Genomic DNA, 57,671 nt, shown 5'->3' with positions numbered 1-57,671 from the left:
CTTTTATTCTCTACTATGAAAAAGCAAAGTAACAATATAAAATAGTGTGTTCTGTACATCCTCGTACACGGAACACACTATCCTAATAATAATATGTATATAGTCTTCACGTCAAGTATTTTTTTACTTTTGATTACCCAACTCTAAATTTAGCCCACCATCTTCATTTAAAATTATCTTCATTGGTTTCACATAACAATTATAAAATTGTTCTAGTTCCTTTTCTGATAGATTAACTCTAGTCTCATTGGAAATTTTCTGAAAAATGTCATTAACATTAAATGCTATATTTGCCTCAATTGCCTTTCTAAATTCCATCAGTAAGACTCGTCTTCTTATATCAACCTCTCCTGAATAAAAATTCTCAATATATGAATAATGTATATTTGCACTTTCAACAATCTCTCTCATCTTATGCCCAAATTTTTCTTTTTCAGCAAAAATTAAAAATTCAACATCTGGTAAAGTATTAATTAACCCCCAAAAATCCGAATCAGAACTTATTAGAATAAAAGAATCAACATGATTCACATAATGTTCCTTACATGTTTTAGCGGTTAATACTATGTCCACTAATGATTTTTCCTTGGTAACGCGTTCTGTTGAAATATGCTCAATTTCAATTTCTGTTACTAACTGATCAAAAATATTCCATGCCTTTACAGTATTTTGATCATCAACTAATATTATTTTATTTATTTTGGCAGTAAGGCTATCATTCATATTGTTAAAAACAGATGCTAACATATATGGATCAGAATTCTCACAGTCACAAATTGCATCTACTATTTTCCCATTTTGAATAAATTCTTTAATATTTAATTTAGACTCTGAAGAAATATCTGACACTCTACTAACGTCTTTAAAAACATCTCCATTTCTCTGATATAACAATTCCAAAAATTTCTTGTCATTATATAAAATATTTCCCTCATCTTTTGGATTTTTCCAATTGATATACATTTTATATGGGTACTTGTTAACATTAGGATAATAAAGTTCCATAGCAGCTTTCGTACCCTTTTCAGTGTAGCCATTAGGCATCAAAAACAAATCTTTTATATAATCCCATACAATCCAATCCGGAAATAAATTTTTACAATAAAAAATATGTCCTGCAATCAAACGATTTATATCAATTATATACTGAGAAAGTTTTTGCTTATTATACTTAACTATATCAATATCATCATCTCTAAGATTGGTTATAGCTTCTTTAATGTATTTGTTGTCAATTGTATTAAGCGTTTTAAACTCATACTTCATAGCATCTTTTATAAATTTAAAATTTCTTTCTATAGTTGTTCTCAAAATACATAAATTACGAATTATTCTTGCATCCTTATTTTGCTCTAATTCTTCAAATATTTCTAATTGTGGCGACTGATTATCATATTCAAAAAATATTTTTTTAACCCCAATTAAATATGCAATTTTTGATATTATCTCTCTATGAGAATTAATCTCTTGCAATTCTTCTGGAACAACTTTTTTTGTTTTATCAGCTTCAAAAATTTGATTTTTCTCAGAAACATGATTATTTTTATCTTTTTCCTCAAAAATAACATCAAATTCTTTACTATATTCCTTTTCCATCAATTCCCCCCCTAAAAATAAACACCTATCACAACTTTATACACAAGCTCCATATAACTCCACTCTATACGTATGATAAAGCGCCTTTTACATCTTCTATAATATCTTCTACATTTTCAATTCCGACTGAAAGTCTAACTAAATCTGGAGCAACTCCACCTTTAATCAATTCTTCGTCAGTTAATTGTCTATGTGTTGATGATGCTGGATGCAAAATACATGTTCTAGCATCTGCAACGTGTGTTGCTATCATTACAACATTAAGATGTTTCATAAATTCTTCAGCTTTTTTACGTCCACCTTTTATACCGAATGATATTACCCCACATGTACCATTTGGCATATATTTTTGAGCTCGTTCATAATACTTATTTCCTTTAAGTCCTGGATAATTAACCCAAGCGACTTTATCATTTTTCTCTAAAAATTCAGCAACTTTCTGAGCATTCTGACAATGTCTTTCGACACGTACAGCAAGTGACTCAATACCTAAATTTAATAAATATGCATTCATTGGTGCTGCTGTCGCGCCAAAATCTCTCATTAATTGTGCTGTTGCTTTTGTAATAAAAGCTCCTTCTTTTCCGAATTTTGTTGCATATGTAATTCCATGATATGATTCATCTGGTGTTGTTAATCCAGGGAATTTATTTTTATGTGCCATCCAATCAAATTTACCACTATCTACAATACATCCACCAACTGTAGCATCATGCCCATCTAAATATTTTGTTGTTGAATGTGTTACGATATCAGCTCCCCATTCGAAAGGTCTACAATTAATTGGTGTTGCAAATGTATTATCAACTATTAATGGTACCCCATGTTTATGAGCTACATTTGCAAATCTTTCAATATCAAATACAATTAAAGCTGGATTAGCTATAGTTTCACCAAAAACGGCTTTTGTGTTTGGCTTAAAAGCCTTTTCTAATTCTTCGTCACTACAATCAGGATCAACAAAAGTAAACTCTATCCCCATTTTTCTCATTGTGACATTAAATAAATTAAAACTTCCACCATAAATTGATGAAGAAGCAACAACGTGATCTCCTGCCTGTGCTATATTAAAAATTGAGAAAAAATTTGCTGCTTGTCCAGATGAAGTAAGCATTGCTGCAGTACCACCTTCTAAATCAGCAATCTTCTTAGCAACATAGTCTGTTGTAGGATTTTGTAATCTTGTGTAAAAATAACCTTCTGCTTCTAAATCAAAAAGCTTACCCATATCTTCACTTGTATCATATTTAAAAGTTGTACTTTGAATAATTGGAATCATTCTTGATTCACCATTTTTAGGCTGATATCCACTATGGATACATTTTGTTTCTTTTTTCATTTTTTTCCTCCGTTTATTAAATAAATTTTCACAAAATAAATTTTACCCCATCTTTTTTTTTTATTCAACATTTTTTTGAATTTATGATATATATTTTTATTATTTCTAGTATACTTTTTAATCAAAATCACAACTATAGCAACAATTATTTATTGCATATATCATTTGTGTCGTATTATAATACAAATTATGGAATATGAGGAAAGAAGGTATTTAAAATGACTAAAAAGAGACTTGAAAACATATGGTATTACTACAAAATACACATAATAATTGGAATAATCTTAATAATTGTAATTTACAACGTATGTGGATCATTTTTTAATAAAAAAGAACTTATACTTCAAATTGCACCGATAAATCTTACAATTAATTCTTCTAAACAAAACATTTTTTCAGAAGATTTTAAAAAATCACTAAAAATCACTTCTTCAAAAAAAGAAGTTTTTATTTATGATTCAATTAATCTTTCAGCTCATTCTGGGAAAAAATTGATAATGAATTCTAATGAACAATTACGCTTAACATCGTATTCTCAGGCAAATTCTCTGGATATTGTCATAATGGACGACGATGCTTTAAAATATTTATGTAATAATGGATTTTTATGTGATTTAGAAAAACTAACAAAGAGAAAAAACAAAACATTATATAATAATGTAAAAAATAATTTAGTTTCAACAAAAGATGTAACTAATGACAATGGAAAATATAGCAAATACAAATGCGCTTTACCAATAAATAATGCAAACTATTTTAAAGGCAATAATAAAACACTTTATGTTGGAATAATTACAGATTCCGAAAAAAAAGACTTAGATTTAAAATATCTTGATTATATCAATAATTTATAAAAACAAACAATAACTAAGAAGTAATCAACTATATTTTTCAAAACAATGTTTTCCTCTGTACATGATACTTATATTTCCTGTACAGAGGGAAAAATTTTATGAACAACACTCTATTACTAAACATATATATATTTGCATGCATAACTTTACTTATAAAAACTACATATCTACATGTAAAAACTACATATCTACATGCTAAAATAAGTTAAAACTTCATCTGATTTTTTTCTTTTTGGTGCATAATTATCTATTGCTTTTTCTTTTTCTTTTTTTTTTGTGCCACGAGCTTTTTCTTTACGATCTCTTAGTTTTTTCTCTTCAATCATTTCGCAGATTTTTAACAATTCAATGTAGCAATCCACTCGAACTCTAAGAGATTCTTCATCTAACGGTCTTCTACAAGGCATTTTAGCAATAATATGCCCTTTTCTTTTTAAATACACGTTTCTAGTATCTTCTTCCTGATAAACCTTGTATCCTCTATGACAAAACTCAACAGATTTCATTTCATGATCTAACATAATACAGTTCCTTCCAATGTTACTACAAAAACAACATTAATTGTTTTTTCTTTTTATCACGGCTTGCTTTAATATATTACTATTTCAACATAAATTCAATAGAGTTATTGGTTTTTTTTTTTTTTTAATAATTAGCTCATTTTTTATTTATTTTTCTTTTATACTCTTTATATTTTATTTATTTTTCATTTTTTTATATATTATTGTAAGTATTTCGTATACGTTGTTTAAAAACAGAAGCATACATATTCCCTATCATATCAAACGTTATATCTTTTTCCAACTTTATAATTTGTTTAATACAATATTATGTCAGATAAAAATTGTAAAAAATATGTTTGTAGTGAAATTGCCTAAGTCAATGAATAATTATATTTGTTTTTTCTAGTATATTTTTTTTAAGTTTTATGATACACTATTATAGTTCAGTTTATAAGGAGGCACTGAATTTCGAAAAGTTAAAAACTTTAGCGCCATGTACCAATTCTAGAATTGGTTGACGAGGTTCCAAGTTATCGAATTATTCGGCGGATGCTTGGACGTTTTTATATGGGAACGCATGTAGCAACAAAATAAGGGGGTAACCTTTTAACAAAAAACTACATCCATATAAATTATAGTTATACAAAAGGAGATTTTATAAAACATGTGTGGAATTATAGGTTTTACAGGAAAGAAAGAAGCCCAAGATATTTTGTTAGATGGATTAGCAAAGCTTGAATACAGAGGTTATGATAGTGCTGGTATCGCCTTCTTCAAAGATAATGGAGGACATATTTCAATCCGAAAAACTGCTGGTAAAGTAAACGATTTACGTGCTATTTGTGATGACGATAACTCTTCAACTTGTGGTATCGGTCATACAAGATGGGCAACTCATGGTGGAGTATCTAATTTAAACGCTCATCCTCATAAAGTTGGAAAAGTAACTTTGATTCATAACGGAATCATTGAAAACTACCACGAAATTATTGAAAAATATGAATTACAGTCATCTTTAAAATCTGAAACAGATACTGAAGTTGCTGCTGCATTATTTGATAAAATGTTTGATGGAGATCCAATTGAAACAATCAAAAAAACAGTACCTCTTTTCAAAGGTTCATTTGGATTCTGTATCATGTTCAAAGATAACCCTGGTAAAATTTACTGTGTAAGAAATGTTAGTCCTATGGTTGCTACTCATACTGAGGAAGGTACATTCGTGGCATCTGATTTAACTGCATTTATTACATTCTCTAGACGTTATTTTATTGTTCCTGAATTTACTATTCTCACAATGGAAGACAATGGATTTACTCTTCAAGATTTAAAAGGAAATCCTGTTGAACCAGAATATTTAGAAGTAAACTGGGACGTTACAGCAGCTGAAAAAGAAGGATATCCTCATTACATGATTAAAGAAATTCACGAACAACCTCGTGCAATCAATCGTACTATCAGCCCAAGAATCAAAGATTCTCTTCCATTCTTCGAAGATGATAATATTCCTGATTCTTTCTTTGAGGATTGTTCTGATATAACAATTATTGCCTGCGGTACAGCTATGTATGCTGGAATGGTTGGTAAAACATTCATCCAAAATAAACTTGGAATTCCTGTAAACGTAGCTATTGCTTCTGAATTCAGATATGAAAGACCAGTTATCACAGATAAATCAATGGTAATCGTTGTTTCTCAATCTGGTGAAACAATCGATACTCTTGAAGCTTTAAGATTAGCTAAGAAATATACTCAAAAAACATTATCTGTTGTTAATGTTAAAGGCTCATCTATCGCTAGAGAAAGTAACTATGTATTATATACTCATGCAGGCCCTGAAATTGCTGTTGCTAGTACAAAAGCATACACTGTTCAAGTTGCAAGTATGTACTTATTAGGATGTAAATTAGGTCTTGTAACAAATCGCTTAAGTGTTGAAGATGCTAAAGAATTTATTAACAACCTTACAAAAGTACCAGAAATGATTAAAACTGTATTGACTCAGGAAGATAAAGTTGCAGAACTTACAAAACGTATGACAAACGCTACAAATGCCTTCTTTATCGGTCGTGGATTAGACTATACTCTTTCTATGGAAGGTTCTTTAAAATTAAAAGAAATTTCATATATCCACGCTGAAGCTTATGCAGCTGGTGAATTAAAACACGGTACTATTGCTTTAATTAGTGATGGTGTTCCAGTTATTGCAATTGCTACACAGGATCATGTTTATAGCAAAGTTATTTCAAACATCAGAGAAGTAAAAGCCAGAGGTGCTTATGTAACTCTTATTAGTAAAGATGAAGTTATCACAGATAAAACAATTTGTGATGTACACATTCATATTCCACCTGTTGCAGATGAATTTACAATTTTCGAATCTGTTGTAATTTTACAAATGATTGCTTACTACACATCAACAGGTAGAGGTGTAAATCCAGATCAACCTAGAAACCTTGCTAAATCAGTTACAGTAGAATAATATAACTCACTGTATTTAACTAAAAATGCTTCATTATTGAACTCTGTTCTCTAATGAAGCATTTTATTTTTTTCTGATTATTTTTTTATACTATTTATTATATAACTTTTTATATTGTTTTATTCATTCTTCTTATTCCATATTGTGTTATATTTCTTTTCTCACATGGCGATGTTCCACACATATACAACTATGCTTTATGAATAACATCTAGAATTTCTTTCACATTTTCTTGCGTTAATTGTCCTGGTGCACTTTTTTTACCTAATGTTGCAAATGTAATAGCAGAGCCAAATATTTCGCCAGTTATTCTTGATATTGTTCCCAATTTTCCCATTGAAATAGTTATCAAAGGTTTATTAGGATTTTTTTCCTTTACATCACATGTAAATTTAAGCAACCTTACTACATCATTTGAATTTTTAGGCATAACTGCTATTTTAACTATATCTGCGCCTGTTTGAAACAAATCTTCATAAATGTGAAATAGCACTGGTTCTTCAGGTGTTTCTAAAAACTCATGATGCGAAACTATTACTTTTTTGTCATTTTCATGTATTCTGGCAATAACTTTACCTGGAGATTTAACTGAAAAACATTCAACATCTATAAAATCAACGACCTGAGATTCTGAAGCAACATCATACAAATCTATCAATTTTGATTCATCAACCTCAATTTCTCCGCCTTGTTGCTTAGTCCTTACTGTATAAATCAATAACATATCCCTTGTATAATCTTCAACAGCCTCTAGAACGTATCTAATCTCATTAGGACTATTTATTTCCTCATATAAATCAACTCTCCATTCTACGGCCTCAATTTTGTTCTCATAACACTCTTTAAATGCAGCTATAATATCATCTTTATTTTTTTCAACAATTGGAACACAAATTATTGGCACCTCATGGTCTCCCTTTAAAATTTTATTCATTAATTCTTGTTTAACATTAATCATAATTAGAAACAACTCCTATTCATTTTTTATTTATTCGTTTTATTTGTTTGGTTTTTTTTCGGTTTTATTTTCTTTTATTACACAAATTAAAATATGCCATCAAGCCAGATACTGTCTTTGAATCTTGTATTTTACCAGAATAAATTAATTCCTCTAACTGGCTTCGACTGTATTCTTCTAAATCAATTTCTTCTTCTTCATCAAGTTTTTGATTTCCAATTGAAAAAATGTTTTCTGCAAGATATACATCTATAAATTCATCACAAAAAGCAACTGTTGATTTTAATTTTAATAGGGGTGAAATTTCATTCGAACTATATCCTGTTTCTTCTTCAAGTTCTCTTTTGGCAGTATCAAATGTATCTTCATTTAAACTATCTCTACAGCCTGCTGGCAACTCTATTGTTTCCCTATCTAAAGCAGGTCTAAACTGTCTAACCAAAAGTATGTTTCCATTTGGCAATACAGGAACAACACACGCAGCTCCCATTCGATGCGAAACAAAATCCCATGTTTCTTGTTTTCCGTTCTCTAATTCCATTGTATCTGCATATATGTCCAAAATTGAACCTTTATATACCAAATCCCTCTTTATTCTTTTTACTTTATAATCTTTCTTCTTGGTCATTTTATTTCTCCTTATGTAGTCTTTATTTATGACTATAAAATCATATATACTATACATACTGTTATATTTTATTCCTATAATAACAAAATGCCAGTAGTTATGACAACTACTGGCAAAAAATTTTTAAATTCTACTTTGCATAATCGGTAACTCTAGATTCACGAATTACATTAACCTTAATCTGTCCAGGATATTCTAATTCATCTTCAACTTGTTTTGAAATATCCCTAGCCATAAGTACCATATCTGCATCGCTTACTTGTTCAGGAACAACCATTATTCTAATCTCTCTACCTGCCTGAATTGCAAATGATTTCTCTACACCCTTATAACCGTTTGCGATATCCTCTAATTGTTTTAATCTATTAGAGTATGTCTCTAATGTTTCACGTCTTGCACCTGGTCTAGCAGCACTAATCGTATCTGCAGCTTGTACTAAACATGCAATTAACGACTCAGCCTCAACATCCCCATGATGAGCTTCAACCGCATTAATCACTAAGCCTGATTCTTTATACTTCTTACAAAGCTCAGCTCCTAATTGCACATGAGACCCTTCCATTTCATGATCAACTGCTTTTCCAATGTCATGCAATAAACCAGCTCTCTTTGCTAAACGTACATCCTCTCCTACTTCTGAAGCTAATAATCCTGCTAACTGTGCCACTTCTATCGAATGTTTCAAAGCATTCTGTCCATAACTTGTTCTAAACTTCATTTTACCAAGTAATCGAACCAACTCTGGATGAATACCATGAACTCCAACTTCTAATACTGCACTTTCTCCAGCTTCATGAATCATTTGGTTTACTTCCTTCTTAGCTTTTTCAACCATTTCCTCGATTCTAGCCGGATGAATTCGTCCGTCTACAATTAACTTTTCTAAGGCAATTCTTGCTACTTCTCGTCTGATTGGATCAAACGCAGATAGTATCACAGCTTCTGGTGTATCATCAATAATTAAATCAACACCTGTCATCGTCTCAAGTGTTCTAATATTACGTCCTTCTCGACCTATGATTCTACCTTTCATCTCATCATTAGGTAACTGAACAACAGATATTGTTGTTTCAGCCACATGATCAGCTGCACATTTCTGAATTGCTGTTATAACATATTCTTTTGCCTTTTTTCCTGCTTCTTCTTTTGCTTGAGATTCCATTTCCTTGATAATCTTAGCAGTATCAAGTTTAACGTCCTCTTCAATGGTTTTTAAGAGATATTCTTTTGCTTGTTCAGAGGTTAATCCGGAGATTCTTTCTAGTTCCTGTAATCTTTGTTCATTTAGCTTTGCAATTTTGTCTTTTTGCTTTGCTAATTGTTCTTCCTTAGCATTAAAACTCTGTTCTCGTCTTTCCATGGCTTCGAGTTTCTTATCAAGGTTTTCTTCCTTCTGATTAATTCTTCTCTCATTACGAGATATTTCAGAACGTCTTTCCTTGATTTCTTTATCAAGCTCATTCTTTGTACGAATTGATTCTTCCTTGACTTCAAGCATAGCTTCTCGTTTTTTCTCTTCTGCTGATTTAACGGCATTATCGATTATTCCACGAGCCTGCTCTTCAGCACGATTAATCTTAGAATCTGCTGATGTCTTCTGATGCCATGATGAAACGAACCACACTAATGCAGCGGTAAGAACAAACGTCACGATACCCACTATAATCGTCGACACAGGAGCACCTCCCTTATTAAATTTTCATTGTACATATAACAAAAACATAACTTTCAATGTCATAATTTACAACACTTAAATTTTATCCTTTTTGTACACTTCTGTCAAGCAAATAGAAGGTTTCAAAGTAAATTTTGTAGTTAATCATCATAAAAATTATCTTTTTTCAACATTTTTAACACATTTGAACTTTTAAAACCCTTCCTAAGTAAAAATGAATACATCCTATTAAAACCTTTTGCATCTGCTTTTTCAATATCAAAGTGTTTTTTTTCAATCCATTTTTTTATTTGATCAAGTTCATTATCCAAATAATATTCTTCTAAAACACTATTAATAATATCTCTGCTTACGCCTTTCCTTTGAAGATCAAATTTGATTTTTTGTTGGCTTCTAGTATCATTATAAAACATGACATAATTTTGTGCATACCTTTCATCATCTAAATAATGATAACTATATAGATAATTAATTGCTATATCAATGCACTCTTCAGGATATGAATTCTTCTTCAACTTATCTCTTATTTCCTGTTCGGTTCTATCTGCTTTTTCCAAAATATGCATAGCCCTTTTAGTAGCTCTTTTTCCAAGAAAATCAGTAAAGAATTCTTTCTGTTTACTACCATCTAATGTACAACCGTCAAATAAATCAAATGTTTTAATATCCCCTTTATAAAGTTCGACCTCTATTCCGTTGTCAAATCTTACTTTAAACTTTTTCTTTGTAATTGGCTTAATTGACGTAACAGATATGTCATTCATTATTTGTTATCCTTTTGTGCTGAATCAGATGCTGCTTTTTTAGCTGTATCTTTTGCTGCTTTGCTATCAGTTTTGTCTGATTTTTCATCTGTTTCTTCTTCATCATTGCTAAAATAATGCTCTCTTACTTTTGCCTCAATCATATCTCTAAATTCTGGGTTTTCTCTTAAATATGTTTTAGCGTTTTCTCTTCCTTGGCCAATCTTTTCACCTTCATAAGAATACCATGCACCTGATTTTGTGATTATATCAATGTTTGCTGCCAAATCAAGAATATCCCCCTCTTTAGAGATACCTTGTCCAAACATAATATCAAATTCTGCTTCTTTAAATGGTGGTGCTACCTTGTTTTTTACAATTTTTACTCTTGTATGATTACCAATCACTTCTCCAGCTTGTTTTAATGTTTCAACTCTTCTAACATCTAATCGAACAGATGAGTAGAATTTTAATGCACGACCACCTGTTGTTGTCTCTGGATTTCCAAACATAACACCTACTTTTTCTCTTAACTGGTTGATAAAAATAACTGTACATTTTGATCTGCTGATAACACCTGTTAATTTTCTCAAAGCTTGAGACATAAGTCTAGCCTGCAAACCTACATGTGAATCACCCATATCACCATCAATTTCAGCTTTTGGAACTAAAGCAGCAACTGAATCGACAATCACAATATCAACTGCCCCTGAACGTACCATTGTCTCTGTAATTTCAAGTGCTTGCTCTCCATTATCTGGTTGAGAAATATATAAATTATCGATATCTACACCTATATTTTTTGCATATGCAGGATCTAGAGCATGCTCAGCATCTATAAAACCTGCAATACCACCTCTTTTTTGAACTTCAGCAACACAATGTAATGCAACTGTTGTTTTACCTGATGATTCAGGACCATATACTTCAATGATTCGTCCCTTTGGAAGTCCTCCTACACCTAATGCTATATCTAAGCTCAATGAGCCAGTAGGAACTGCTTCTACATTCATATCAGCTGCATTTTCACCAAGTTTCATGATAGAACCTTTTCCATACTGTTTTTCAATTTGTGAAATCGCCGCATCTAATGCCTTTAACTTATCTTCTTTTGCCATCTTTTATCTCCTTTTAATCAATGTTCATTTTTATGTTATACTATTTTTGATGTCAAGTAACTTACTCATTTTTATGAAATTATTCGATTATTCCTTACATTAGTCTTCTTCGAACTTTTTTCTTTACTTGATTTGTTTTATTATATACTTTAATTAGTTTTTGCGCGCAAAAAACAAACATAGTTGTAAAAACAAATCAATACATAATAAAACTTCTTAATAAGATTTCTTAACATATAATCTATTTTCTAGTATCAACGGGATTTATAAAATACGAAATATAGAAATATAGAAAATTCATAGAACTTAATAATCTATCACTTGACTTGTATAATAATATCGTGATTCAAATACTTTGTCAATATTTTGTTTATATATTTTTTCTAAAAATTCATCTAATTACTATATCTTTACGAATTACTTTTATCGCCGCCATATAATTATAATACATGTTTGAACCTTTTGGCAAATATAACTACACACATTTTTTTATTTTGATAGCTATTAAGAATCTTTATGATTTTTCTATTATTTATGATTAAATATTTATACATAAAAAGCGATTGAATTTTCGCTTCCTTGCTTTAATTCAATCGCTAAAAATTTTATGATATATAATATGTATAATGTTACAAGCGCCTTTAAATAATTATTAAAGCCAAGACAAATTTGCATAATAACACATAATTAGTCTTGCATTAATTTTTAGAAAACTCTTCTAAAATTAAACCTTCGTTACGATCTAAAGTCATTCCTATACTCCATTCATTAACAAATAATAACAATGGACGTTCTTTCATGTCTTTAACCTTCTTCATATCTGATGTACCTGAAAGAGTATCAATGTTGACGTCTTTTGGATTGCCAATCCAACGAATATACTCATATGGTAAGTTTTCTAATCTTATATCAACATTATACTCACTCTTAAGTCTGAATTTTAAAACATCAAACTGCAGAACGCCTACTACACCTACAATGATTTCTTCCATACCACCCTTGTATTCTTGAAAAATTTGAATGGCACCTTCTTGTGCAATCTGTGTTACGCCTTTTACAAACTGTTTTCTCTTCATTGAATCGATTAATGAACATCTAGCAAAATGCTCTGGAGCAAATGTAGGAATTCCCTCAAAAGAGAATTTATCTTTAGCTGTTGTCAAAGTATCACCTATAGAATAAATTCCAGGATCAAAAATACCTATAATATCACCTGCATAAGCTTCATCAACGATTTTTCTCTCATCAGCCATCATCTGTTGAGGCTGAGATAATTTAACCTTTTTATTGCCACCCTGAACGTGTGTAACTTCCATTCCAGCTGTAAATTTACCTGAACATATTCTCATAAAAGCAATTCTATCTCTATGATTTTTATTCATGTTTGCTTGAATTTTAAATACAAAAGCAGAAAAATCATTTGTAAATGGATCAATTAATCCTTTATCAGAATTTCTTGCCAACGGAGAATATGTCATTTTCAAAAAGTGCTGCAAAAATGTTTCTACACCGAAGTTGGTTAATGCTGAACCAAAGAACACTGGTGAAAGTTCACCTTTTGATACTTTTTCAATATCAAATTCAGCCCCAGCTCCATCTAAAAGTTCAATATCTTCTAATAGTTTTTCTTTAAATTCTGTTCCTATTTCTTCTTCAAGTACTTGATCATCAATGTCTATTTCTTTTTCCGTTCCTTCTTTTGTACCTTTTAATGTATCAGAAAAAGTCATAACTTTTTTAGTTTCTCTATCATAAACACCTTTAAATTGTTTACCTGAACCAATTGGCCAGTTAATAGGACATGTCTCAATTCCTAATTCATTTTCAATATCCTCTAACAAATCAAAAGTATCATTAGCATCTCTATCCATCTTATTGATGAATGTGAAGATTGGAATATGTCTCATCACACAAACTTTAAATAGTTTTCTTGTTTGCGCCTCAACACCTTTACTTGCATCAATTACCATTACAGCAGAATCAGCTGCCATAAGAGTACGATATGTATCCTCCGAGAAATCTTGATGTCCAGGTGTATCAAGAATATTAATGCAATATCCACCATAATTAAACTGTAAAACAGAAGACGTTACTGAAATACCTCTTTGTTTTTCAATTTCCATCCAATCTGATACAGCATGTCTAGCAGTTGCCTTTCCTTTTACGGAACCCGCCAAATTAATAGCACCTCCGTATAAAAGAAATTTTTCCGTTAATGTTGTCTTACCAGCATCTGGATGCGAGATTATGGCAAATGTTCTTCTTTTTTCAATTTCACTTCTTAAATTACTCACAATATCCTCCGAACTACATTTGATATTTTCTATTTACTACATTCTTTCTGGCGCAGAAAAACCTAATACATCAATACATTTTTCTAATACATCTTTTGTTAAAAGTAATAAAGCAATATATGATGTTTTTATTTCTTCATTTTCTTCAGCTAAAATTTTATTATTGTGATAAAAACTATTAAATGCATTTGCTAATTCATATATAAACGCACAAATTTTATGTGGTGCAACTTCTTCATATGCATTTTCCATTACAGCATTGAATTTTACAAGAGCCAACATTAAATCTTTTTCTGATTTAGAATGAGCTCCCTTAATTTTAGTTGCACACTCTTTTGCATCTTTTTGCTCAGCATTATATTTTGCTAAAATTGATTTAATACGAACTATTGTATATAAAATATATGGTCCCGTATTTCCCTCAAACGAAATAAATCTATCTATATCGAAAATATAATCTTTACTTGCCTGATTTGATAAATCTCCATATTTAATAGCTGCAAGAGCAACTTCTTCCGAAACCTTCTTTGCCTCGTTTTCATCAAAATCAATTTCTTCTTTGTTCTTTTTGTTCTCTAAGATTTTATTATACATCTGCTCATTAATGCTCTTTAAAAGATACTCTAGACGCATAACTCCACCTTCACGAGTTTTGAAAGGCTTACCATCTTTACCATTCATTGTACCGAAACCTAAGAATTTAAGTTCTGTATCTTTTCCTACAATACCTGTCTTCTTAGCACATCTAAATACCTGTGTGAAATATAATTCCTGTCTTTTATCTACTACATAAATTAGTTTAGAAGGATTATAATCTTTCATTCTCCATACCATTGTAGCAAGATCTGTTGTGTTATATAAAGATGCTCCGTCTGATTTAAGAATCATACATGGTGGAACTTCTTTAGTATCTGTTTCTTCTTTAACATCAACGACTAATGCACCATCACTGATATATGCAAATCCATCTTCCTTCATTTTTTTAACCATATCTGGAATATATGGCTGTGCATCAGATTCACCTTTCCATAAATCAAATGAAACATTTAATTTTTCGTAGTTTCTTTTCAAGTCAGTTACTGAAACATCTAAAATATGTTTAAGCAATGCTCTATAGCCTTTTCTTCCGCTTTGCAATTCAAAAGTTGCCTGCATCGCAGCTTCTTTGTATTTTGGATCTTCTTTTGACTTTCCACTAGCAGTTGGATAAATCTCTTCTAATTCTGAAATTGTAAATGGTGGTTCTGTTGGGTATTCGCCATCATACGAATCATCAAAATAAACCAATTCTGGCTTACGTAGTTTTAATTCAGTAATAATAAGACCCATTTGAAGTCCCCAATCGCCCAAGTGAACATCACCTATTACATTATTGCCCATAAATTTAGCCAATCGCTTAACACTTTCACCTATTACAGCAGAACGAAGATGTCCTACGTGAAGGGGTTTAGCAACATTTGGTCCGCCATAATCAACCATAATTGTAGAAGGATTAGAAACTTTGTCACATCCTAATCTTTCTTCATCTTTCTGCATTTTATTTAAATAATCTGCCAAATAATCATTGTTTAATTTCATATTCAAAAATCCTGGTTTGACAGAATCCACCTGAGAAAACATGTCATTTTCTGCTAATCTTTCTGCTACCTTATCTGCAATCATAAACGGTGCACAATGATATTCTTTAGCAGCTGCCATTGCTCCATTACATTGATATTCACATAAATCCGGTCTGTTAGATAAAGTAACTTTACCGTATTTTGAATCATAGCCGGCTTCAACAAAAGCTTTAACTACTTCTTCTGAAATTAAATCTATAACCTTAACCATTTTGGCCTCCTAATTTTTCTTGAATTTTAACATACTTTTTTTATTTTACTATAGGAATAAAACGATTGTCAATGTGAGATACATTTTTTTATAGAAAAGAAATAAAATCATTCATACAAATACCCTCCTTACTATTTTTTTAGTAAGAAGGGCAATTATCAATTAACAACAACTTTTATTTTATAGTTTTATTATGTACATTTGTCACCCTATATTCATCTATCCCATTTATCACACAATGCCTTTATCTGATCAGCAAATTTTGCCAAATCTTTATTTGCTACACCTTCATTTTTCATAATAACAGCCATCAAACGCTCCCCCATAGCAACAAGTCTTGCAAATACTTGTGATGAATATGTACGTTCTTTCTTTTTGTCACTTGTTTTTGCTTTTATCTTTTGACCTTTTTTTATGCACTCTCCTGTAAGTAAATCGTACGTATCACCACTATATGGTGCAATCGCAGAAAAACCGACTTCTCTAGTAATTGTATCTGCAAAAATATCAGTAACTTGATCTTGCCCATGTACAACAAATACTTTCTTTGGATGACTATCTTTAAATTGGCTTATCCATTTTATTAAATGATCTTTATCCGCATGCCCACTTATTCCAGGCAAATTCAAAATTCTTGCCCTTACATCAATTTCCTCACCAAACAATCTAACTTTCTTAGTGCCATTCAACAAACTATATCCAAGTGTTCCTGGTACTTGATAACCGACAAAAACAATCGTTGACTCTTTTCTCCAGAGATTATGTTTCAAATGATGCCTTATTCTTCCAGCCTCACACATTCCTGATGCTGAAATAATCACTTTTGGATTATCAATGAAATTTATAGCTCTTGAATCATCACTCGTTGTAGCCACTTTTAATTGAGGAAATTTAAGTGGATTAACTCCAGACATTATTAATTTACTTGCTTCTTTATTAAAACAATCTACTACATTTTTATGGAATATATTTGTTGCTTCAATAGCAAGTGGACTATCAATGTAAACCTCAAAATCTTCATATTCTGGCAAAATACTTTCAGTTTTTATTCTTCGTAAAAAATACAATAACTCTTGTGTTCTACCAACCGCAAAAGCAGGAATAACAACATTTCCGCCTTTTTCAAATGTGTCTTTAATAACCTTTGCCAACGCATATGCATAATCTACAGATACTTGATGATTTCTGTTTCCATATGTTGATTCCATTATCACATAATCGGCAGTTTTAATATATTCGGGATTCTTAATTAATGGTCTATTTCCACTTCCTATATCCCCTGAAAAAACAATTTTTTTTGTAATATACTTTTCATTTTCCATTAAATCTTGGACATATCTATTTTTATCTTCTTCCGTAATCCACATCTCAATTGATGAAGAGCCTAACAAGTGACCTGCATCTATAAATCTAACTTCTAAACCTTCAGTTATTTTTATTTTTTGATTATATTCACAAGGAATAAAAAAATCCATAACTCCCACTGCATCTTCTACTGTGTACATTGGGATTACTTTTTCTTTTCCGGCTCTTTTAGCTTTTCTGTTTTTCCATTCTGCTTCAAACTCTTGAATATGGGCAGAATCCTTTAACATAATGTTACATAATTCACATGTCGCTTTTGTTGCATAAATCTTACCTCTAAATCCATGATTATAAAGTAATGGCAATAATCCCGAATGATCAATATGAGCGTGTGTTATAAAAATATAATCAATTAATGTCGCATTTACAGGTATTTCTTGATTAACATAAATATCTGGTCCTTGCTCCATTCCACAATCTACTAAAATATTAATTCCGTTAAAACTAATATAGTGGCAACTTCCTGTTACTTCATGATCGGCTCCCAAAAACTCTAGTAACATAAACATCCCCCTCCTTGGCAATGCATTACCTTTATTTTGTATTTCGGAATCTCTTTTTTGATAAAATATAGAATTTTTGTTATATTTTTATAATTTCGAAAACAATAAAAAATAAAATTTTAAATATTAATATAAAGTTTTATTTTTAAATGTTAAATTTTATATCAACAACCATCCTTGTTGTACTAATCTATAATTTAGCAGGTGATTAATTTTTCTTGTTACTACAACAAAACTCCAAAATATGACAAATCATACTTTGGAGTTATTATTTCTTATTTTCTAGAACTTTTTAAAAAATCTGGAATACTAATTTCAACCGGTGAAACTGTACTTTCTGGTTGACGTGGTTTCTGTAATGAACCGTATACAGAATCTTGCGAATTATTGTTATATGCCGAAGTATTATTTGAACGCATATTTCCAACATTACCTACAGAATCTGAACCAAAACCATAATTAACACCTGATGGGCGCGAATTCTGTTGTGAATAAGCATTCTGTGGTTGAGAATATCTGACAAATCCATTTGAATTAGCACTATTGTTAGCCGAAGCTCCACCCATTGCACCAATTCTTACTCTATCTGCATCAACTTCCTCTAAGCCAGTAGCAATTACTGTAATAATTGTTTCATCTGTCATAGATTCATCATATTTAGCACCAAAAATTATATTAGCATCTGAACCTGCAAGTTCTTCGACATATGTAGCAGCATCATTTGCATCAACTAATGAAATATCACCTGAAATATTAATAATTACATGTGATGCGCCGTTAATCGTAGTCTCTAATAATGGAGAAGCCACAGCAAGTTTAACAGCTTCGATTGCTTTATCATCTCCCTTAGCTGTACCAATACCGATATGTGCTAATCCTTTATCTTTCATTACAGTCTGAACATCTGCAAAATCTAAGTTAATTAAAGATGGAACATTAATCAAATCTGTAATTCCCTGTACTGCCTGTTGTAAAACCTCATCTGCCTTCTTTAAAGCATCTGGCATAGTTGTTCTTCTATCAACAATCTCTAATAATTTATCATTTGGGATTACAATTAATGTATCTACACTGTCTTTAAGTCTATCAATTCCACCAACAGCATTAATCATTCTTTGTTTAGCTTCAAATCTAAATGGCTTAGTAACTACGCCGACAGTAAGGATTCCTTGCTCTTTAGCAATTTTAGCCACTACTGGTGCAGCACCTGTACCAGTTCCGCCACCCATTCCACATGTAACAAATACCATGTCAGCATTCTTAATTGCCGCTGTCAATTCTTCTGCACTTTCTTCTGCAGCTTTTTGTCCAATCTCAGGTTGAGCTCCAGCGCCTAACCCTTTAGTTAATTTTTCTCCAATTTGAATTAATGTTGGTGCTTTGCATAATTGTAGAGCCTGAGAATCTGTATTAACACCTATAAATTCTACACCTTCAATATTCTCATCTACCATTCTATTAACAGCATTATTACCAGCGCCACCTACACCAACTACTATTATTTTTGCGCTAGCATCTGTCTCAGTTTGTTTAATTTCAAGCAAAGTCCATCCTCCTCTTTCTCTCCCGTATTATAAATATGGATTCAGTTTCCACAATGTGAATAACGTTTGCTTACCCCTTATATTCAATAATAGAAACATCCATAGCGCCTGTTATTTTAATATTTTTTTACCAACAAACACCTATATAAATAATAATATAATTTTTTCCAAAAATAATCAACAATAAATTGTTCATTTTATCTAATTATTTAATATAATCAAGTCGATAAACACTATTGAGTCTTTTCAAAAATAATATTACTGTCCCCACTGTTCCACTTATCTAAGTGTAACACACCTTTCATATTATTTAAAGACTTCAATATCTGACAAAGACGTTCTATTTTAGGAGTGTATTCAACTGTTTTTCCTAAAGGAACTTCTACATCCTTATATTTTAAACTAGGAGTGTCATCTTTTAAGTATACTATCAGGTCTGGTGGAATTTTATATTTTTTTAAAGATCTAGTAAGTGCCAGCAAATCCTTCAATTTACTTGATGCTACTGGTAACTTTTCATATTGCACAACTTTTGCGCACGATAACCCATCCACCTTTGGGACGTTAGGAATTATTCTTTTTGACAACTCTATTACTATTCCATCTTTATCAAAATAAGCATTTGAATCTATCGCAGGAATATAAATATATCCTAACATCTCCTTTTCACAAACATTAATCTTTAGTGTTGTCGGATTAACCATTTTTATGTTCATTTTATCAATAAATGGAGTATCTTTTGTATTCGTCATCCGATATTTTATAAAAACATAAAGTGTATTCCAACTATTACTATCATTCAAAACAACTTTTTTTATTTTCTCGTTGTCATATAATGTATTGCCCTCTATCTCGACTTTTTTTAACTTAAAAACAGAGCACAAGACAATAAAAATCACAAGCAATACCATAACAATTCCCAAAAGAATTTTTAATGGTTTGGGAATTGAATATAGATTTACTGCTTTACTTTTTGACTCCACGTCATTACCAATTCCATTATAATTTATTTTGTTAATTTTGTGTTTATCACTTTTATCATTATCTTTTTTTGTTGTTGTATCATCTAGTGCAAGATTTTCTATTTCTTCAATTTTTATTTTTTTTCGCATAATCTAGATACCTCATAAAAACCTAATTCTGAAATTTTATTCCTCTTGATACTGACAAAACTAATCCCATCTCCGCAATCAAAATAATGATTGAAGTACCTCCATAACTTACAAACGGTAACGTAACACCAGTATTTGGAATTGTATTTGTTACTACAGCTACATTTAGTACAACTTGTAAAGCTATATGTGCCATTACCCCAACAACAATAAGTGTTCCAAATAAATCTGGTGCATTATTAGCTATAATCATCATTCTCCAGATTAGCAAGACAAATAATACTACTAAGCAAATAGCTCCAAATATTCCCAATTCTTCACATATAATTGAAAAAATCATATCATTTTGAGCCTCTGGTAAACGTCCCATTTTTTGCATACTTTTTCCAAGACCTTTTCCCAAAAAGCCTCCTGAACAAATTGCATATAAACCTTGTAATGTTTGTTCTCCTTTTGCTCCAGCTTTTTCAGGAGATAACCATGCTTTTAATCGATCACCTCTATACGATTGAAGCTTAATTGCAGCTATTCCTAGAATTGAAAGGAAACCACAAACTGCAAATATTTGTTTTGATTTTTTTATCACCACATAAATCATAACAAGTGCTATACCAACCACGATAAGAGCAGTACTTAAATTTGAAATAACAATTTCTACTACAACAACTGAAACCGTAACCAATGCTTTAATTACGTATTTTACATCTTTTGCTTCTTTCGCAGTTCTTTCAAGGAAATATGCCATCCAGATAATTACACAAACTTTTGCAATTTCTGACGGTTGTACTGTAAAACTTCCAAAACCAATCCATCGTCTTGAACCATTTCTTACAATACCAATTTTTGGTACAAAAACCAAACAGCATAAAAATGTAGCAAAACACAATAAGGGGAAAGCCCATCTTCTTAATGCTTTATAGTTTATTTTCATTACAAAATACATCAATATAAATCCTATAACAACTGATCGAATTTGTTTTTTCATATAAAACATAGGATCATTAAATTTATTTAAACCTGTATAATAACTTGTACTATAAAGCATTATCAATCCAAAACAAATCAAAAAAAACATTATGAATAAAAAATTATAATCTAAATAATTTTTCATGGTATTTGGTTTTATTTTATCATTTATTCTCGATTTATATTTGGAATTTCTTGCTTTTCTAATTATCTCTTCGTCTGTTAATGCTCTTGTTGTTGGCACAGTTCGAGTACTGGTAATGGCCCTTGAAGTTGTTCTTTTTTTTGATGCAGTTGCAGCTTTCCTTGAAGCTACAACTTTGTTTTTTTTACTCTTTATACTCGCCATAACAGTCCCCCTGACTTTAATCACAGAAATTATTTACTAATTCTTTAAATATTCTACCTCTTTCTTCATAATTAGCAAACATTCCCCAACTTGCACATGCTGGTGATAGTAAAACAGCATCTCCATTTACTGCATTATCGTGACAATAATTCACTGCTTCTTCAAACGTGTCAAGTAATACTACATCATTAAAATTATGTTTTTTTGCACATTCAGCAATTTTTTCTTTTGTTTGTCCAATAAGAACTAATTTTTTTACTTTACCCTCAAAGCTTTCAATCCATTCATCATATTCTGAATCTTTATCATATCCTCCTCCAATTAAAAATGTTGGACGATTCATTGCCTGTATTCCTTTAATAGCAGCATCCGGATTAGTTCCCTTTGAATCATTGTAATATTTTACACCTTTTTTCTCTGTAACATATTCAATTCTATGTTCAACAGCTTGAAATGTCTTTAATACTTCAATGATTTTATCTTCTGGCACACCCATAGCAGACGCTACTGCACTTGCCGCCATAACATTTTCAAAGTTATGAACACCTAATAAATTAAGTTCATCAACCTGAATAAATCTCTTAGCTACACCATTTTCTGCTTTATAAATAACATCATTTTCTAAATAAAATCCGTTATCAAGTTTTCTTTGACTGCTAAAGAAAACAACTTTATTCTTTAATGTTTTACCAAACTCACGTAAAACCTCATCTTCATAATTAAGAACCGTCACATCATTCTCTTTCTGATTCTTTGTAATAGCTTCTTTTGCTTCTATATAGTTTTGCATTGTATGATGTCTATTTAAATGATCTGGTGTAATATTTAAAATTGCAGTTACTTTTGGTGCAAATTCATGAATTGTCTCTAATTGAAAACTACTAATTTCTGCAATAGTAACTGTCTTCTCTGTTGTATCTTTTGCAACTGATGTGTAAGGAATTCCTATATTTCCAACTACTTTTACATCATTATAATAATTCTTCAAAATTTCTCCTGTTAAAGCAGTTGTTGTTGTTTTTCCATTTGTACCTGTAATAGCACCAATTAATCCTTTTGAAAAATAATACGCAAGTTCAATTTCGCCCCAGATGCTAATTCCATTGTCTCTCATTTCATTTACAAATGGCAAATCGGTTGGAACACCTGGACTTAATACAGCAACATCAAATTCTTTGATTTTATCTCCCAGTTCACCTAATATAATAGGAACTTCTTTTAATTTTGGTGCTCTTTCATAAAGCTTATTTAAATCTAAATCTTTATTACCGTCAAACAATGTAGCTTGAACGCCTTTTCCAATTAATAATTCTGTGGCAGCTATTCCACTTATACCTGTACCAACTACTAAAACTTTATTATTTTCTAATTTCATTTTGACCTCCAGTTAAAAACAAATTTATAAATTTTACTCTATTGTTGAGCTTGGTTTGCTTGTTCTTGGGCTGCAGCCTCTTCTTGTTGACGCTTAGCCTCTTCTTGTTGTTCTTGATTTTGTTCCTCACCTGTTTGCTGATTATTATCACCTACATCAGATGATTCAATTGGCAAATCAGCTGGCTGACTCTGTTGCTGTGGTGCTGATTTTGGCGCAATTGCTCCATTTCCTATTACAGATTTATCAGCATTTGCTCCAGTCTGTGCCTCATCCATATATACTCCAAGATATGGAAGTGATTCTTTTAGTATTTCTCTAGCTATGTTTTGAGCATATGTACTGTGTGGTTGATTATCAGAATTTGGTTCATCAACAATACAATAAATGATAACCTTAGGATTATTCTGCGGTACATAGCCCATAAAGGACACTAAATAATTATGTTTACCTCGAGGTAATTTTTCAGCTGTTCCTGTCTTACCTCCCATTGAATATCCATCAACCTTTGCTGTTTTACCCGTTCCTCCATCTATTACATGATAAAGGTACTCCCTAACCTGATCACTAGTTGACTTAGAAATCGTCTGTCTAAGAATACTATTATCTACTTCTGAAATAGTATTGTTCTTTGAATCTATAGTTTTCTTTACCACATGTGGTTGGTAATAGCTTCCCCCATTAATTACACTTGAAAAAGCAGAAACCATTTGAATCATTGTACAATTATAGTTTTGCCCAAAAGCATTTGTTGCCAAATCAACCGGTGTCATTTTATCTGCAGTTCTAATCAATCCCTTATTCTGAACCTCACCTGGTAAATCTATGCCAGTTTTTTGATACATTCCAAATAATTTCATGTATTTTTCAAATCTTTCTTTTCCTATAAGATACGACATTTGCATCAAAGAATCATTACACGAATTCATAAGAGCCTGTTGAACCGTTTGTACTCCATGATGGCTTTCACATTTGATTCTTGTATTTCCAAATGTCTCACCACCATCACAATAAAATGTCATATCTTTTGTCACAGCACCAGTTTCCAATCCTGTTGCTACTGTAAGAGGTTTTTGGATCGAACCAGGTTCATATGTGTAGTTCACGCAGAAATTTTGCCACAATTTATTTAAATTATCCATTTTAGTTTCTTCTGACATTGCATTAATTTCATCTTGACTATAATATGCTGTTAAATCTCTTGGATTATTTAAATCAAAATTAGGATAATTTGCCATAGCCAAAATTTCACCATTATTTGGATTCATCATAATAACTGCTGTATGTTTACTACCAGTTCCTGGATGAGCATTATTAGCATATGCATCATTAAATTCTTTTATTTTTTTCTCAACAATTGATTGTAAATTAACATCAATTGTAGTAACAATTGATTTACCATCTTTAGGCTCCACAATTGCTTTTTCAAGATTATCTGACGATTTAAGATAACCATATTCTCTTCCGTTTACACCATTTAAAGTACTATTATATTGATTTTCTAATCCTATTGTTCCAACATTACCTGATGAAGAAAATCCAATAACAGAACTTGCCAAAGAACCATATGGATATTTTCTTTGGTAATGTTTTTCGAACCATATGCCTTTAATATTCTTTTTATCTTTTGAGTCCTTTTTTAGTTTTTCAAATGCTTCTTTTTTATCTTTCGTTTGCTGCTTTAATAAAACAACATATCTGCTGTTTTTCTTTTCTTTGAGAATCTGATTAACTTGATTTTCATCTAATTCTTCAAATACCCTCTTTAAAACTTCTAAAGTTTTGCTTTTAACTATTTTATTAGAATTAATTACGGAACAATCCATAATTACACTATAAACAGGCTCACTAGTAGCAATAATTGTTCCATTTCTATCGAGAATATCTCCCCTTCTAAATGGAATAATCTTACTACCATAAGCCTGTTGGTCTAGTACGATTTTCTCATATTCATCTTTGTTTTTTATATTTAAATAAATAATTCTGACTATTAATCCAAATAAAATCAGCATCAACGCTCCAAATAAAAAAACAAGTTTTTTTCTCATTTTTTTATTAAACTTTGGGCGAACACGCTTTTTCCTTACTCGTCCTGCCACTTTTAAAATCTCCTATTTTTCTGGTATTTTGCTATATTGGTTCATATAATTGCTTGACTCCACAGAATATGTAATTATTTGATCTGGTCGAGCATTTTTCATTCCATATTCGTTTATAGCCACCTCTTTAATATGATTTAAATCAACAGAAGATTCTATTTTTTTGTATTTTTCATCGTTATCTACTTTTAATTCGCTATAAGTACTTTGCAATTTTGTCATTTGTTTCTTATTATCATTCAACTTAACCTGCTCACGAACATATAATGTAGTAAATATTGCACCTACTAAAACACAAATCGCTAAAAACAAAACATATGAAGCACTCATAAACATTGCTTTTTCTCGATTACGTCTTACTGCATTTCTCCTTGTTCGTTTACGACGTATACCCTCTCGTTCTTTTCGTCTTTTCTCCTCGCTTGGATCATATGCAGGTGAAACATGCCTTACAACGTTTCCATCTACTGAATACTTTCGAGAATTCTTAGTTTTAGTATATTTTCTTTTGTGAGAACTTGCTCTACTCTTCTCCATATTATCTACTCCTTTTTTGCTTACGAAAAAACTTTTCCGCTCCCCCTATATTCATATAAATAATTATATATATAATTATATTAAGTCAATTATTTGTCAATTCTGTGAAAAACTCTTAGTTTTGCACTTTTAGATCTTGAATTTTCTATTAACTCTTGTTCTGATGGAAGAATAGGCTTTCTTGAAACAACCTTTCCTTTCGATTTCTTTCCACAAACACATACTGGAAATTCTCTCGGACAAGTACAAGGATTTTCATTCTTTTTAAAGGCTGATTTAACAATTCTATCCTCTAAAGAATGGAATGTAATAATACAAATCCTACCATCATTATTTAATAGGTCAATCATATCATCCAAATTATTTTTTAAAACATCTAATTCATGATTCAACTCTATTCTAATTGCTTGATACGTTCTTTTAGAAGGATGACCTCCTGTTTTTTGTATCTTTTTAGGAATCGATGCACTTATTATTTCATTAAGTTCACCAGTTGTTTCTATTGGTTTTACCTGTCTTGCCTGACAAATATGTTTTGCAATATTTTTTGCAAATCTATCTTCTCCATAATCTCTAATGATTCTAAACAATTCTTTTTCACTGTAGTCATTTACTATGTCTCTAGCTGTTAACTGCTGTCTATCATCCATTCTCATATCTAATGGAGCATCCTCAACCCTATAAGTAAAGCCGCGTTCAGGTGTGTCAAGTTGGTAAGATGAAACTCCTAAATCTAGAACTATCCCATCAACCTTATTAATTCCAATTTCCTCTAATACATTTTTCATATTAGAATAATTGTTTCTTATAATTGTAACTTTATCTTTATAATCAGCCAATCTTTCACTTGCAGCATTAATTGCTGCCTGATCTTGATCAATACCGATTAATCTGCCTTTTTCACCTAATCTTTTGCATATTTCTAACGAATGGCCACCACCGCCAAGCGTTCCATCTACATAAATTCCATCTGGTTTTATATCTAAATTATCTATTGTTTCATTTAATAAAACGGAATAGTGTTTGAATTCCATTCTTAACCTCTTTTCTATCTTTTCTTATTCTAATTCTAAATGAATACCATAAATTATATTGAAAGTCCAAGTTCAGCCATCTGCTCTGCGACTTCATCCATATCTTCGTAATCATTATCTTCTTGCCATTTATCTTTATCCCAAATTTCTACTCGAGTTAAAACACCGACGAAAATCACATCTTTTTTTAGCTCTGCATATTCTCTTAAGCTATTTGGTACTAGTATTCTTCCTTGTTTATCAAGTTCACACATAGCAGCCGATGCGAAAAAGAATCTAGTAAACTTTCTTGCCCCCTTAGTAGTTAGTGGTACCTGGCGAAACTTTTCTTCAATGTTTTTCCATTCTTCAACTGAATATACGAACAAACATCCATCTAAGCCTTTTGTCACAACGAACGAATTGCCCAATTGTTCTCTAAATTTAGCTGGTACAATCATCCTACCCTTCGAATCAATTGTATGGCTATATTCGCCCATGAACATAAGTCTCACCTCGCTTCAAACATAACTATCTGATAAATAGTTCGGTTATTGTATCATATAATTTACCACTTTCTACCACTTTCTATAAATATTATACCACTTTTCTCCACTTTTTAATATATTTTATTATTTTTTTTGATATTTTAAAAAAATGATTGATTTTGAGCATTAAAAAAGCATCCTTTTTAAGGATGCCTTTGAAAATCTTTTATGATTCTGTTTCTACTACTTGCTTTTTCTTGAAAAAAATCAAATATACATTCAACGCAATTGACACAACTGCTAATAGTACCGCAACTAGCATTGAAACTGGATATTTTATATAAGGAATCAAAAGTTGATCTGTCCTTAATGACTCTATCCAAAATCTTCCAACTCCATATCCTAGTAAATAGAGCAAGAATATCTGTCCTTCAAACTTTTTATGTTTCAAAAATAACAACAAAGCAACTAACAAGCACAAATTCCACAAAGATTCATATAAGAAGGTTGGATGTACCTGTATATAAACTATACCCTCTTTTGTGATTGTATGGTTTAACATCTGTTTTGTCACATCAGAGCTTCTAACAGCATCTAATGGTAGCTGCATAGCAAAAAGTCCGTTTGTATAATCGCCAAATGCCTCTCTGTTAAAGAAATTGCCCCATCTACCAATCACTTGTCCTAGAATCAATCCAAAACAAGCAGTATCGCACATTAATGGAAATGACAATTTTTTTACATGTGCAAAAACATATGTAGTAATAATTGCTGCTATTACTCCACCATAGATAGCCAATCCACCATTTCTTATATTAAAAATACTTAACAAATCGTCCTTATAAATATCCCATCTAAATACAACATAATAAAGTCTAGCACCAATAATTGAACATATTATTGCATAAATAGCCAAATCGTAATAATCATCTGGATTCTGTCCTGTTTTTTTAGCAATATGACTTGCTAATACTATTCCTGCCAGCATTCCTATCACAATCACAATTCCATAATATGCAATAGTAAAACCCTTAATATCAATCATCTTGCCCACTCCATGAAGCCATATATGAAGATGAGGAAATATAATATTTTGATTCAATCTTTACCCTCTTTTCTTTTATCACACTAAATCCAAATTCAAAAAATCCACCTATATTCTTAAAACAACATACTTCCCGTACTATATAATTTATTCTCAACTTGAGCTCTCTGCACTAATATCAGTAATTTTTTAGCAACTAGATAATTAACAACAACTATAAATTCTATATCACAAAATATTCCTGCATCTTGTTTCGAATACAATTTATGCATTTTTCTAATCTCATTAAAAACCTCTTCCACATTTCTCGCTCTTATTATTTCCGGCAAAATATTACAAGCATGTTCAGTTTTTAAATAACGTCTTAGCATCTGTTTTAAGATTTCCTCATACTCACAATGATCTTTCATATTTCCTTTATAAAAATCATTATGTGGATATGTAAAATAATCTGAGACATAATGATTAACCTCTCCTAACATCATTGCTCTTTTTCTATCCGTTAACTTATCATCAAATACTAAGCTCACTGCATATTGCTCTAAATCATCAATTGTACCATTAATTTCATGCCTCTTGTACAAAAAAGATATTCTCAAATCTGGTAAAACATTACCAAATCTGTACGCCATTTTATATTTACTAATAAACGAATTTGGACTAGTTTTAATTAAAAAATTCGATAATGCCAAATGTGATTTTTTACGCAATTTTTTCTCCTTTCAAAAATGCATCGCCCATAGTTTAAATACTGATTATCTATATACATTCTATCCATATAGTTTAAATATCTATATAATTATACATAATCTCTTTTATCTGTTAAAAACTCTAACAGAAACTATTCTAATATCTAAATATGACATTTTCAATTAATGAAAGGAGAAAAATTATAAATTTTCCATAAACTCTATGTTAATGATTAATAAATCTATTAACTATATTCACTAATAAACTTTATTAACAATAACTATGAAAAACATTTAAAGCAGAAGAATTTAATTATTTTGATTCTTCAACAACTTCTTCTCTAATTTCTTTTGTATCAATTTCTTTGCAAATCTGCTCGATGAATTCATCAAGTGGTTTAACACCTTCATCACCTGCAAATCTACTTCTTACAGATACTGTTCTAGCCTTTTCTTCTTCAGCACCTACTACTAACATGTAAGGTAATCTTTCATTTCTAGCTTCTCTAATCTTATATCCTAATTTTTCTGATCTGCTATCAACTGTTACATCAACATGTCTTGCTTTAAGTTCTTTAGCAACTTCATCTGCATAATCAATATATTTTTCTGATAGTGGTAAAACTCTAACCTGTTCAGGACATAACCATGTTGGGAATTTACCAGCATATTTTTCAATTAACCATGCAAGAGTTCTTTCATAACATCCCATTGATGTTCTATGAATGATATATGGACGTTTCTTTTCACCATTCTTATCAACATAATACATATCATAACGTTCTGCCAAGAACATATCTAACTGAATTGTAATCATTGTATCTTCTTTACCGTATACATTCTTAGCCTGAATATCAAGTTTTGGACCATAGAATGCTGCTTCGCCAGCTGCTTCTGTGTACTCTAAACCGATTTCATCTAAGATTGTTCTCATAGCATTTTCTACACGATCCCAATCTTCATTTGATCCAAGATATTTATCTGGGTTTTCAGGATCCCATTTTGACATACGATAAGTAACATCATCTTGAAGTCCTAATGTTGTTAAGCAATATTTAGCAAGTTTAACACAGTTTTTAAACTCTTCATCTATTTGTTCTGGTGTACATACTAAATGTCCTTCTGAAATTGTAAATTGACGTACACGAGTCAAACCATGCATTTCTCCAGAATCCTCGTTACGGAATAATGTTGATGTTTCACCCATACGATATGGCAAATCACGGTAGCTCTTTTGACGAGCTTTATATACATAATACTGGAATGGACAAGTCATAGGACGGAGTGCATATGTATCAGCATCAGCATCATGTTCTATCAAGCTCAAATCCTGTACTCCACGGATCTCTCTTCCTCCTTGACGTTTTGCTTCCTCTTCTGTCAACTCAGTATCGCTCATAACAAACATACCATCTTTATAGTGATACCAGTGATCTGAGATTTTATATAGAGTAGATTTTGCCATTAAAGGAGTACGTGTACGTACATATCCCCATTCATTATCCTCTAAATCTTCAATCCAACGCTGTAATTTTTGAATCATTTTTGTTCCCTTAGGCATGAATAATGGAAGTCCCTGTCCAATTACATCAACCGTAGTAAACAAATCCATTTCACGGCCAAGTTTATTATGATCTCTCATTTTTGCGTCTTCTAATTTCTTTAAATATTCTTTTAATTCATCTTTTTTATTAAAAGCTGTACCATAGATTCTTTGTAATCTTGCTTTTTTCTCGTCTCCACGCCAGTAAGCCATTGAAGAAGAGATTAATTTAAATGCTTTTACACCTTTTGTACTCATCAAGTGTGGACCTGCACATAAATCTACAAAATCTCCTTGATCATAGAAAGAAATAACTTCATTATCACCTAATTCTTCGATAAGTTCTACTTTATATGGTTCATCTTTTTCTTTCATAAACTTGATTGCTTCATCTTTTGGCAAAGTAAATCTCTTGATTTCTTTTCCTTCTTTGATGATTTTTTTCATTTCTTTTTCAAGATTATCTAAAGCTTCTCTTGAAAATGGTTCTGCATCAAAATCATAATAGAAACCATCATCTATAGCTGGTCCAATAGTAATTTTTGCTGTTGGATATAATCTCTTAACTGCTTCAGCTAAAACATGTGCTGCAGTATGTCTGATTACTTTAAGACCTTCTTCATCAGATGCTGTAATAATATTTAAATTACAATCCTTCTCTAATTCTGTTCTAAGATCAACTACTTTACCATCAACTTCACCTGCACAAGCAACTCTAGCAAGGCCCTCACTGATATCTTTTGCGATTTCGTAAACTGTCATTTTTGATTCATATTCTTTAACTGAACCATCTTTTAAAGTAATTTTCATTTCTGTCTCCTTTCGCCAACATCTTGGACTTATCTCTATTTAAAATAATCTAGAAAATCCATCTAGGGACCTATACCGCATTAAATTCTAGATAAAATAAAAAAGCCCTGATACCTCAAAAAAAGGTATCAGGGACGTAAATACGCGGTTCCACCCTGAATTGCTATGAAAAATATTTCTGCACAATTATCATTCGTTGCATAACATCTATACAACACAATATTGCACATGTAAAATAACATAGCCTCTCATTTGATTATAACGGAATCACCGGACCTGATTGGGGTCACTCAGAGTTGGTCTTCAAATAGCTTATTGTAAAGATACTCGCACCAAACGTATCTCTCTCTGTTACATTCCACTACTCTACTCTTCTCTTCATCGTTTTGTTAATATAAAAATATCTACCTAGTATGATACTCCCATTTCAACAAAATGTAAAGAGAAACTTTTTATTTTTTAAATCTATTACTAATATAATTATTATTTATTTTTCTGAATGGCACCATGGCAGTATTTATATTTCTTACCAGAACCACATGGACATGGATCATTTCTACCAATTTTTTTACCAACAACAACTGTTTTTGATTTCTTTTGTTCAAGGTATAATCTATGCTGTGTCTCTTTATCATAAATATTGTCCCACATAGGTAAATTATAGAGCCAATCTGCCTGTGCATCTACCATGTTTTTATATAATTTTTCCTTATCAAAATGTAAATTAACAACATCGTCTTCTTCTAATTCTTCGACTTTATTTGGAATAATTAAACTATCATTGATTCCGTCAAGGAAACCAATCATCTCAACTGTAGATAAACCATATTTTTCAGCTAATTCTTTAACTGTTCCTTCTACTTTTTCGTCAGGATTAGAAAGAAGCTTCTCATAAACGCTCTTTTCTAGTGCAAAATAATTTTGCCAGAATCTTTGTAGTTCCCCTTTGTCTGCCTTTTCATTATAGGCTTCACTGTACCATCTCTTGTATAATGTCATCTTTTTACCACCTTTTATTATGTCTTTTAATATTCACACTTTTCGTGTGTTTAATTAAGTTCATTATAGCAATTTTTATCATTTTATTCAATACTTCTTCCCGTTTCTTTAAATACTTCACTAACATTTCTTGACTCTGAAGTTTTTTTTTCGTATTATTATACAATAAAGCGAAGAATAATTTATAGCAAATTAATTTTTTATGCTATTTTTTTATATTATTCATTTTTATATTATTGAGCACACTCTAAACTTTTAAACACGAAAGGATACACTATGAAAAAAACAAAACAAGTTTTAGCCATTTTAGGCATTATCATTTTAGTTCTTCTTTATTTAAGCACTATATTTTGTTCGGTTTTTGACAATTCAAAAAAACAAAGCTTTTTTGCAGCATCCATTTTTGCTACATTTATTATCCCAGTTTTAATTTGGACGTACACTTTCATTTACAAAATTATTACTAAAAAAAATGATGAATTAGACGACTTGCGAAAAAAAGTAGAAGAAAAAAGAAATAATTCCAAAGATAAATTTTAAGTATAGATTAAATTCAAAACATAAATTTAATTCTATAATACAGTTTTATTTTTTGAAATTCAGTTATTCTTTTTAACAGCGTAAGCATTATTAAAGCCAATTCAAAAATAATCAAAAACCAGGTAAAGCTATACTGATATTTATCAGTGCTCCGCTCCACCTGGTTTTTTATATTGCTTTTATAATCCTTATATTATATGTTGCATAAATCATATATGTTGCATTTGTATCCGTTACATTTTTGCTTATACTACATTTTTGTTATATATTCGTTATATTTTTTGCTTATATTGTATTTTGTATTTGTTAAAATCTGTAAAAAATATTTTTTTGCAAGGAAAGAATAATACAAAGATTTCATAAATCTATTTCAAATAATTCAGTCTATTTTAGAATTATTTTAATTTAGATTCTCTATAAATGATATCTTCTCTACCTGGTCCATTTGAAACCATAGTAATTGGATAGCCAATTTGTTCCTCAATAAATTCGATATATTTGCGACAGTTTTCTGGCAACTCGTCATAATTCTTTATTCCTCTAATATCGCATTTCCAGCCTGGTAATTTCTTAATAACTGGTTTAGCTTTTTCAAGAAGATGAGTTACAGGGAAATCTGTTGTTTCTTTTCCATCTACATCATAAGCTACACATACAGGAATTTCGTCCAAATATCCTAATACATCAAGAACTGTGAACGCAACATCTGTTGTACCTTGTAATCTACATCCATATTTTGATGCAACACAATCGAACCAACCCATTCGTCTTGGTCTACCTGTTGTAGCACCAAATTCACCACCGTCTCCTCCACGACGACGTAATTCATCAGCCTCATCACCAAAGATTTCGCTAACAAATGCACCAGCACCTACTGCTGAAGAATAAGCTTTACAAACTGTAATAATCTGTTTTATATCGTATGGAGCTAATCCCGCACCAATTGCTCCGTATGAAGCTAAAGTAGATGAAGATGTAACCATTGGATAGATACCATGATCTGGATCTTTTAATGTACCCAACTGACCTTCAAGAAGAATTGTTTTTCCTTCTTTATTGGCATTCTCTAAAAATGTTGCTGTATCACATACATATGGAGCTATCATTTCTCTGTATGAATGTAATGTTTCTAATAATTCGTCTTTATCAATTAATGGTTTATGATATAAATGCTCAAGTAATACATTTTTCAATGCAACTACTCTTTCCACTTTTTCTTTTAAAACTTCTTCATCGAATAACTCATTAACCTGAAATCCGATTTTAGCATATTTATCTGAATAAAATGGTGCAATACCTGATTTTGTTGAACCAAATGATTTACCACCTAAACGTTCTTCTTCATATTGATCGAATAAAATGTGATAAGGCATAACAATTTGTGCTCTATCAGATACTTTGATTTTAGGCATTGGAACATTTCTATCAGTAATAGATTTAATCTCTTCAAATAAAATAGGAATGTTTAGTGCAACACCATTACCGATCACACTTGTTGTATGGCTATAAAATACACCAGATGGTAATGTATGTAATGCAAACTTACCATAATCGTTTACAATAGTATGTCCTGCATTTGCACCACCCTGAAATCTTACGATAATATCAGCTTCTTTTGCAAGAGTATCTGTAATTTTACCTTTTCCTTCATCGCCCCAATTGGCTCCAACTACTGCTTTAACCATTTTTTGTCCTCCTAAATCTTCCAACACTGTGAAGTGTTTCGAACAGTGTCTTCAAACAAACTACTTAATTTTAAAATAGAAAACGGCAAGTGTAAAAACAACTCGCCGTCCTTACTTAATGATTATAGAACAAAAAATATCATAAGTAAAATTATGTTTTTTTATAATGTAAATAATCTCTGCTTATATCCAAAGTTTATTTCAAATAATTATTATCTAACATTGCTGATATCAGTTCTTTGGCTGCAGTTGACATAGGTAATTTTTCATTTAATACAATACAAAACTTACGTTTAGGAATTTCTTCTTCAAATTTAAGTTCAAAAAGTTCTCCATTTTCTAATTCTTCTTTTGCGAAATCTTCTACAACACTTGCAATTCCGAGATTACGTTTTGCAAATTGAACTAACATATCACTTGTGGCTAATTCAAATTCTGGCTTTAATTTAGCGCCAAATTTTTTCAAATATGAAGTAACATATTGTCTCGTTGAGGTATGACCTTCTAAACACATTGTAGACATTTTTTCTAAATCTTTATACGAAATCTTTTTGCCCTTCAAATCACTAAATCTGTTTCCTGCTACAAAAATATCTCTTATCTCTTTCACAGGTATCTTCTTTATATTACTTGCATCGTTAAACGGTGTACTTACAACACCAAAATCGATTTCGCCATCTGACAAACACGAAATTGTCTCTGGTGTTGGTGCATTAGTAACTGTAACCTTAATTTCAGGATGCAACTCATGAAATTTTTCTAAATAGGAAAGTATATAATATTTCAAAGTCATATCACTTGCACCTATCCTAATCTCTCCACTTTCCAAATTAAGCATTTCATTGAGCCTTTTATCACCCGCAAGTATAGTTTCGTATCCTTTTTTTACGTAGGAAAACAAAACTTCTCCTTCCGCCGTAAATCTTACCCCTTTAGGAACCCTAGCAAACAATTTGCATCCGTATGCCTGCTCTATATTTTTTATTGCCTGACTAACAGCCGGTTGCGAAATAGATAATTCCTCAGCTGCCAAAGTAATACTCTGTTTCGTTCCCACATAATAAAATATTTTATAATATTCTAAATTTATATCCATAAAAAATAATATAACCTTCTTAAATTTTTAATTTACATTTGATTTTTTATGCTTCTACTTTTTTTGAATAAGCAACAGCTAAAGAACCTGGTCCGATATGACAAGCTATACACAATGATAGTGGATCCATTTTCACTTCTATTCCAGGAAATGCATTTTCTACTTCTTCTTTAAAAGCCAAAGCATCCTCTAGATTATGTGAATATGCTACCTGAATATACATATTTTTTCCTTCAGGATCATTATATTTCTTTTCAAAATCATCTTTAATTGCTTTAATCATTGTAGATTTAGCCTGTTTAACTGTACGTGCTTTAGAAAAAGCATCTAATTTATCACCCTGAATCTGTAAAACTGGTTTAATCTTTAGTAATGTTCCAATTGCTGCTGCAGCTGCTGTGATACGTCCACCCTTTTTTAAATAGGATAATGTGTCAACCATGATATATATTGCCGAATCATGAGCTGTTTTTTCAAGAATTTCTTTAATTTCTGCAGCGTTTTTGCCTTGTTCTGCTAATTCAACTGCATCATAAATTGATCTTTTTAAAGTAACTGATACTCGTTTATTATTTACTACCTGAACTTTACCATCATAATCTTGTGATAACATTATCGCTGTTTCGCATGAACTACTTAATCCTGCTGATAAAGGAATATATACAACCTCATCATACTTTTCAAGTAACTCATCCCACTTGTCTGTAACATCACCTAACAATGGCATAGATGTTTTTAACTCAACACCTTCTTGTAATTTCTTATAAAAATCGTCTTGTGTCAAATCCACATCTTCGTATTTTATTTCACCATTAATATAAAATGGTAATGGTACAATTTCAACGCCAATTTTCTTAGCTTCTTCTTGTGTAAACGCACAACTACTATCTGTAACAACAACTACTTTACTCATTCTTCCTCCATCTCGCCTATCACTATTTTTACTAAGTTTCAATTTATTATTTCCAATGTTTTATCCATCATTTTTGCTCTTTGGATAATGTGTCATTTGCATTTAGTTTCCATTATTGTAAAATAACACTTTTTCAGTATAACATAAAACATCGAAAAAAAAAAGAATTTTTGCCCATTTTTGCGTGTTTATGTATTAGAACTGAGATAAAAGTAATTGATTACAAATTTTATTTTAATCGTATCAACAAATAATAGTTTTCTTTTCTTTTACATGTAGTATTCAAAACCACTTGGTTATAATTTGGAATATCCAAATCCATTAACCATTGCATCAATTTTAATTTTTTTCTTACAAAATGGACACGCATCTGCAGGATACGCTGGATAATATGCATAACCTGGCACATCATCAGCATCAAATAATGATTCAACAGGTATTCCTTCAACCTGTTTTATAATTCCAAATACTGACATTATATTTTCTACAATTCCGCCATAATATCTAACACATTCTAAACATTTTTTTATAGTTTCACCTGTTGTCGTATTTGCAAAAAGCAACACAACATGCTTGTTTTCTATTGCACCCTTATTATTGTCCCTAAAAATCATTTGATTATTAGAATTATACTCAGGGGTAATTATATAATGCGTTTGATGTAAATTTGTTGATAAAAAATGTCTTGATTCTAATTCTTGACTCAAAAAAGCTCCAATAACCTCTGTTCCATCCATACAAATAATTGTATCAATATAAACACTTGTATTAATTTTTGAATAAAAAAGCTTCGCTGCTTCCATTGCTTCATTCGCTCTTGTCTTAATACTTGTTACATCTACATAATAATTGATATGAGCTGTACTTGTTGCAAAATGTCCTGGAATTGCATGAAGTGCAAGTTTATTGCTCTCTTTTGAATAAAACTTAACCATGCGATCTTCCATTCTTTCTTTTTTTTCTGTTTCCATAGTATGCTCCTTCCAAAAAAGCTTGCATAAAAATGCAAGCTTTTATATTTTTATAGTATAACTTTAATAGACTTTCTCAAGATGCTTTCATTGTAGCAATATCATATGTATTCTATATTTTAATTATAACTACATTTGTCTGAATATTCAATTATTTTTTAAATTATTTAGCAAATTAGATGCATACAAAAACTTAATAAATATTATTATTTGATGCCAGTACTTCCAAAACCGCCTCTATCTTGGTCTGATAGGTGTTCTGTCTGTTCAAAAACAATCTGAGGTTGATTTTGAACAATTCTAAATTGACAAATTCTATCATTTACATGTAAAACAACATCTCTAGTTGCCAATACTGGCATTCTCCACATATCATTATCTCCACAATATGAGCCATCAATCACACCCATACTATTTGTTTGAATTAAGCCAAAATTCTTAAATGTTGAACTTCTTGGTACTAAATGTGCCTCATATCCATCTGGCAATTTCATAGCAACACCTAATGGAATTAATTTAAAATCACCTTTTTTTAACTCAACTTCTTCAGAAACTCTAAGATCAATCCAATCAGATTTTCCCTCAATGTAAGTTAATTTTTCTATTTCTTCCGAAAAATATTTTATTAATATTTTCTCCACTTTATTTCTCCCATTCTAAAACGCTGTTTTCACTTCTTTTATCTCTTAACATCAAATCCGTAACCGCATCTTTTGCTTTCTTATCTTCAAATAATACTTTATTTACTTCTTTGATAATAGGAAGCTCAACATCATATTTTTTTCCTAAAGCTAAAGCTGCTTTTGCAGAGAAAATACCTTCTACTACCATTTTTACTTCTTTAGTAGCTTCATCCATTGTATATCCTTGACCAATCAACATGCCCGCTTTTCTATTTCTACTATGCTTGCTTTCGCATGTAACAATCAAATCACCAATACCTGTTAAACCATATAGTGTTTCCATATTGGCACCCATTTTAGAAGCTAATCTACTGATTTCTGCTATTCCTCTTGTAATAAGTGCTGCTTTTGTGTTATCTCCATAACCTAATCCATCTGCCATACCTGCTGCAAGAGCAATTACATTTTTTAATGAGCCACCTAATTCCATTCCTAAAATATCTGGACTAGTATAAACTCTGAAAACCTCATTCATAAATGTATCCTGAATAGTCTCTGCTATCACTTTTTCTTTAGCACCTGCAACCAATGTTGTTGGGAGACCTGCTCCAACTTCCTCTGCATGAGATGGTCCACACATTACTGCAACCTGTGCAACTGGAATCTCCTCAGTAACAATTTCAGCTAATGTTTTAAGAGTTTTATCTTCAATTCCTTTTGCTACACATACTACAATTTGTCCTTTTTTAACATATGGAGCCATTGTCTTAGCAGTGCTTCTTGTAAATACAGATGGAACCGCTAAAATAATGATTTCTTTTTCATCAATAGCCTCTTGAATACTAGTTGTATATTTGATGCTATCTGGCAATTTAACACCTGGTAGCTTATCAACATGTTCTTTTTTTTCTTTTAACATCTTGATTTCGTCTTCCACAATTGACCATACTACAATATCATGACCATTATCTGCAAGGACTTTTGACAATGCAATGCCCCAGCTTCCTGCTCCTATAACACCTATTTTTCTCATTATTTTATTACTCCTAACTTTAATAATTTTGAATAATTAAGTTATTATTTTTTACTCATTGCGAATTTATTCTCGTTGCCACTTAATAATCTTATAATATTTGCTTTATGTCTCCAAATTCCCATACATGTAAAACATGCCGCTATAATGTCAAACTCAAATTCAAGGCTGAATCTGCTACTATCTATTCCTAGCATTCCTAAATGATTAAATACTACCACTTGAATCAAGAAAACTGAAATCATAATAATTGAACCTAATGAAACATATCTTGTTATTGCAACAATAGATATAAAAACTATTAAGCATATAATAGTCGCTAGTGGACATACTGCAAGAATAACTCCGGCAGTGCACGCAATTCCCTTTCCACCTTTAAATCCAAGATAAAATGGAAAATTGTGTCCTAAAACAGTTCCAAATCCAGCATACATTTCTAATATTTTAATCGAATCAGTAAACTGATTTCTAAAAATATATTTTATGATTAAAATTGCAAAAACTGCTTTAAAACAATCGCCCAAAAAAGTAATTAAACCCGCTTTTACTCCTAATGTTCTTAACGTGTTTGTAGTTCCAGCATTTCCACTTCCATGTTTTCTAATGTCAATGCCTTTGCTTTTTCCATAAAGATACCCTGTTTGAAAATTTCCGAATAAATAACCAACTAATAGAGCTATTAATCGTGCGAAAATCATTATTTTCCTTCCTTTCTCTCTCTAATTATGAATTTTAAAGCTGTTCCCTGGAAGCCAAATGTATCTCTTATACGGTTTTCCAAATATCTTGTATATGAGAAATGCATCAAGTTTCTATCATTAACAAAGATAACAAATGTTGGTGGTTTAACTGCAACCTGAGTAACATAGAATATTTTCAAACGTTTACCCTTATCTGTTGGTGGCTGCTGCATTGCAACTGCTTCTGTTACGATTTCATTTAACACACCTGTTTGAACTCTCATAGCATTATTCTCCATAACGACATCAATAAGTTCAAATAATTTATTTAATCTTTGTCCTGATTTTACAGAAATAAATAAAATTTCTGCATAAGGCATAAAGCTTAATACATCTCTAATCTCTTCTGTATGTTTTTTCATTGTCTTATTATCTTTTTCAATGGCATCCCATTTATTAACAGCGATAATAATACCTTTTCCTCTATCATGCGCAATACCTGCAATCTTAGCATCTTGCTCAGTTACACCTTCTGTTGCATCAATCATAATCACAACAACATCGGCTTTTTCAACCGCTGCAACTGCACGAATTATACTATATCTCTCGATATCCTCTTTAACTTTACTTTTTCTTCTAATACCTGCTGTATCAACAAAAAGATAATCTTTTTTATTATATCTAACATTAGTATCAATTGAATCTCTTGTTGTACCGGCTATATTAGAAACGATTGATCTATCTTCATTCGATAATTTATTAATAAGTGATGATTTACCAACGTTTGGTTTACCAATAACTGCAATCTTTGGTCTATCATCTTCCTCTTCTTCTCCTGCTCCTTCAGGAAAATGAGAAATAACTTCATCCAACATATCACCTAAGCCTAACTTACCTGATGCAGAAACTGGATGTGGATCGCCTATACCTAAATTATAAAATTCATATACATCTGCCATCATCTTATTAAAATCATCAACCTTGTTAACAACTAAAACAACTGGTTTTTTTGATCTTCTAAGCATATCAGCAACCTTTGAGTCAGCATCCTGTAATCCTTGTCTCACATCTACAATAAACATAATTACATCAGCAGTATCGATTGCTATCTGTGCCTGTTCTCTCATCTGTGATAAAATTATATCTTTACTTTCTGGTTCAATACCACCCGTATCAATCATTGTAAAATTTTTATCCAACCAGCTTACTTCTGCATAAATTCTATCCCTTGTAACACCTGGTGTATCTTTAACAATAGAAATTCTTTCTCCTGCTAAAGTATTAAACAATGTAGATTTACCAACGTTTGGTCTTCCTACTATCGCTACTATTGGTTTACTCATAATTTATATTCTCCTATCTAAATTTCGATATTAAAATCAAATATTTATTTGCAATTAAATATTTATTTACAATATTCAATTAATAATCTAAATGTGTTTGTTACTCCATCAATATGACTTCTCTCATAACCATGAGATGCATATACTCCAGCTCCAATCAAACCATGTTTTATATCATATCCAGCGCTTAAGGCAACATCTACATCAGAGCCATAAAAAGGATAAATATCGACTGCAAAATCAATATTATTTTCTTTTGAAATTTTAATCATTTTTGTTACAACATCATAATTGTATGGTCCTCTTGAATCTTTTGCACAGATTGAAACCTGTTTTTCTGTACAATTCAAGCCTTCACCTACACATCCCATATCAACAGAAATCATTTCTGTTACACCTTCAGGAATTGATGCAGCTCCACCATGTCCAACTTCTTCATAGACTGTTATATGATTATATATTCTTCTTGATGGTGTAATTTTATTATCTTTTAAATATTTAGCATAACCTAATAATATACCAACACTTAGTTTATCATCTAAAAATCTACTTTTAATATAACCTGATTTAGTAATTGTTGTACGTGGATTAAAGCAAATAAAATCACCAACCATTATACCAAGCTTATCTGTATCTTCTTTACTTTTTGTATCCTCATCAATAACAACTTCCATTACATCCCATGTACGCTTAGTATCATCATACTCTCCATTAACATGAACTGATGCATTAGTAAGCTGTAAAGTTCCAGTATATTCGCCATCAAAACGAGTATGAATTGTTACGTTTTCAGCTTCAGCATTATTGGCATTCATACCTCCTAATGGAGATAATTTAAGACGGCCATTTGATTTAACTTCTTTAACTATTCCGCCTAACGTATCAATATGGGCTGCTAAAACCAATCCATCTTCTTTATCTTTGCCACCTAGATCCACAAAAACTCCACCTTTTTGGGTAAGTTTAGCATCGTATCCTAATTTTTTATACTCTCCTACCACAAAATCCGCTACTTCTTTTGTAAAACCTGTTGGACTATCAATAGCTGTAATTTTTTTTAATTCATCTATAATGTAATCAATATATTCTTTTGTCTCCATTTCGTCCTCCTAAAAAGATGTCAAAATTATTTTATATACATAAAAGCGCCTAAATTACCGCGTTTTCCATTTGATGCTCTATGTGAATATAAATACTTCGAATTGCAGCATGTACATAGATTAGTTGTTGCAATGTTCTCTTTTAACACGCCAGCATCTTCTAAAACTATTTCATTTGCTCTCCATAAATCAAGTAAACATTTATCATTTTCCTTTTGAATTATTATCTCGTCTTCATGTCCAGCAAACTCATTTATAAATTCTTCAGCCACGTCTAAACTTACTTCATAGCATTGCTGACAAATTGATGGACCAATAGCACAAACAACATCTTGGGGGTCTGTATTGAATTCTCTTGCCATTGCCTCAAGAGTCACCTTACCCATTCTTTTTACTGTTCCACGCCAGCCTGAATGGCTTAATCCTATTGCTTTATTCTTTGAATCCACAAAATAAAGTGGTACACAATCTGCATAAAAAGTTGACAAAACAAGTCCTGGCTCATCAGTAATTAACCCATCAATATTATCATATGGAAGTTTTTTAACAACACCATTTCCTGCATCTTTCTTTGTAACTTTTAATACATTCGTTGTATGTGTCTGTGATGTTAAAACAAAATCATTTAACGTACACCCTAAAGCACACGCTAAACGTCTGTAATTTTCAAGAACATTTTCAGGATCATCTCCTCTGGTAAAACTTAGATTTAATGATGATAAATGTTCTTTACTCACTCCACCTTCTCGAGTTGTAAAACAATGATTTACTATACCTGTTTCATCAATTTTAGTAAATTTTAGTAATGGTAATACTATCTTATTATTATTTGTTTTATCGTTTTCAATTGTGTAATTTACTAAATTAAAAACTTTTTGATTATTCTTATACTTCAAGTCCATTTCTAATATTCAAATCACCTTTACATATTATTTCATACTCCAAACGCATTTTGAATATGCTCTATCTTGTTATTTAAAATAGAAACAACATCAAATCTCATTGGCACATCAACAAGATTGTTACTCATTATAAAATAATTAGCAACAGCAATTATGTTTTTTTGTTTTTTATAATCGACCGCTTCCTCCGGCCAACCATATCTGGCGCTACTTCTATATTTTACTTCCACAAAGACTATACTTTCTTTATCTCTAGCAATAATATCAATCTCGCCAATTCTATTACGATAATTAAACGTAATAATATGATAGCCATTCTTTTCTAAAAAAACAGCCGCCTGCTTCTCGCGTTCCTGCCCAACTTTACGTTTGTTGTATTTATTATTTCTTTTATTAATATTGTATTTCATCTTTTATATTCTTAAAAAATGAAAAACTGAAAAAAACATACAAATTATATTTTACATTCGAATTCTATTTCTGTCCACTTTTTTATTTGAATTCATCTATTTATATATTCTATTTCATTTTCCAATACAATGCAATACATTTATTAAAATTTTTTATCTAATTATAGTTAAGCTATTTTTGCTTTTAACTTATCCATATCATCTACAAAAACAAGAATTTCAGCTACAATCTCATACAATTCTGGAGGAATAACATCGCCAATCTCAAGTTTAGATAAAGTGTCAGCCAACTTATTATCCTTATACAACGGTACCTCATTTTCTTTAGCTGTTTCAATAATTTTATCAGCTAGATTTCCCTTGCCTGTAGCCAAAATCTTTGGTGCTTTATCGCCAGGCTCATATGCTAGGGCTACAGCTGTTTTTTCTTTTTTCTTATCTGAAACATCAACCTCCTTTGAAGATTGTACTTTTTTTGATTGTATTTTTTTTTTATCAATTTTTTTCTTATTTAGTATTCTCTCATCCATAATCACGCCCTCATATCAAATGAAAATCTTTTAACTGGTCCCGCTGTTGGCAAATCTTTTTTCAAAAAGTCTTCAACAAAATTTATTTTCTTTTTTTCATTAACAACCTCTAAAGTACAAGCATATCCTAATTTATTGAGTTTGCTTAACAGCATAGGTAAATTCGCAAAAATCAAATCATATGATGCATCATCCTCTACAAAAAAATTTGTTTTTAAATTTTTATCTTTAAGCTTGATTGATACATCGGTGGTTCCTAAATTATCGAGTTCTAAATGTAAAAAAGCAGATAATTCACCCTTTTTTTCTTTTAGATTTTTTCTATTCGTATAAAGATACAATTCTCCATTAACATCCTGTTTTGTCATTTTAAGTGGAATTTGAACATAATTATAAATATTATTTACCTGATTCATAAAATCAAGGTTTCCTCTAATCTCGGATATTGTCGACATCAATGCAGTTTTATTTTGACTTACTGCATTAACAAGTTCCTCGATTTGTGTAATCTGATAATCTAATTTTTTATATAATTGTGTAATTTTTCCATTTTCTTTTAACTGTTCCGGTTCAATTAACCATTGTTCTTTTATAATTGACTCAACAAATCCCTTATATTCTTTACTTAATATAAGAGATAATATATCCTTCTCGCTAACTGCCGGATTATTCATAAGAGATTTTATTTGATTTAATATATCTGCCACTTCTAACTTACTAAAATTTGAATTCAAATTTTCACTCTTTTGCACATTACCATCAATTGTTTGTTTCTCTTGATTTAAGGTGCTTAAATCGGGATTCTTTGTATCAACATTTTGAGAATTATTTTGCACATCAATATTTTCATTTTGTATGCCACCACTCTTTGTTTGAGTATCAGCATTCTTCTCTTGTGAGTGAATTGATGTCATATCATTCTTCTCTAAAGCAATTACGTTTTCTTCTTCAGCAAGCACCTCACCTTTATTAATTGACGTTTCTGCTAAAACATTTCGATTTTCTGCAATCTTAGCATTTTCTGATTGAAACATTTTTATCATTTTCAAAAAATCTTTTCCCTCATCCTGCTGTCCTTCAATTTGCAATATCTTATCTAATAACATATTCACTTCTTCTTTATCTAAAACCTGTTCTACTTTAACGTTTTCTAATCCTTTTGATACAATATCAAGAAGTTTAACATTATTAGACTCTATTTGTTTAATTGGAATACTTGGATCAGATATATTTTTTACCAGATTATTTAAAACATCATTTAATTTATTAGTTATTGCTTGCTTATCATTTAGATAGTTTTCAAATTGATATGCTCTTTGTTCAGTAATAGGAATATCAAATTTAGTCATTTGTACAACCGTTTTAACATCTATATTGCTAAAATTAACAATTTGTCTGTACATTTTGGCCAAACTCTCCTTGTCAATTGGCAAACCCTCATGCATCATCTCCTGAACCATCTTAAGGGTCTGCACATTAACATCTATGGACGCTTCTTTTAAAGCATTAGCAAGAATAGGATTATTGCCTTCAGTTCCAGAACTATATGGCCTTATTTCTATTGTACTTGTAGAGGCTGATTTAACCTCAAAAAATAAGGACTGTCCTGGTGCAACTTGTACACCATTATCAAGACGCGCCTCTATTTTTTGTCCATCAGACAAAGCAATACTTACCTTATCATTTTTTACTGAAACGACAGTACCCTCAAAGACGTCTCCAGCCTTCATATCCTGTATTGTGGAAGTCTTTCCAACATTTTTTGCATTAATATTTGTATCTAGTTTTTGCTTATTTATATTATTATATTTATCATATAAATTAGAAATTTGCATTTTTATACCCCATTTCCAAATTAAATAATAATTTTACCTATAATATCTCCTATAATACACAAAACCCTTACAAAGAAAAAATTTTCAATGCTATTCAAATAAATAACTTGCTCTATCTAAATACTATTATACTATTTATTATTTGGTAATACAAAATTTTTTATAAATGTTGCTCTATGTATCGGTGATGGTCCTACTTCTTTTAATGCCTTGATATGCTTAGCTGAACCATATCCTTTGTTAGACGCGAAATCATATTCAGGCATAATTTTATCGTATTCAACCATTAATCTATCCCTTGTTACTTTTGCAACTATACTAGCTGCTCCAATTGAAATACTTTTTGCATCACCTTTTATAATTGGCACCTGTTGAATCTGCACTTTTGGGATAGTAACTGCATCATTTAACAACAAATCTGGCTGTGGAGAAAGTTTGCTAATAGCTTGTCGCATTGCCTCATATGTTGCTTGCAAAATATTTATTTCATCAATCCTAGCCGGTGAAACCAATCCTGTTGACCAAGCCACAGCTTCTCGTGTAATCTGATCATATAACTGTTCTCTCTTTTTTTCAGATAGTTTTTTAGAATCATTTATATACAAAATATGACAATCCTTTGGCAAAATAACTGCTCCCGCAACAACTGGACCTGCTAATGGGCCTCTGCCAACCTCATCGATTCCACATATAAACTCACAGTCACTATATTGTTTTTCAAATTTTTTAATAGTCTCAATTCTATCAAGTTCTGCTTCATAAGCCTCTAATTTTTTTTTAGCTCTTTCAACTAGTTTAACTACTCCACTTCTTTCATCCGATGAATAATTATTAATAAATTCAAGAAGCTCTATTTCCTTTAAATTAGCTAGCTCTTCTTTTATGTCTCCAATCTTCTTACTCATAATCCCCGCACCATTCTACTGTAATCTTGCCAAGTGTTCCGCTTCTGAATTCATCTATCAGAAGAATTGCAGCCTTGCTAAAATCAGGTTCATTTCCTTTTGAAACACAGTTTCTATTTTTAGCAATTTCATATATTATATCTATCTCTTTTGCATCCTCATTTACATTATAACGTTCATGTAAAATTCCAGCATATTTTTCTTTTAATAATTTGATTAATTCCACTGCCAACTCATCTGTGTTTAATATTTCATCCTTAATTGAACCTACCAAAGCTAATCTAAGACCTACTAATTGATCTTCAAATTTAGGCCAAAGAATTCCTGGTGTATCTAAAAGTTCAACATTCTTTCCTAATCTAATCCATTGCTTACCTTTTGTAACACCTGGTTTATTTCCTGTTTTTGCAACAGCTTTTCCAGCATATGAATTTATGAAAGTAGATTTTCCTACGTTAGGAATTCCCACAACCATTGCTCTAATTGGTCTGTTTTTAATACCACGTTTTCTATCTCTTTCTATTTTTTCTTTGCAAGCTTCCATTATAATATCTGTAATTTTCTTCATACCTTTTTTGGCTCTAGCATCTAATCCATATACAAAATATCCTTTTTCTTGAAAAAACTTGCTCCACTCTTCGCTTTGTCTTTTATCAGCCAAATCAGACTTATTCATCAAAATTAATCTGAATTTGTTTTTTCCCAATTCATCTATATCAGGATTTCGACTACTAAGTGGAATTCTTGCATCGACTAGCTCAATTACCAAATCAATAAGTTTAATATCTTCTTGCATTTGTCTTTTAGCTTTAGTCATATGACCTGGATACCATTGAAAATTCATATAAAACCTCTTTTCTAAAAAATAATATAAGTTATGTATGTTGCATTTTCGTTTTATTATCGTTATTTCATTGTTTGATTCTTATTTTACAAAACCAACTCTAGAAAATGGAACAACTTTCAACCATGCTTTTCCTTCTATATATTTAGCTTTAACATTTCCAACACTAGAATATCTACTATCCTCACTGTTGTTTCTATTATCTCCTAAGACAAAATATTCATCTTTGTTTAATCTAATCTTTTTATTGGCAATACCAGGATTTTCGATTGTCGCAACTCTACGATTTTCCTGAAGCATCTTCCCGTTAATATATATCATTCCATTTTTTATTTGCACAGAATCACCTGGAGTAGCTATAACTCTTCGCAAATAATATGGAGACTTCTTATTTCCATTTGGTTTAAATACTATAATATCATTTTTTTTAGGTTTAGAAACCTTATATATAAATTTATTTACCAAAACCTGTTCATCACTATACAAACTTGTTTCCATTGATTTTCCGACAACACCAACCCGTTTACCGAAAAAGAACACCGTTATGAAAGCCAATAATACAACTATTATTATTTCCACAATCCAAATGCTTACGCTCCTAACTGCCTTATGGTTAACTTTTCGTTTTTTTCTTGTAAAATCAAGACCTTTTCTGCTCTTAAATAACATAAATTACCTCCTCAAAAGTTAATTTATTGTAATTATAATGTGAAAAAAGGCAGATGCCACAAAGCATCTGCCACATTAAACAAAAATTATTTAACGATTTCTTTAACTTTAGCTGCTTTACCAACACGATCTCTTAAGTAGTAAAGTTTAGCACGTCTTACTTTACCTTTACGTACAACTTCTACATTAGCAACGTTTGGTGAATGTAATGGCCAAGTCTTTTCTACTCCAACACCGTTAGAAAGTTTTCTTACTGTAAATGTAGCACGGTTGCTTCCACCCTGTTTTTTAATTACAGTTCCTTCAAAGATCTGGATTCTTTCACGGTTTCCTTCTTTGATTTTAGCGTGAACTCTTACAGTATCACCTGTGTTAAATGCTGGAACTTCAGCTTTTAATTGTTCTTGTTCAATTTTTTTGATAATTTCGTTCATTTTGTGACCTCCTATTATTTTGATGTTCTTAAAGCATATCTTGCTACAGAGGACCATCTCTTATTCACAATACAACATTAAAATATTATCATGATTACAGTGCACCTGTCAAGCTATTTACTTATAAAAAATATATTAACTTTTTCCTTTGCTTGATATAAATACACTGTATCAATAACTTTACCAAAATAAGACATTTCATTATCTGTAAACCAAAAAACTGGCATAACATCTAAATCTAGCATATCATTTATAAGAGCCGTCAAAAGAGTCTTTTTATAAAAATCCAAGTCACCTTGTTCTTCATTTTCAGCTTTGATTTCAGAAACAATCGGCAAACCAAACGTTCTCATATCTACTTTTGCCAATGTTTTATCCTGATTAAAAACTTCAAATGTATTTATATCTACCTTTGGATGTCTCATAGCCTTTATTGATAGCCTATTTTTTTGTGTATATACCAATTGAGCGAATTCTTTTTTTATGGCTCTTCCTCCATAAAAATCTTCAAGTTTTTTATTAGTCCGGCAATCATGGCTTATTATTTTTAATACAGAATCAGTGCTTGACTCTCCCATTGACGTTAATAACGTCATATCATTTATTAAAGAAATCACGTCCGCTTTCTCTGAGATTGGTGCATAATAATAACAAAGTGTTTCTTCATCTTGAATCAAAATCTGATTTTCATCTTCAAAAATAACATTTGCACGCCCCATCTCCAAAACATTAATCATATCTGCATAATTTAGCTTGTTTTTTTTCAAAACATCTATGCATTTTTGACTTGTTTTAAATTTGAGATACAAATCGTATCTTCTTTCCTTTGTTCTCTTTATTGACTGTTCAAGACGCCATTTTTCAACTTCTTTTGTGTTTCCTGACAAAATAACATCTGGAACTTTCTTACCTCTCCACACCTCTGGTCTTGAATATTGTGGATACTCTAAAAGATTATTATGAAATGACTCTGTTTCAGCGGATAAATCGTTATGCAACACCCCTGGGACAAGTCTAGATATAGCATCTATCATTACCATTGTTGGTAATTCTCCACCTGTTAAAACATAATCACCAATCGAAACATAATCTGTCACAATCTCTTCTAATACTCTTTCATCAATTCCTTCATAATGTCCACAAAGAAAAATTAATTCATCACTTTGTGATAGCTCTTTTGCTTTTTTTTGGGTAAAAGGTTCTCCTTGCGGAGTTACATAGATTACTCTCTTTTTTTTATTCGGTTGAATATTTGATTCTACACTTTTATAAGCCAAATAAACTGGCTCCGCTTGCATAAGCATACCAGCTCCGCCACCATATGTATAATCATCAACTTTATTAAATTTATTATTTGAATAGTCGCGAATATTTATTGCTTCTATTGATATCAATCCATTTTTTATTGCTCTACCAATAATACTTGTATTTAATCCATGCATTACCATTTCTGGAAATAAAGTTAAAATATGAAAATTCATCATATGCTCCTCTACTATCTTAAACCAGGTAAAAGATGAATCACTATACGATTTTCCTCAAGATTAACTTCTCTTACACATTGTTCAATTGCTGGAACCAAAATATCTTTGACTCCTTTATTTTTTATAACATAAACATCATTGGCACCTGTTTGTAACACATCCGATATCTTTCCAAGATTCTCGCCCTCATCAGAAACGGCATCTAATCCAATTAAATCAGCAATAAAATATTCATTTTCTTCTAATTCAACTGCATCTTCACGGGTTACTAAAATAGGGCACTTTTTATATTTTTCAATATCATTGATATTATCATAGTTTTTAAATTTAAGAATAACTAGATTTTTAAAAAATTTAACCTTTTCTATTTCAAGTTCTAATTCTTCTTTTCCAGTATCTAAATATACTGTTTTCAAATCTAGAAATCTCTGTGCATCATCAGTCGTTGGGAAAACTTTAACTTCTCCACGAATTCCATGAGTACTTGTAATTACACCTACCTGCAATTTATCTCTCATCAACTTTCTCCTTATTGCATTCTACTTTATATTGCATTCTACTTGTCGTATTTTTCTTATCACATTACATTTATCTAACGCGTAAAAATTTATATTACAAAAACGAAAAAGACCGCCTCAAACGAGACGGTCGTAGGATTACTGCATAATCTCAACAATTACTTTTTTGTCTTCTTTTGAGGCAGCGGCTTTAACAACTGTACGTAATGCCTTAGCAATACGACCCTGTTTGCCAATCACTTTGCCCATGTCAGACTGTGAAACACGTAATTCCAAAACAATTGCTTTCTCATTTTCAGATTCAGTTACAACAACCTCTTCTGGATAATCGACTAGCGATTTTGCAATTACTTCAACTAATTCTTTCATTACGTCCACCTCTCAAATCCTATTTTTCGATACCAGCATTTTTGAAAAGTCTAGCAACTGTTTCTGTTGGTTGAGCACCATTAGCTAACCATTTTTTTGCTAATTCTTCGTTTACATGATATTCTGATGGATCCTTTGTTGGATCATATGTACCAATCTCTTCGATGAATCTACCATCTCTTGGAGATCTTGAATCTGCAACGATGATTCTATAGAAAGGAGCTTTTTTGTGTCCCATTCTTCTTAATCTAATTTTAACTGCCATTGTTTCACCTCCTAATAGTTCTTTATGCACAATGCATTTATGTTAAAAAGGAAGTCCCTTGAACAATCCTTTTTTACCACGTTTACCACCGCCAAACATGCCTGGCATCTGTTTCATCATTTTTTTCATCTGTTCAAACTGCTTAATCAATTTGTTTACTTCTGAAATATTCACTCCAGCGCCCTTTGCAATACGGTTTTTTCTACTTGGATTCATAACCTTTGGATTTCTTCGTTCTTCCGGAGTCATTGAATATATAATAGCTTCAATTCTAGCCATATTCTTCTCCGCTTCATCCGAATCAAAATCAGGCAACTTAGAACCCATTCCTAATCCTGGAAGCATACCCAAAATGCTTGATAGGCCACCCATTTTTCTCATTTGACTCATAGATTCAAGATACATTTCAAAATCAAACTCATTCTGTTTCATTTTGCGTTCAAGCTCTTTAGCTTTATTCTCATCTATTGTCTCTTGAGCCTTTTCAATCATTGTTAGAACATCACCCATTCCCAAAATACGTGATGTCATTCTATCTGGATAAAACTGCTCTAAATCCGAGAGTTTCTCACCCATACCTACGAAAAGAATTGGTTTTCCTGTTACAGCTCTAATTGAAAGAGCAGCACCACCTCTAGTATCACCATCTAACTTAGTTAAGATGACACCATCAACTCCAACTTTCTCATCAAAAGTTCCAGCAACATTAACCGCATCCTGACCTGTCATGGAATCAACTACTAGTAATGTTCTATGAACATCAACTGAATTCTTGATTTCTACCAACTCGTCCATCATCTCTTCATCAATATGTAAACGACCAGCTGTATCGATAATCAATACATTATTTCCATTCGAAATCGCATGATTAACTGCCGCTTTGGCAATATCTGCAGGCTTATTCTTATTGCCCATTGCAAATACTTCAACGCCTTGTTTCTCGCCATTGATTTTTAACTGTTCAATAGCTGCAGGTCTATATACATCACAAGCTGCTAATAAAACCTTCTTACCTTTACTCTTTAACTTTCCAGCAATCTTAGCCGTTGTTGTAGTCTTACCAGCACCTTGTAAACCAACCATCATAATAATAGTTAATTCGTTACTAGGCTTAAAATCTATCTCTGTAGTTTCAGAACCCATAAGCTTAGTCATCTCTTCATTAACGATTTTGATAACCATTTGACCAGGATTCAAGCCATTCATAACATCTTGGCCGATAGCTCTCTCTTGAACACTTTTAGTAAACTGTTTAACTACTCGAAAGTTTACATCTGCCTCAAGCAAAGCCATCTTAACTTCTCTTAGAGCTGCCTTTACATCGTCTTCTGTTAAACGACCTTTGCTTCTTAAATTTTTAAATACATTTTGTAATTTTTCTGATAAACTATCAAATGCCATATTATAATTCCTCTATTATCTGATTAGATATAGCCTCAATTTGATTAATAATCTCTATCTGTGGCTCTCCTTTGAACTTTCTAGTCAATTTATGAATCTCCGCCACTTCATCTTTAATCACCATAAACTTCTTAACCAAATGGAGCTTATCCTCATATCCTTCTAATTTTCTAGTACATCTCTTTATCATATCACTTACACCCTGTCTAGTGATATTTCTTGTTTCTGCAATTTCCCCTAAGGATAAATCATTGAAGACAAAATCTTCATATACCTGACGCTGATGCTCATTGAGCAACTCGCCATAAAAATCATATAAAAAAGCCTGTTCTATTTTTTCTTCCATGTCTATCACCTTGAATAGATTAACATAAGAGAATGTAGATGTCAAGTATTTTTTCTTGATAGAACATATTTTCGATTTTTGTTTGTTTTTCTTAAAAAATTCTATTTATCAATTTAAATTATACTTTATTTGTAATGCTTTATATTATGCTTTATTTATAATTATTCTTAGCAAAAAAGGACATCCTTCATGAATACAATATAAATCGTATTCATGCTTTTTGCCCTTTTTTTATAAATATTATTAATTAATAATCATCTAAACTTGAATCTGAATCATCGTCATCAAATGGAGAATTTTTGTCATTATATTTACTACTATAATCATCGTCATCATCGTAGTCTTTATCGTCACCATCTTTATTATTTGGATAGTCACTCTTATATCTCTTCTTATATGTTGGTTTGCTATCCTTGAAACTATCGTCCTTAGTTCCTTTTTTTATCATTTGATCTATTAGCTTTTTAGCTGTGTCAATTGGAATAGCAAAACCCATTCCCTCTACGCTTGTCGCAGAATACTTAGCAGAATTAATTCCAATCAATTCACCTTTTGCATTTAGTAACGCTCCACCACTGTTTCCTGGATTTATGGCTGCATCTGTTTGAATTAATTTATTTGTATACTTTTTGCGTCCGCTTTCATCTGATGAAGAAACTTTTCTATCAACTGCACTAATTATACCAGTTGTTACTGATTGTCCATATCCCAATGCATTTCCTATGGCTATAGCTGATTCGCCAACTTTTGTTTCACTTGAGGTACCTAATGTGGCAACTTTAATTTTTTTCTTTGTATCACTTGATAAAGATGATAATTTGACTTTAATTACAGCTAAATCATTTTTTGCAATATTTCCTTGTACTTCAGCATCAGCGACTTTACTATCGCAAAATTGAACTGTTAAGTCCTTAGCTCCATCAACCACATGATTGTTAGTTACAATGTATAAGGTTTTACCATCTTCTTTTACTATAATTCCACTACCAACACTCTTTTGTTCTTTAACGGCCCTTTCACCAGTGAAATAAGAAGACACTTCTTTTTCCGAAATATTAGTAATTGCAACAATAGATGGCATTGTATGCTTCACTATACCCGAAACATCATTATTTTTTATAAGCGTTTTTTTGTTTTTTGAAACAGGCTTTAAGTCTTCTGATTCTCTATTTTCTATTAATGATTTAAACTGGGTTCTATACACATAATACGATCCTGCAAAGGACCCTCCAGCAAGTGCACCGCATGTTATTAAAATTAATAAAAACTTAGCTATTTTACTTTTGCCTTTTTTTCTTGTACTTTCATTAATATCTTGACCTTTTGATTCATTCATATACAATGTCCTCTCCTTTATATTCACATTTTTTAATTTCATATAATCTTTTAAAAAAATAATAAAACATTATTATGTTTAAAAAATGTGAATATTCCAACTAATCTATGTTTACTTTGTGTCAACTATGTGAAGGCCTTTTAAAACTGTTGATAAAATATCTTATAAATTTGTCTGAACAATTTTAGGATCATAGCCATTATCCTTCAATGTCTTTAAAATCTCTTTTTTATGTTCAGTTCCAAAACTTTCTAATGTAATCTGCAATTCAACTGCTGCACTACGATTAGTTGTAACGAACTGATTATGTTCAAGCTTAATCACATTTCCTTTTGATTTTGCAATAACATCTGCAACTTTTGAAAGTTCCCCTGGCTTATCTGGTAATAAAACTGAAAAACTAAAGATTCTATCTCTAAAAATCAAACCATGCTGAACAACAGATGACATTGTAATAACATCCATGTTACCACCACTTAAAATTGAAACAACTCTCTTATTTTTTACTTTAAGGTGTTTCAAAGCTGCAACTGTCAATAAGCCTGAATTTTCAACTATCATTTTATGATTTTCAACCATATCAAGGAATGCTACGATCAATTCATCATCATCAACTGTAATAACTTCATCAATGTTTTTTTGTAAGAATGGGAAAATCTTGCTTCCTGGTGTCTTTACTGCTGTTCCATCTGCAATTGTGTTAACTTTTGGAAGAGTTACAACTTTTCCTTCTTTTAATGACGCCTGCATACAAGCTGCACCTGAAGGCTCTACACCAATAACTTTAATTTTAGGATTTAATAATTTAGCTAAAGTTGAAACACCTGTTGCTAATCCGCCGCCACCAATTGGTACTAAAATGTATTCAACTAATGGTAGTTCTTTAAAAATTTCCATTGCAATACTTCCTTGACCTGTTGCAACCTGTAAATCATCAAACGGATGAATAAATGTATATCCTTCTTTTTTAGCTAACTCAAGAGCATAAGCACATGCTTCATCATACACATTACCATGTAATACTACTTCTGCACCGTAACTCTTTGTTCTATTTACTTTAATAAGTGGTGTTGTAGTTGGCATAACAATTACTGCTTTAGCTCCATAACATTTTGCTGCATATGCTACGCCCTGTGCATGGTTTCCTGCTGATGCGGTAATTAGTCCTTTTTTTCTTTCCTCATCTGATAATGTGCTAATTTTATAATATGCTCCGCGAACTTTATACGCTCCAGTAAACTGCATATTTTCAGGTTTTAAATAAACTTTATTACCTGTCTGCTCACTTAAATAATCACTATAAACTAGTTTTGTCTCTAGTGTAACCTCTTTGACTTTTTCACTTGCTTCTTCAAATTTGTCCAATGTTAACATAATATTATTCCTTTCTTACTTCAAACATATATATAAAATTATTGATCTTCGTTTACATCAAATAATGCATCAATAAATTCATTTGCATCAAACTTCTGTAAATCATCAATAGTTTCACCTACTCCAATATATTTTACAGGCACTGACAATTCTGATTGAATTGCAACAGCGATACCACCTTTTGCAGTACCATCCATTTTTGTTAAAACAATACCTGTAATATTAGCGACTTCAGAAAACTCTTTAGCCTGCGCAAGAGCATTTTGACCTGTTGTTGCATCTAATACAACCAATGTTTCTTTGAAAACTCCTGCATATTCTTTTTCAATAATTCTGTTAATTTTACCTAATTCATTCATTAAGTTTTTCTTATTATGAAGTCTACCAGCTGTATCAACTAATAACACATCAGCGTTTCTTGCTTTTGCAGCTGCAACAGCATCATACACTACTGAACCAGGATCTGCGCCCTCTGTTCCACCAATCATGTCAACGCCGCTTCTATTAGCCCATTCTTTTAATTGATCTCCGGCTGCAGCCCTAAAAGTATCTGCTCCAGCAATTACAACCTTTTTACCTTCTGCTTTAAATTTGCCAGCTAGCTTACCAACTGTTGTTGTTTTACCAACACCATTTACACCAATAATTAAAACAACTGATTTTTCTTCTTCAAATTTATAATCAGTAGAATCAACTTTCATTTGATTTCTAATACTGTCAATTAACAACTGTTTACACTCTTGAGGGTCTTTGATATGATTTTCTTTAACTTTATCACGCAATTCATCTAAAATCTGCTCTGTTGCACGAACTCCTAAATCACCCATAATAAGAATTTCTTCTAGTTCTTCATAAAAATCTTCATCAATCTTCGAAAAGCCACTAAAAACAGAGTCTAAACCAGACACAATATTATTTCTTGTCTTACTAAGTCCTTCAACAAGTCTTTTGAAAAATCCCTTTTTCTCCTGCTTTTCCTCTTTGGCACTCATCTGTGCCTCTAAATTTTTTTCAATATTTTTTTCGAAATTAAACATATATCTTTCCCTTTCGTTTAATTTGTAATATTTATGGGTATGCAACCTAAATTACATACCCTAAAAATCGATATACAATATCTATTATATTACTCTGACAAGTCTTTTTCAATCAAATCTACAGAAACTAATGTAGAAACACCCTTTTCTTGCATTGTAATACCATACAATCTATCCGCTGCATTCATTGTACCACGTCTATGCGTAATTACAATAAATTGCGTATTATTTGTTAAATTGCTGAGATATTTAGCATATTTTGATACGTTTGAATCATCAAGCGCAGCTTCAATTTCATCCAATAAACAAAATGGTGATGGTTTTAATGCCTGTATAGCAAATAATAAAGCGATAGCAGTAAGAGCTTTTTCACCACCGGACAATTGCATCATATTTTGCAATTTTTTTCCTGGTGGTTGTGCTATAATCTTAATTCCACACTCTAAAATATCTTCGCCTTCTGCCAATTCAAGTGAACCCTTTCCTCCTCCAAACAGTTGTTTGAAAGTTGAATTAAATGTTGCTTGAATTTCTTTGAATTTTTCCGAGAATTGTTTTCTCATACCTTCAT

52 protein-coding genes, 1 pseudogene and 1 other annotated feature (1 of these 54 only partly in view) are annotated in these 57,671 nt (G+C 31.2%); of the genes and pseudogenes, 3 read left to right on the top strand and 50 right to left on the bottom strand.

Annotation, left to right across the window (positions count from 1 at the left end; genetic code table 11):
- Positions 1–123: 123 nt before the first annotated feature.
- Both BLV79_RS03405 and BLV79_RS03400 read right to left on the bottom strand, forming a co-directional pair.
- Positions 124–1,596, bottom strand: a complete 1,473-nt coding sequence (locus tag BLV79_RS03405; RefSeq protein WP_083354423.1) for an NYN domain-containing protein — start codon at positions 1,594–1,596, stop codon at positions 124–126.
- A gap of 64 nt (positions 1,597–1,660) precedes the next feature.
- Positions 1,661–2,935 (bottom strand): O-acetylhomoserine aminocarboxypropyltransferase/cysteine synthase family protein, encoded by a 1,275-nt coding sequence (locus BLV79_RS03400; RefSeq protein ID WP_074716190.1) that lies wholly within the window; start codon positions 2,933–2,935, stop codon positions 1,661–1,663.
- 218 nt (positions 2,936–3,153) lie between these two features.
- Between BLV79_RS03400 and BLV79_RS03395 the strand changes: the two genes are divergently transcribed.
- Complete coding sequence (locus BLV79_RS03395) at positions 3,154–3,789, top strand: hypothetical protein (RefSeq protein ID WP_074716189.1); 636 nt, start codon at positions 3,154–3,156, stop codon at positions 3,787–3,789.
- Between the two features lie 188 nt (positions 3,790–3,977).
- Here the strand turns inward: BLV79_RS03395 and BLV79_RS03390 are convergent, their stop codons facing one another.
- Positions 3,978–4,310 carry a hypothetical protein gene (locus tag BLV79_RS03390; protein ID WP_074716188.1) on the bottom strand — a complete coding sequence of 111 codons (333 nt, stop codon included), beginning with the start codon at positions 4,308–4,310 and terminating at the stop codon, positions 3,978–3,980.
- A gap of 646 nt (positions 4,311–4,956) precedes the next feature.
- Between BLV79_RS03390 and glmS the strand changes: the two genes are divergently transcribed.
- The gene (glmS, locus tag BLV79_RS03385) at positions 4,957–6,774 is read left to right on the top strand and encodes a glutamine--fructose-6-phosphate transaminase (isomerizing) (RefSeq protein WP_074716186.1); all 1,818 of its coding nucleotides are present in this window, start codon (positions 4,957–4,959) and stop codon (positions 6,772–6,774) included.
- 190 nt (positions 6,775–6,964) lie between these two features.
- On the opposite strand, the gene aroD is transcribed toward glmS, so the two are convergent.
- The 20 genes from aroD to BLV79_RS03285 form a co-directional block, all read right to left on the bottom strand.
- Positions 6,965–7,732: a type I 3-dehydroquinate dehydratase gene (aroD, locus tag BLV79_RS03380; RefSeq protein WP_083354422.1), complete on the bottom strand. Its 768-nt coding sequence runs from the start codon at positions 7,730–7,732 to the stop codon at positions 6,965–6,967.
- Between the two features lie 64 nt (positions 7,733–7,796).
- The gene (locus BLV79_RS03375; RefSeq protein WP_074716183.1) at positions 7,797–8,360 is read right to left on the bottom strand and encodes an NUDIX hydrolase; all 564 of its coding nucleotides are present in this window, start codon (positions 8,358–8,360) and stop codon (positions 7,797–7,799) included.
- Between the two features lie 130 nt (positions 8,361–8,490).
- Positions 8,491–10,011, bottom strand: a complete 1,521-nt coding sequence (gene rny / locus BLV79_RS03370) for a ribonuclease Y (protein WP_408606274.1) — start codon at positions 10,009–10,011, stop codon at positions 8,491–8,493.
- Positions 10,012–10,175: 164 nt separating this feature from the next.
- Positions 10,176–10,799, bottom strand: a complete 624-nt coding sequence (locus BLV79_RS03365) for a regulatory protein RecX (protein WP_083354421.1) — start codon at positions 10,797–10,799, stop codon at positions 10,176–10,178.
- Positions 10,799–11,896 (bottom strand): recombinase RecA, encoded by a 1,098-nt coding sequence (recA, locus tag BLV79_RS03360; protein WP_074716179.1) that lies wholly within the window; start codon positions 11,894–11,896, stop codon positions 10,799–10,801. Before recA ends, BLV79_RS03365 begins: the two co-directional genes overlap by 1 nt.
- 698 nt (positions 11,897–12,594) lie before the next feature.
- Positions 12,595–14,190 (bottom strand): peptide chain release factor 3, encoded by a 1,596-nt coding sequence (locus BLV79_RS03355; protein WP_074716178.1) that lies wholly within the window; start codon positions 14,188–14,190, stop codon positions 12,595–12,597.
- 36 nt (positions 14,191–14,226) lie between these two features.
- The gene (argS, locus tag BLV79_RS03350) at positions 14,227–16,020 is read right to left on the bottom strand and encodes an arginine--tRNA ligase (protein WP_074716176.1); all 1,794 of its coding nucleotides are present in this window, start codon (positions 16,018–16,020) and stop codon (positions 14,227–14,229) included.
- 215 nt (positions 16,021–16,235) lie between these two features.
- A complete protein-coding gene (locus BLV79_RS03345) occupies positions 16,236–17,888 on the bottom strand; it encodes an MBL fold metallo-hydrolase RNA specificity domain-containing protein (RefSeq protein WP_074716175.1) in 1,653 nt (550 codons plus the stop codon).
- Between the two features lie 275 nt (positions 17,889–18,163).
- Complete coding sequence (gene ftsZ / locus BLV79_RS03340; RefSeq protein WP_074716173.1) at positions 18,164–19,432, bottom strand: cell division protein FtsZ; 1,269 nt, start codon at positions 19,430–19,432, stop codon at positions 18,164–18,166.
- A 233-nt stretch (positions 19,433–19,665) separates the two neighbouring features.
- On the bottom strand, positions 19,666–20,544 hold the full coding sequence (locus BLV79_RS03335; protein ID WP_083354420.1) for a cell division protein FtsQ/DivIB: 879 nt from the start codon (positions 20,542–20,544) through the stop codon (positions 19,666–19,668).
- Between the two features lie 22 nt (positions 20,545–20,566).
- The gene (ftsW, locus tag BLV79_RS03330; protein ID WP_242871421.1) at positions 20,567–21,859 is read right to left on the bottom strand and encodes a putative lipid II flippase FtsW; all 1,293 of its coding nucleotides are present in this window, start codon (positions 21,857–21,859) and stop codon (positions 20,567–20,569) included.
- Positions 21,860–21,875: 16 nt separating this feature from the next.
- Positions 21,876–23,234 (bottom strand): UDP-N-acetylmuramoyl-L-alanine--D-glutamate ligase, encoded by a 1,359-nt coding sequence (gene murD / locus BLV79_RS03325; protein ID WP_074716171.1) that lies wholly within the window; start codon positions 23,232–23,234, stop codon positions 21,876–21,878.
- Between the two features lie 38 nt (positions 23,235–23,272).
- A complete protein-coding gene (locus BLV79_RS03320; RefSeq protein ID WP_074716169.1) occupies positions 23,273–25,333 on the bottom strand; it encodes a peptidoglycan D,D-transpeptidase FtsI family protein in 2,061 nt (686 codons plus the stop codon).
- Between the two features lie 12 nt (positions 25,334–25,345).
- On the bottom strand, positions 25,346–25,870 hold the full coding sequence (locus tag BLV79_RS03315) for a hypothetical protein (RefSeq protein WP_074716167.1): 525 nt from the start codon (positions 25,868–25,870) through the stop codon (positions 25,346–25,348).
- Between the two features lie 89 nt (positions 25,871–25,959).
- Complete coding sequence (gene rsmH, locus BLV79_RS03310; protein ID WP_074716166.1) at positions 25,960–26,904, bottom strand: 16S rRNA (cytosine(1402)-N(4))-methyltransferase RsmH; 945 nt, start codon at positions 26,902–26,904, stop codon at positions 25,960–25,962.
- A 53-nt stretch (positions 26,905–26,957) separates the two neighbouring features.
- Entirely contained in the window at positions 26,958–27,389 is a 432-nt protein-coding gene (gene mraZ / locus BLV79_RS03305; RefSeq protein WP_074716164.1) for a division/cell wall cluster transcriptional repressor MraZ, read from the bottom strand.
- Between the two features lie 208 nt (positions 27,390–27,597).
- Entirely contained in the window at positions 27,598–28,473 is an 876-nt protein-coding gene (gene lgt / locus BLV79_RS03300) for a prolipoprotein diacylglyceryl transferase (protein WP_074716162.1), read from the bottom strand.
- Positions 28,474–28,532: 59 nt separating this feature from the next.
- The gene (locus tag BLV79_RS03295; protein WP_074716160.1) at positions 28,533–29,126 is read right to left on the bottom strand and encodes a zinc dependent phospholipase C family protein; all 594 of its coding nucleotides are present in this window, start codon (positions 29,124–29,126) and stop codon (positions 28,533–28,535) included.
- A 292-nt stretch (positions 29,127–29,418) separates the two neighbouring features.
- Entirely contained in the window at positions 29,419–31,458 is a 2,040-nt protein-coding gene (gene thrS, locus BLV79_RS03290; protein WP_074716158.1) for a threonine--tRNA ligase, read from the bottom strand.
- 127 nt (positions 31,459–31,585) lie between these two features.
- Positions 31,586–31,849 (bottom strand) — a binding site (T-box leader).
- Between the two features lie 92 nt (positions 31,850–31,941).
- A complete protein-coding gene (locus BLV79_RS03285; RefSeq protein ID WP_074716156.1) occupies positions 31,942–32,457 on the bottom strand; it encodes an SEC-C metal-binding domain-containing protein in 516 nt (171 codons plus the stop codon).
- A 276-nt stretch (positions 32,458–32,733) separates the two neighbouring features.
- Here BLV79_RS03285 and BLV79_RS03280 point away from each other — a divergent pair, with 276 nt between their 5' ends.
- The gene (locus tag BLV79_RS03280; RefSeq protein ID WP_074716155.1) at positions 32,734–32,997 is read left to right on the top strand and encodes a hypothetical protein; all 264 of its coding nucleotides are present in this window, start codon (positions 32,734–32,736) and stop codon (positions 32,995–32,997) included.
- Positions 32,998–33,392: 395 nt separating this feature from the next.
- Here the strand turns inward: BLV79_RS03280 and BLV79_RS03275 are convergent, their stop codons facing one another.
- The 27 genes and pseudogenes from BLV79_RS03275 to smc form a co-directional block, all read right to left on the bottom strand.
- Positions 33,393–34,682 (bottom strand): adenylosuccinate synthase, encoded by a 1,290-nt coding sequence (locus BLV79_RS03275; protein WP_074716153.1) that lies wholly within the window; start codon positions 34,680–34,682, stop codon positions 33,393–33,395.
- A 196-nt stretch (positions 34,683–34,878) separates the two neighbouring features.
- Complete coding sequence (locus tag BLV79_RS03270) at positions 34,879–35,778, bottom strand: LysR family transcriptional regulator (RefSeq protein ID WP_074716151.1); 900 nt, start codon at positions 35,776–35,778, stop codon at positions 34,879–34,881.
- A gap of 46 nt (positions 35,779–35,824) precedes the next feature.
- Positions 35,825–36,691: a DegV family protein gene (locus BLV79_RS03265; protein WP_074716149.1), complete on the bottom strand. Its 867-nt coding sequence runs from the start codon at positions 36,689–36,691 to the stop codon at positions 35,825–35,827.
- Positions 36,692–36,987: 296 nt separating this feature from the next.
- Positions 36,988–37,662, bottom strand: a complete 675-nt coding sequence (locus tag BLV79_RS03260; RefSeq protein ID WP_242871420.1) for a type I phosphoribosyltransferase — start codon at positions 37,660–37,662, stop codon at positions 36,988–36,990.
- A 206-nt stretch (positions 37,663–37,868) separates the two neighbouring features.
- The gene (locus BLV79_RS03255; protein ID WP_074716147.1) at positions 37,869–38,303 is read right to left on the bottom strand and encodes a dUTP diphosphatase; all 435 of its coding nucleotides are present in this window, start codon (positions 38,301–38,303) and stop codon (positions 37,869–37,871) included.
- A 1-nt stretch (position 38,304) separates the two neighbouring features.
- Entirely contained in the window at positions 38,305–39,318 is a 1,014-nt protein-coding gene (locus BLV79_RS03250; protein WP_074716145.1) for an NAD(P)H-dependent glycerol-3-phosphate dehydrogenase, read from the bottom strand.
- Between the two features lie 44 nt (positions 39,319–39,362).
- Positions 39,363–40,016, bottom strand: a complete 654-nt coding sequence (gene plsY, locus BLV79_RS03245) for a glycerol-3-phosphate 1-O-acyltransferase PlsY (RefSeq protein WP_074716143.1) — start codon at positions 40,014–40,016, stop codon at positions 39,363–39,365.
- The gene (der, locus tag BLV79_RS03240) at positions 40,016–41,341 is read right to left on the bottom strand and encodes a ribosome biogenesis GTPase Der (RefSeq protein WP_074716142.1); all 1,326 of its coding nucleotides are present in this window, start codon (positions 41,339–41,341) and stop codon (positions 40,016–40,018) included. Before der ends, plsY begins: the two co-directional genes overlap by 1 nt.
- A 62-nt stretch (positions 41,342–41,403) precedes the next feature.
- A complete protein-coding gene (locus BLV79_RS03235; RefSeq protein WP_074716140.1) occupies positions 41,404–42,441 on the bottom strand; it encodes a M42 family metallopeptidase in 1,038 nt (345 codons plus the stop codon).
- A 26-nt stretch (positions 42,442–42,467) separates the two neighbouring features.
- Positions 42,468–43,343 carry a peptidoglycan editing factor PgeF gene (pgeF, locus tag BLV79_RS03230; RefSeq protein WP_074716139.1) on the bottom strand — a complete coding sequence of 292 codons (876 nt, stop codon included), beginning with the start codon at positions 43,341–43,343 and terminating at the stop codon, positions 42,468–42,470.
- 32 nt (positions 43,344–43,375) lie between these two features.
- Positions 43,376–43,753: a YraN family protein gene (locus BLV79_RS03225; protein WP_074716137.1), complete on the bottom strand. Its 378-nt coding sequence runs from the start codon at positions 43,751–43,753 to the stop codon at positions 43,376–43,378.
- A 167-nt stretch (positions 43,754–43,920) separates the two neighbouring features.
- A complete protein-coding gene (locus tag BLV79_RS03220) occupies positions 43,921–44,238 on the bottom strand; it encodes an EscU/YscU/HrcU family type III secretion system export apparatus switch protein (protein WP_074716235.1) in 318 nt (105 codons plus the stop codon).
- A gap of 47 nt (positions 44,239–44,285) precedes the next feature.
- A complete protein-coding gene (locus tag BLV79_RS03215) occupies positions 44,286–46,118 on the bottom strand; it encodes a flagellar hook-length control protein FliK (protein WP_074716135.1) in 1,833 nt (610 codons plus the stop codon).
- Between the two features lie 131 nt (positions 46,119–46,249).
- Positions 46,250–47,023: a ribonuclease HII gene (locus BLV79_RS03210; protein ID WP_074716133.1), complete on the bottom strand. Its 774-nt coding sequence runs from the start codon at positions 47,021–47,023 to the stop codon at positions 46,250–46,252.
- Positions 47,016–47,867, bottom strand: coding sequence for a ribosome biogenesis GTPase YlqF (gene ylqF, locus BLV79_RS03205; RefSeq protein WP_074716131.1), 852 nt, complete (start codon positions 47,865–47,867; stop codon positions 47,016–47,018). The genes BLV79_RS03210 and ylqF overlap by 8 nt, the downstream gene beginning before the upstream one ends.
- Before the next feature lie 81 nt (positions 47,868–47,948).
- The gene (lepB, locus tag BLV79_RS03200; RefSeq protein WP_074716129.1) at positions 47,949–48,536 is read right to left on the bottom strand and encodes a signal peptidase I; all 588 of its coding nucleotides are present in this window, start codon (positions 48,534–48,536) and stop codon (positions 47,949–47,951) included.
- A gap of 86 nt (positions 48,537–48,622) precedes the next feature.
- On the bottom strand, positions 48,623–48,970 hold the full coding sequence (gene rplS / locus BLV79_RS03195; protein ID WP_022748355.1) for a 50S ribosomal protein L19: 348 nt from the start codon (positions 48,968–48,970) through the stop codon (positions 48,623–48,625).
- 779 nt (positions 48,971–49,749) lie between these two features.
- Positions 49,750–50,451 (bottom strand): annotated as a pseudogene (trmD, locus tag BLV79_RS13390) (tRNA (guanosine(37)-N1)-methyltransferase TrmD); the annotation flags it as partial.
- Between the two features lie 14 nt (positions 50,452–50,465).
- The gene (rimM, locus tag BLV79_RS03185) at positions 50,466–50,972 is read right to left on the bottom strand and encodes a ribosome maturation factor RimM (protein WP_074716127.1); all 507 of its coding nucleotides are present in this window, start codon (positions 50,970–50,972) and stop codon (positions 50,466–50,468) included.
- 138 nt (positions 50,973–51,110) lie between these two features.
- A complete protein-coding gene (locus BLV79_RS03180) occupies positions 51,111–51,341 on the bottom strand; it encodes a KH domain-containing protein (RefSeq protein WP_029067340.1) in 231 nt (76 codons plus the stop codon).
- Positions 51,342–51,360: 19 nt separating this feature from the next.
- Positions 51,361–51,606 carry a 30S ribosomal protein S16 gene (gene rpsP, locus BLV79_RS03175; RefSeq protein WP_022748349.1) on the bottom strand — a complete coding sequence of 82 codons (246 nt, stop codon included), beginning with the start codon at positions 51,604–51,606 and terminating at the stop codon, positions 51,361–51,363.
- A 42-nt stretch (positions 51,607–51,648) separates the two neighbouring features.
- Complete coding sequence (gene ffh / locus BLV79_RS03170) at positions 51,649–53,007, bottom strand: signal recognition particle protein (RefSeq protein ID WP_074716126.1); 1,359 nt, start codon at positions 53,005–53,007, stop codon at positions 51,649–51,651.
- Between the two features lies 1 nt (position 53,008).
- A complete protein-coding gene (ylxM, locus tag BLV79_RS03165) occupies positions 53,009–53,353 on the bottom strand; it encodes a YlxM family DNA-binding protein (protein ID WP_074716124.1) in 345 nt (114 codons plus the stop codon).
- 247 nt (positions 53,354–53,600) lie between these two features.
- Positions 53,601–54,689: a S1C family serine protease gene (locus tag BLV79_RS03160; protein ID WP_074716122.1), complete on the bottom strand. Its 1,089-nt coding sequence runs from the start codon at positions 54,687–54,689 to the stop codon at positions 53,601–53,603.
- A 162-nt stretch (positions 54,690–54,851) separates the two neighbouring features.
- Complete coding sequence (ilvA, locus tag BLV79_RS03155) at positions 54,852–56,063, bottom strand: threonine ammonia-lyase (protein ID WP_074716120.1); 1,212 nt, start codon at positions 56,061–56,063, stop codon at positions 54,852–54,854.
- Between the two features lie 38 nt (positions 56,064–56,101).
- Positions 56,102–57,055, bottom strand: coding sequence for a signal recognition particle-docking protein FtsY (ftsY, locus tag BLV79_RS03150; RefSeq protein WP_207645667.1), 954 nt, complete (start codon positions 57,053–57,055; stop codon positions 56,102–56,104).
- 134 nt (positions 57,056–57,189) lie between these two features.
- Positions 57,190–57,671, bottom strand: partial view of a chromosome segregation protein SMC gene (gene smc / locus BLV79_RS03145; RefSeq protein WP_074716116.1) — the final stretch only. 3,079 nt of this gene lie beyond the right edge of the window; 482 of the gene's 3,561 nt are visible here — the last part of the coding sequence; the start codon falls outside the window, past its right edge — the gene reads right to left on this strand; it ends in the stop codon at positions 57,190–57,192.

Source organism: Lachnobacterium bovis DSM 14045, from assembly GCF_900107245.1.
GTDB lineage: Bacteria > Bacillota > Clostridia > Lachnospirales > Lachnospiraceae > Roseburia > Roseburia bovis.
The sequence above is the reverse complement of the archived record's forward strand: the minus strand, read 5'-3'. Positions and strand labels throughout refer to the sequence as shown.

What these genes read in the sequence shown, in the direction of transcription:
- ilvA (WP_074716120.1), bottom strand. Translation starts at nt 56,063, where the DNA reads ATGTTAACATTGGACAAATTTGAAGAAGCAAGTGAAAAAGTCAAAGAG.
- BLV79_RS03395 (WP_074716189.1), top strand. Translation starts at nt 3,154, where the DNA reads ATGACTAAAAAGAGACTTGAAAACATATGGTATTACTACAAAATACAC.
- ftsW (WP_242871421.1), bottom strand. Translation starts at nt 21,859, where the DNA reads ATGGCGAGTATAAAGAGTAAAAAAAACAAAGTTGTAGCTTCAAGGAAA.
- BLV79_RS03390 (WP_074716188.1), bottom strand. Translation starts at nt 4,310, where the DNA reads ATGTTAGATCATGAAATGAAATCTGTTGAGTTTTGTCATAGAGGATAC.
- ftsY (WP_207645667.1), bottom strand. Translation starts at nt 57,055, where the DNA reads ATGAGTGCCAAAGAGGAAAAGCAGGAGAAAAAGGGATTTTTCAAAAGA.
- pgeF (WP_074716139.1), bottom strand. Translation starts at nt 43,343, where the DNA reads ATGGACTTGAAGTATAAGAATAATCAAAAAGTTTTTAATTTAGTAAAT.
- BLV79_RS03405 (WP_083354423.1), bottom strand. Translation starts at nt 1,596, where the DNA reads ATGGAAAAGGAATATAGTAAAGAATTTGATGTTATTTTTGAGGAAAAA.
- BLV79_RS03275 (WP_074716153.1), bottom strand. Translation starts at nt 34,682, where the DNA reads ATGGTTAAAGCAGTAGTTGGAGCCAATTGGGGCGATGAAGGAAAAGGT.
- aroD (WP_083354422.1), bottom strand. Translation starts at nt 7,732, where the DNA reads ATGATTAATGTTAAACAAGAATTAATGAATAAAATTTTAAAGGGAGAC.
- mraZ (WP_074716164.1), bottom strand. Translation starts at nt 27,389, where the DNA reads ATGTTCATGGGCGAATATAGCCATACAATTGATTCGAAGGGTAGGATG.
- BLV79_RS03225 (WP_074716137.1), bottom strand. Translation starts at nt 43,753, where the DNA reads ATGAAATACAATATTAATAAAAGAAATAATAAATACAACAAACGTAAA.
- BLV79_RS03285 (WP_074716156.1), bottom strand. Translation starts at nt 32,457, where the DNA reads ATGACATTATACAAGAGATGGTACAGTGAAGCCTATAATGAAAAGGCA.
- rpsP (WP_022748349.1), bottom strand. Translation starts at nt 51,606, where the DNA reads ATGGCAGTTAAAATTAGATTAAGAAGAATGGGACACAAAAAAGCTCCT.
- BLV79_RS03260 (WP_242871420.1), bottom strand. Translation starts at nt 37,662, where the DNA reads ATGGAAACAGAAAAAAAAGAAAGAATGGAAGATCGCATGGTTAAGTTT.
- thrS (WP_074716158.1), bottom strand. Translation starts at nt 31,458, where the DNA reads ATGAAAATTACTTTAAAAGATGGTTCAGTTAAAGAATATGAATCAAAA.
- BLV79_RS03365 (WP_083354421.1), bottom strand. Translation starts at nt 10,799, where the DNA reads ATGAATGACATATCTGTTACGTCAATTAAGCCAATTACAAAGAAAAAG.
- rplS (WP_022748355.1), bottom strand. Translation starts at nt 48,970, where the DNA reads ATGAACGAAATTATCAAAAAAATTGAACAAGAACAATTAAAAGCTGAA.
- lepB (WP_074716129.1), bottom strand. Translation starts at nt 48,536, where the DNA reads ATGTTATTTAAGAGCAGAAAAGGTCTTGATTTTACAAGAAAAAAACGA.
- BLV79_RS03235 (WP_074716140.1), bottom strand. Translation starts at nt 42,441, where the DNA reads ATGGAGACAAAAGAATATATTGATTACATTATAGATGAATTAAAAAAA.
- BLV79_RS03400 (WP_074716190.1), bottom strand. Translation starts at nt 2,935, where the DNA reads ATGAAAAAAGAAACAAAATGTATCCATAGTGGATATCAGCCTAAAAAT.
- BLV79_RS03265 (WP_074716149.1), bottom strand. Translation starts at nt 36,691, where the DNA reads ATGAGTAAAGTAGTTGTTGTTACAGATAGTAGTTGTGCGTTTACACAA.
- rimM (WP_074716127.1), bottom strand. Translation starts at nt 50,972, where the DNA reads ATGAGAGATAAATTGCAGGTAGGTGTAATTACAAGTACTCATGGAATT.
- BLV79_RS03280 (WP_074716155.1), top strand. Translation starts at nt 32,734, where the DNA reads ATGAAAAAAACAAAACAAGTTTTAGCCATTTTAGGCATTATCATTTTA.
- glmS (WP_074716186.1), top strand. Translation starts at nt 4,957, where the DNA reads ATGTGTGGAATTATAGGTTTTACAGGAAAGAAAGAAGCCCAAGATATT.
- BLV79_RS03210 (WP_074716133.1), bottom strand. Translation starts at nt 47,023, where the DNA reads ATGAGTAAGAAGATTGGAGACATAAAAGAAGAGCTAGCTAATTTAAAG.
- murD (WP_074716171.1), bottom strand. Translation starts at nt 23,234, where the DNA reads ATGAAATTAGAAAATAATAAAGTTTTAGTAGTTGGTACAGGTATAAGT.
- BLV79_RS03160 (WP_074716122.1), bottom strand. Translation starts at nt 54,689, where the DNA reads ATGAATGAATCAAAAGGTCAAGATATTAATGAAAGTACAAGAAAAAAA.
- rsmH (WP_074716166.1), bottom strand. Translation starts at nt 26,904, where the DNA reads ATGGAATTCAAACACTATTCCGTTTTATTAAATGAAACAATAGATAAT.
- recA (WP_074716179.1), bottom strand. Translation starts at nt 11,896, where the DNA reads ATGGCAAAAGAAGATAAGTTAAAGGCATTAGATGCGGCGATTTCACAA.
- BLV79_RS03250 (WP_074716145.1), bottom strand. Translation starts at nt 39,318, where the DNA reads ATGAGAAAAATAGGTGTTATAGGAGCAGGAAGCTGGGGCATTGCATTG.
- argS (WP_074716176.1), bottom strand. Translation starts at nt 16,020, where the DNA reads ATGGTTAAGGTTATAGATTTAATTTCAGAAGAAGTAGTTAAAGCTTTT.
- BLV79_RS03315 (WP_074716167.1), bottom strand. Translation starts at nt 25,870, where the DNA reads ATGGAGAAGAGTAGAGCAAGTTCTCACAAAAGAAAATATACTAAAACT.
- plsY (WP_074716143.1), bottom strand. Translation starts at nt 40,016, where the DNA reads ATGATTTTCGCACGATTAATAGCTCTATTAGTTGGTTATTTATTCGGA.
- der (WP_074716142.1), bottom strand. Translation starts at nt 41,341, where the DNA reads ATGAGTAAACCAATAGTAGCGATAGTAGGAAGACCAAACGTTGGTAAA.
- BLV79_RS03375 (WP_074716183.1), bottom strand. Translation starts at nt 8,360, where the DNA reads ATGACCAAGAAGAAAGATTATAAAGTAAAAAGAATAAAGAGGGATTTG.
- BLV79_RS03335 (WP_083354420.1), bottom strand. Translation starts at nt 20,544, where the DNA reads ATGCGAAAAAAAATAAAAATTGAAGAAATAGAAAATCTTGCACTAGAT.
- BLV79_RS03345 (WP_074716175.1), bottom strand. Translation starts at nt 17,888, where the DNA reads ATGTTACTAGAGTTTTTGGGAGCCGATCATGAAGTAACAGGAAGTTGC.
- BLV79_RS03215 (WP_074716135.1), bottom strand. Translation starts at nt 46,118, where the DNA reads ATGCAAATTTCTAATTTATATGATAAATATAATAATATAAATAAGCAA.
- BLV79_RS03180 (WP_029067340.1), bottom strand. Translation starts at nt 51,341, where the DNA reads ATGAAAGAATTAGTTGAAGTAATTGCAAAATCGCTAGTCGATTATCCA.
- ylxM (WP_074716124.1), bottom strand. Translation starts at nt 53,353, where the DNA reads ATGGAAGAAAAAATAGAACAGGCTTTTTTATATGATTTTTATGGCGAG.
- ylqF (WP_074716131.1), bottom strand. Translation starts at nt 47,867, where the DNA reads ATGAATTTTCAATGGTATCCAGGTCATATGACTAAAGCTAAAAGACAA.
- BLV79_RS03270 (WP_074716151.1), bottom strand. Translation starts at nt 35,778, where the DNA reads ATGGATATAAATTTAGAATATTATAAAATATTTTATTATGTGGGAACG.
- ffh (WP_074716126.1), bottom strand. Translation starts at nt 53,007, where the DNA reads ATGGCATTTGATAGTTTATCAGAAAAATTACAAAATGTATTTAAAAAT.